This window comes from Dysgonomonas sp. PH5-45, assembly GCF_029893235.1.
In the GTDB taxonomy this organism is placed as follows: domain Bacteria; phylum Bacteroidota; class Bacteroidia; order Bacteroidales; family Dysgonomonadaceae; genus UBA1309.
Window position 1 is genome coordinate 1 of the sequence record NZ_JARXWE010000020.1, and the last position, 53,921, is coordinate 53,921.

General features: G+C 41.4%; 38 protein-coding genes, 1 tRNA gene and 4 pseudogenes. 14 read left to right on the forward strand and 29 right to left on the reverse strand.

What is annotated here, in order from left to right; all coding sequences use genetic code 11:
- Window positions 1–303: 303 nt before the first annotated feature.
- On the reverse strand, window positions 304–2,367 hold the full coding sequence (locus M2132_RS08125; RefSeq protein ID WP_280672860.1) for a TonB-dependent siderophore receptor: 2,064 nt from the start codon (window positions 2,365–2,367) through the stop codon (window positions 304–306).
- A 329-nt stretch (window positions 2,368–2,696) separates the two neighbouring features.
- Here M2132_RS08125 and M2132_RS08130 point away from each other — a divergent pair, with 329 nt between their 5' ends.
- Window positions 2,697–5,153 (forward strand): TonB-dependent receptor, encoded by a 2,457-nt coding sequence (locus M2132_RS08130; protein ID WP_280672861.1) that lies wholly within the window; start codon window positions 2,697–2,699, stop codon window positions 5,151–5,153.
- 576 nt (window positions 5,154–5,729) lie between these two features.
- The gene (locus tag M2132_RS08135) at window positions 5,730–6,059 is read left to right on the forward strand and encodes a hypothetical protein (RefSeq protein ID WP_280672862.1); all 330 of its coding nucleotides are present in this window, start codon (window positions 5,730–5,732) and stop codon (window positions 6,057–6,059) included.
- 140 nt (window positions 6,060–6,199) lie between these two features.
- Here the strand turns inward: M2132_RS08135 and M2132_RS08140 are convergent, their stop codons facing one another.
- Complete coding sequence (locus tag M2132_RS08140; protein WP_280672863.1) at window positions 6,200–6,607, reverse strand: hypothetical protein; 408 nt, start codon at window positions 6,605–6,607, stop codon at window positions 6,200–6,202.
- Between the two features lie 660 nt (window positions 6,608–7,267).
- On the opposite strand from M2132_RS08140, the gene M2132_RS08145 reads away from it, so the two are divergent.
- On the forward strand, window positions 7,268–8,581 hold the full coding sequence (locus M2132_RS08145) for a YihY/virulence factor BrkB family protein (RefSeq protein WP_280672864.1): 1,314 nt from the start codon (window positions 7,268–7,270) through the stop codon (window positions 8,579–8,581).
- A gap of 14 nt (window positions 8,582–8,595) precedes the next feature.
- On the opposite strand, the gene M2132_RS08150 is transcribed toward M2132_RS08145, so the two are convergent.
- Genes M2132_RS08150 through M2132_RS08180 form a run of 7 tightly spaced genes read right to left on the reverse strand, consistent with a single transcriptional unit; the run spans window position 8,596 to window position 15,559 of the window.
- Window positions 8,596–9,996: a DUF6056 family protein gene (locus tag M2132_RS08150; protein ID WP_280672865.1), complete on the reverse strand. Its 1,401-nt coding sequence runs from the start codon at window positions 9,994–9,996 to the stop codon at window positions 8,596–8,598.
- 6 nt (window positions 9,997–10,002) lie between these two features.
- Entirely contained in the window at window positions 10,003–10,965 is a 963-nt protein-coding gene (locus M2132_RS08155) for a glycosyltransferase family 2 protein (RefSeq protein ID WP_280672866.1), read from the reverse strand.
- Between the two features lie 14 nt (window positions 10,966–10,979).
- Window positions 10,980–12,014: a glycosyltransferase gene (locus M2132_RS08160; protein ID WP_280672867.1), complete on the reverse strand. Its 1,035-nt coding sequence runs from the start codon at window positions 12,012–12,014 to the stop codon at window positions 10,980–10,982.
- A gap of 31 nt (window positions 12,015–12,045) precedes the next feature.
- The gene (locus tag M2132_RS08165) at window positions 12,046–12,705 is read right to left on the reverse strand and encodes a cytidylyltransferase domain-containing protein (protein WP_280672868.1); all 660 of its coding nucleotides are present in this window, start codon (window positions 12,703–12,705) and stop codon (window positions 12,046–12,048) included.
- Between the two features lie 8 nt (window positions 12,706–12,713).
- Window positions 12,714–13,961 (reverse strand): hypothetical protein, encoded by a 1,248-nt coding sequence (locus tag M2132_RS08170; protein WP_280672869.1) that lies wholly within the window; start codon window positions 13,959–13,961, stop codon window positions 12,714–12,716.
- Between the two features lie 46 nt (window positions 13,962–14,007).
- Window positions 14,008–15,288 carry a metallophosphoesterase gene (locus tag M2132_RS08175; protein ID WP_280672870.1) on the reverse strand — a complete coding sequence of 427 codons (1,281 nt, stop codon included), beginning with the start codon at window positions 15,286–15,288 and terminating at the stop codon, window positions 14,008–14,010.
- Between the two features lie 16 nt (window positions 15,289–15,304).
- A complete protein-coding gene (locus M2132_RS08180; protein WP_280672871.1) occupies window positions 15,305–15,559 on the reverse strand; it encodes a hypothetical protein in 255 nt (84 codons plus the stop codon).
- Between the two features lie 117 nt (window positions 15,560–15,676).
- Between M2132_RS08180 and M2132_RS08185 the strand changes: the two genes are divergently transcribed.
- The 4 genes and pseudogenes from M2132_RS08185 (at window position 15,677) to guaA (ending at window position 20,620) form a co-directional block, all read left to right on the forward strand.
- Complete coding sequence (locus M2132_RS08185; RefSeq protein WP_280672872.1) at window positions 15,677–17,218, forward strand: glycoside hydrolase family 10 protein; 1,542 nt, start codon at window positions 15,677–15,679, stop codon at window positions 17,216–17,218.
- Window positions 17,219–17,241: 23 nt separating this feature from the next.
- Window positions 17,242–17,694, forward strand: a complete 453-nt coding sequence (locus tag M2132_RS08190) for a hypothetical protein (RefSeq protein WP_280672873.1) — start codon at window positions 17,242–17,244, stop codon at window positions 17,692–17,694.
- A 55-nt stretch (window positions 17,695–17,749) separates the two neighbouring features.
- Window positions 17,750–18,916: pseudogene (locus tag M2132_RS08195) on the forward strand (class I SAM-dependent RNA methyltransferase); the annotation flags it as partial.
- A gap of 183 nt (window positions 18,917–19,099) precedes the next feature.
- Window positions 19,100–20,620 (forward strand): glutamine-hydrolyzing GMP synthase, encoded by a 1,521-nt coding sequence (gene guaA / locus M2132_RS08200; protein WP_280672875.1) that lies wholly within the window; start codon window positions 19,100–19,102, stop codon window positions 20,618–20,620.
- A gap of 204 nt (window positions 20,621–20,824) precedes the next feature.
- On the opposite strand, the gene M2132_RS08205 is transcribed toward guaA, so the two are convergent.
- The 4 genes from M2132_RS08205 to M2132_RS08220 all read right to left on the reverse strand — a co-directional run bounded on the left by M2132_RS08205 (window position 20,825) and on the right by M2132_RS08220 (window position 26,348).
- Window positions 20,825–21,820, reverse strand: a complete 996-nt coding sequence (locus M2132_RS08205) for a fimbrillin family protein (RefSeq protein WP_280672876.1) — start codon at window positions 21,818–21,820, stop codon at window positions 20,825–20,827.
- Window positions 21,821–21,951: 131 nt separating this feature from the next.
- Window positions 21,952–23,994 (reverse strand): fimbrillin family protein, encoded by a 2,043-nt coding sequence (locus M2132_RS08210; RefSeq protein ID WP_280672877.1) that lies wholly within the window; start codon window positions 23,992–23,994, stop codon window positions 21,952–21,954.
- 51 nt (window positions 23,995–24,045) lie between these two features.
- Window positions 24,046–25,029 (reverse strand): DUF5119 domain-containing protein, encoded by a 984-nt coding sequence (locus M2132_RS08215; RefSeq protein ID WP_280672878.1) that lies wholly within the window; start codon window positions 25,027–25,029, stop codon window positions 24,046–24,048.
- On the reverse strand, window positions 25,026–26,348 hold the full coding sequence (locus M2132_RS08220) for a DUF3575 domain-containing protein (RefSeq protein ID WP_280672879.1): 1,323 nt from the start codon (window positions 26,346–26,348) through the stop codon (window positions 25,026–25,028). The genes M2132_RS08215 and M2132_RS08220 overlap by 4 nt, the downstream gene beginning before the upstream one ends.
- Before the next feature lie 411 nt (window positions 26,349–26,759).
- Here M2132_RS08220 and M2132_RS08225 point away from each other — a divergent pair, with 411 nt between their 5' ends.
- Both M2132_RS08225 and M2132_RS08230 read left to right on the forward strand, forming a co-directional pair.
- Window positions 26,760–27,128: a hypothetical protein gene (locus M2132_RS08225; protein ID WP_280672880.1), complete on the forward strand. Its 369-nt coding sequence runs from the start codon at window positions 26,760–26,762 to the stop codon at window positions 27,126–27,128.
- Window positions 27,125–27,703 (forward strand): RNA polymerase sigma factor, encoded by a 579-nt coding sequence (locus tag M2132_RS08230; protein WP_280672881.1) that lies wholly within the window; start codon window positions 27,125–27,127, stop codon window positions 27,701–27,703. Before M2132_RS08225 ends, M2132_RS08230 begins: the two co-directional genes overlap by 4 nt.
- Window positions 27,704–28,020: 317 nt before the next feature.
- Here the strand turns inward: M2132_RS08230 and M2132_RS08235 are convergent, their stop codons facing one another.
- The 5 genes from M2132_RS08235 to M2132_RS08255 all read right to left on the reverse strand — a co-directional run bounded on the left by M2132_RS08235 (window position 28,021) and on the right by M2132_RS08255 (window position 33,625).
- Window positions 28,021–28,353 (reverse strand): hypothetical protein, encoded by a 333-nt coding sequence (locus tag M2132_RS08235; protein WP_280672882.1) that lies wholly within the window; start codon window positions 28,351–28,353, stop codon window positions 28,021–28,023.
- A gap of 49 nt (window positions 28,354–28,402) precedes the next feature.
- Complete coding sequence (locus M2132_RS08240) at window positions 28,403–30,640, reverse strand: T9SS type A sorting domain-containing protein (protein WP_280672883.1); 2,238 nt, start codon at window positions 30,638–30,640, stop codon at window positions 28,403–28,405.
- Window positions 30,641–30,978: 338 nt separating this feature from the next.
- Window positions 30,979–31,689 (reverse strand): GDSL-type esterase/lipase family protein, encoded by a 711-nt coding sequence (locus M2132_RS08245; RefSeq protein ID WP_280672884.1) that lies wholly within the window; start codon window positions 31,687–31,689, stop codon window positions 30,979–30,981.
- Between the two features lie 115 nt (window positions 31,690–31,804).
- A complete protein-coding gene (locus tag M2132_RS08250; RefSeq protein WP_280672885.1) occupies window positions 31,805–32,362 on the reverse strand; it encodes a GyrI-like domain-containing protein in 558 nt (185 codons plus the stop codon).
- Window positions 32,363–33,625, reverse strand: a complete 1,263-nt coding sequence (locus M2132_RS08255) for an amidohydrolase (RefSeq protein WP_280672900.1) — start codon at window positions 33,623–33,625, stop codon at window positions 32,363–32,365.
- Window positions 33,626–34,007: 382 nt separating this feature from the next.
- Here M2132_RS08255 and M2132_RS08260 point away from each other — a divergent pair, with 382 nt between their 5' ends.
- Together M2132_RS08260 and M2132_RS08265 are read left to right on the forward strand one after the other, a co-directional pair.
- On the forward strand, window positions 34,008–34,385 hold the full coding sequence (locus M2132_RS08260) for a hypothetical protein (RefSeq protein ID WP_280672886.1): 378 nt from the start codon (window positions 34,008–34,010) through the stop codon (window positions 34,383–34,385).
- 135 nt (window positions 34,386–34,520) lie between these two features.
- A tRNA-Cys gene (locus M2132_RS08265) sits at window positions 34,521–34,591 on the forward strand.
- Between the two features lie 431 nt (window positions 34,592–35,022).
- On the opposite strand, the gene M2132_RS08270 is transcribed toward M2132_RS08265, so the two are convergent.
- The 11 genes and pseudogenes from M2132_RS08270 to M2132_RS08315 form a co-directional block, all read right to left on the reverse strand.
- The gene (locus M2132_RS08270) at window positions 35,023–35,502 is read right to left on the reverse strand and encodes a terminase gpP N-terminus-related DNA-binding protein (protein ID WP_280672887.1); all 480 of its coding nucleotides are present in this window, start codon (window positions 35,500–35,502) and stop codon (window positions 35,023–35,025) included.
- Window positions 35,503–35,551: 49 nt separating this feature from the next.
- A pseudogene (locus M2132_RS12120) lies at window positions 35,552–35,815 on the reverse strand (IS4 family transposase); the annotation flags it as partial.
- 9 nt (window positions 35,816–35,824) lie between these two features.
- Window positions 35,825–36,352, reverse strand: a pseudogene (locus tag M2132_RS08275) (IS4 family transposase); the annotation flags it as partial.
- Window positions 36,353–36,875: 523 nt separating this feature from the next.
- Window positions 36,876–37,304: a hypothetical protein gene (locus M2132_RS08280; protein ID WP_280672889.1), complete on the reverse strand. Its 429-nt coding sequence runs from the start codon at window positions 37,302–37,304 to the stop codon at window positions 36,876–36,878.
- A gap of 62 nt (window positions 37,305–37,366) precedes the next feature.
- Complete coding sequence (locus M2132_RS08285; RefSeq protein WP_280672890.1) at window positions 37,367–41,044, reverse strand: hypothetical protein; 3,678 nt, start codon at window positions 41,042–41,044, stop codon at window positions 37,367–37,369.
- Between the two features lie 147 nt (window positions 41,045–41,191).
- Entirely contained in the window at window positions 41,192–43,435 is a 2,244-nt protein-coding gene (locus tag M2132_RS08290) for a bifunctional (p)ppGpp synthetase/guanosine-3',5'-bis(diphosphate) 3'-pyrophosphohydrolase (RefSeq protein ID WP_280672891.1), read from the reverse strand.
- A 797-nt stretch (window positions 43,436–44,232) separates the two neighbouring features.
- A pseudogene (locus M2132_RS12060) lies at window positions 44,233–45,498 on the reverse strand (transglycosylase SLT domain-containing protein); the annotation flags it as partial.
- 45 nt (window positions 45,499–45,543) lie between these two features.
- Window positions 45,544–46,278 carry a DUF5683 domain-containing protein gene (locus tag M2132_RS08300; protein ID WP_280672893.1) on the reverse strand — a complete coding sequence of 245 codons (735 nt, stop codon included), beginning with the start codon at window positions 46,276–46,278 and terminating at the stop codon, window positions 45,544–45,546.
- Window positions 46,279–46,303: 25 nt separating this feature from the next.
- Window positions 46,304–47,212, reverse strand: a complete 909-nt coding sequence (locus M2132_RS08305; protein ID WP_280672894.1) for a ParB/RepB/Spo0J family partition protein — start codon at window positions 47,210–47,212, stop codon at window positions 46,304–46,306.
- 37 nt (window positions 47,213–47,249) lie between these two features.
- Window positions 47,250–48,014 (reverse strand): ParA family protein, encoded by a 765-nt coding sequence (locus tag M2132_RS08310; protein WP_280672895.1) that lies wholly within the window; start codon window positions 48,012–48,014, stop codon window positions 47,250–47,252.
- A 215-nt stretch (window positions 48,015–48,229) separates the two neighbouring features.
- Entirely contained in the window at window positions 48,230–49,597 is a 1,368-nt protein-coding gene (locus M2132_RS08315; RefSeq protein ID WP_280672896.1) for an OmpA family protein, read from the reverse strand.
- A gap of 212 nt (window positions 49,598–49,809) precedes the next feature.
- On the opposite strand from M2132_RS08315, the gene M2132_RS08320 reads away from it, so the two are divergent.
- From M2132_RS08320 to M2132_RS08330, 3 genes are read left to right on the forward strand one after another with little or no spacing between them, the layout of a single operon-like run.
- Window positions 49,810–51,189, forward strand: coding sequence for a DUF6056 family protein (locus M2132_RS08320; protein WP_280672897.1), 1,380 nt, complete (start codon window positions 49,810–49,812; stop codon window positions 51,187–51,189).
- Entirely contained in the window at window positions 51,161–52,687 is a 1,527-nt protein-coding gene (locus M2132_RS08325; protein WP_280672898.1) for a hypothetical protein, read from the forward strand. Before M2132_RS08320 ends, M2132_RS08325 begins: the two co-directional genes overlap by 29 nt.
- A gap of 9 nt (window positions 52,688–52,696) precedes the next feature.
- Window positions 52,697–53,575 (forward strand): beta-1,6-N-acetylglucosaminyltransferase, encoded by an 879-nt coding sequence (locus M2132_RS08330; protein ID WP_280672899.1) that lies wholly within the window; start codon window positions 52,697–52,699, stop codon window positions 53,573–53,575.
- The last annotated feature ends 346 nt before the right edge of the window (window positions 53,576–53,921 follow it).

The window sequence follows — 53,921 nt, forward strand, 5'->3', positions numbered from 1 at the left end:
AAGTAAGGTCCACTGCCGGACTACTCATACATACGATGGGCAAAATTGCCATCGCTTTTATTTATCTAATTTTTTAAATACTGATTCGCATTAATTTTATTTTCGGAAAGGAGAGATAGTGTTTTGCTTGCGTTTCGGGCGGCTTCCAACAGCCGTTTAATATCGTCGTCCATCGTTTTGTTGTTCTCATTTTGTGGCTTCGCAATGAAAGCCTGTTTTCGACAAAGATAATAATTTTATAAAAAAAGCAAATAGGCTGCACCCTATTAAAATGCAGCCTATCAGAGATATAATTATCAGCCCTTATCTGAACGTGTAGCTTACCCCGCCCATCAGCCAAAAACCGGCCTGCGGAATATTGCCCAAATCAAAATAGTGCGTATCATAAAGGTTATTTATATCCAGATTTACAACAAGATTACGGTATGCGTTCCACTTCAGTTGAAGATCGAGTACCGAGTACGATTTATACGGTTCGGGGGTAGAGGTTTTCGTTGCCGAATCGTATTTCGCATAACTGCCCATTCGTTTCTGGAAGCGGAAGTTCCAGCTTGCATATACTTTATCTTTATAGATGGGGTGTCCCAACTGTGCCGTAAATTTATCGCGCAGGTAATTAAGCACATAGTTAGAGTTCATTTCCCCCGAAACATTGTCGCCATTCTGATGCAGGCGGGTATAGCCCAGTTGCAGGGTTGTGGGGTAACGCAAGCATGCGAATATCTGGTTCAAGTGGAATTTGGCTCCTACTTCCAATCCCTTCTTGTCGATAGAAGCATGATTGACCGAATGCCATTTTTCGATAGGATTGGCAGGGTCGTCGGGGTTTTCTTCACGACGCAACACCCAATCTATCAGATTATCGCCTTCCATATAATAACCTGTAATGAAGGCTTGCATAAAATGGTTCGAATATTTGAAGCCTACCTCAAAAGCTTCCGAGCGTTCGGGCTTCAGATTAGGGCTGCCCGTATGCGTTTTGGTTGTATAATACATGTCGGTGAATGTAGGCATGCGTGTTGCTTTGCTCCACGAGCCGTAAACTTTCAGGTTATCAACAAGGCGATAACTTGTACTGATGGAAGGATAGAACTTATAGTCGCCCTTCAAGGCCGTGTTGTAGTTTGCCAAAACGCCCGCCGTCAGAGTGAATCTATCCAATACGACGTTATGCTCTAAGGCATAGCTTATATTGGTGCGGTCGTCTTCGCACTTATATTTTCCATCGGGTTCGTCCATCCTTTTTCCAAGCACACTACTCATTATTCCCTCGTTGCGGAATTCAGCACCCAAACTGGTTATCCCCAAAACTGAGGAGTACTGAAAATTGAGGTTAGTGCCGTAAACATCCGTTCGGTGATGATTCTGCCCTATGGTAGTGTTACGGACAAGGTCGAAGCGGTCGTGATGGCGATTCCAATAGACCGTCGGGATAAATTTTAGTTTATCGCCCGTTTCACCTCTCACGGAGGCAAAATACGACTTAGTTCTGTCGTACTGGTTAGGATATACAGCCGAATAAAAGGTATTTGCCCCATACCGTTTATCGTTGTATCCGAGTTGAATATCAATTTTTGATTTTTCTACATCCAAGCGTGTTTGCCACAAAGCGTTAAAGATATCGTAATCGCTATTGGCTATGTAGCCGCCCGAAGTGCTGTACCCTACCGAAAGCTGATTGGTAGAAATGCCGGCCCGGAGCGCGCCTCCCGCCTCGGCATTGAACAGTTCGTGGCCTCCTGCCTGAAACTTTGCATAGGCCTTGTGGTCGGGGTACTTTTTGGTAATAATGTTCACTCCGCCCGAAAACGCGCTGGCGCCATACACCAAGGACGATGGCCCGTGCAGGATTTCTATGCGCTCAATGTCGTTAAGGTTTATTGGAATGTCGAAGCTGTAGTGCCCTGTTTGTGGATTGGAGAGGTTTACTCCGTTGAGAAGAATTGCTGTCTGGTCGAACGATCCGCCACGGATCGAAATATCGGCTTGTACGCCGTGTCCGCCTCTTTGCTGTACGTCTATGCCTGCCGCATAAGAGAGAAGGTCTTGAATACTTTGGACGGGCGCTCGTTGAATCTCATCGCGAGTGATAACCGTCACCAACTTTGCCACCTGATTTGCTGCCAGTTCTACTCGCGATGCGGTAACGGTGACCTCATCGAGTTCCCTTTCTATCAGTTTTTCCTGCCTTGCCAACGTGTCGGAGGCTGTTTGCGCCGATGCCGTTGAATGCGCGAATGTAAGCACACAGCCCGCAACAACGCCAATGTTCACTACCCGGTTCATACTGTTGAACGCACTGTAACCCGCACGGCAAAACCGTTTGAAGCGATATGCCCGGGCTTCCTTAATAAGTTTTTGTTTCATTGATTTGTTTTGTTTAATTATTAAAAAAATTAAGTTGAAGCAAAAATAAATAAACAAACCATATCAGTTCCTTTATTTTTTATTTTTCACGCAACCCCGATTCCTTGCAGATATATTAAACAACAAATTATCAGTGTATTTTTTACAAAAACAATTTTAACCCCCAATAATGAAATTAGCTTTATTATGTGAAAAAAAGTTATATTTTTAATTTTATATACTTTATACTGTAATTATTTTGAAGATTTTGCGTCTAATAACGCAGAAGGTTTAACTTTCTTCCCGGAAATAATCAGAATGCACTTTTTTATAACCAAATGTATTACTAAATGAAAACATTAACAGCTCTACTTCTCTCCTTTTTCATTTTTTCTTCCCTGCAAGCACAAGGAAGCTATACGGTGAAAGGCCAATTTATTGATACGGACAAAGACCCCATCGTTTATGCAACTCTTTCGGTTGCGAAAGATTCGCTTGCGAAAAATGTGGTACGCCGCCTTGCCTCGGACGATAAAGGGCGGTTTTCGGCCAAAATAACCGAACCCGGGAAATACTACCTCACAGGTAGCGCTTTTAGCAAACAGGACTATAAAATGGAGTTCGAGATAAAAGAGGGCGACAAGGTTGTAGACCTCGGACAGCTGGTTATGCAAATAGCATCGCAAGAACTTGGCGAGGTAACCATAACCACCGCTAAACCCCTCGTAAAAGTAGAGATAGACAAACTGGTGTACGACATGGAGAGCGACCCCGAGGCACAGACCTCCAACGCGCTCGATGTGCTCCGCAAAGTGCCCCTCATTACGGTAGACGGAGAAGACAAAATACAGGTAAAAGGTTCGAGCAGTTACAAGATTCTGGTCAACGGAAAACCGTCGAACCTGTTTAACACCAGTCCCGAAAAAGTGCTTAAAGGCATGCCTGCCAACTCCATCAAGAATGTAGAAGTAATAACCGAACCCGGTGCCAAATACGACTCCGAAGGGGTTTCGGCACTGATAAACCTTATTACAGAGCAAAAATCATTGGATGGCTACACCGGTTCGGTGGGTGCAGGTATTGACTCGCAAGGAGCCTACAACGGAAGCCTCTATCTGGCCTTTACCAAAGGAAAACTCGGTTTCACAACCAACATGAGCTATTACCAATGGAAAAGCCCGAAATCGAGCTTCAGTAATATGACCGATTTCCTTCAGACCGGGCAAACACAACGATCTACCGGAAACAGCAAGTTCGACGGCGACGGAATGTATGGCACGGCTCTTTTGTCGTACGAGTTCGACTCGCTCAGATTATTAAGCTTTTCGGCACAGCGTTATGGTGGTGGTGGCGACAACAAATCGTTCGGATATACAGGACTCTTCAAGAACGAAAATGATTTGATTTATTCGTTCGACCGCAATACAAAAACCGAAAGCGAATACGGAGGCACATCCCTGAGCCTCGACTATCAGCGTTCGTTCGCAAAAAAAGGCGAATTGCTTACCCTCTCGTACAAATTGGGCTTGACCCCCGACGACTCCAAGAGCAATTCGCAAATACTGAACATATGGGGTACACCACCCGCCACCGAGCCATTCAAAACAAAGAACGATGCCGACGGAGCGGAACACACCGCCCAGATAGACTACGTGAATCCCCTCACCGAAAACCACTCTGTCGAAGCCGGAGTTAAATTCATTTACCGCGACAATAACAGTGACGGTTATTATTCGGTTTTCCGAAACGATGAATGGATAGACAGTACACAATTCCATGCCGATAACCAAATGTCGCATATCCAGAGTATTTATTCGGGCTACGGAAGTTATCAGTTTAAGAAAACGAAATATGCCATAAAGGTAGGCGCTCGTTTTGAAGGCACACATCAGGATTTACAGTTCGGACAAGAGCCGAAAGTAAAAACCGATTATTTTAATGTGGTTCCCTCGGCTTTGCTTTCTTACCAGATGGGTATGAAGTCTTTGAAGGCGGGCTACAACATGCAGGTCAGACGGCCGGGTATATGGTATCTGAACCCCTACCGCAACGAAACCGACCCACTCAACGTACATTATGGTAATCCGAATCTGGATACCGAAAAAACACACTCCTTGTCGCTTACTTACAGCAGCTTCACCCAAAAACTTATGAGCAACATAGGTTTATCGTACAGTTGGACAAACAACTCGATAGAAGATTACTCGCTGGCAGTTATAAAAGACGATGGAACAACTATAATGGAAAGCACTTACAAAAATATAGGAAAGAACAAAAGACTGAGCCTGTACACTTATCTGAACTGGAATCCCGTTCCGATAGTACGTATGTACACCAACCTGTCTATCAGTTACAACGACTACAAGAGCGCTAACGGCGACCTGAGCAACAACGGGTTTCAATCGAACGCATATCTTGGCGGTTCTTTAACTTTGCCAAAAGACTTCCGTTTCAGTGCCAACGCAGGGTTATATCAGTGGGGTATAGGGCTGCAATCGTCTAAAACGACAACAGGTTACTACACATCTTTTTCGCTGTCGAAAGAGCTGTTTGACAAAAAGTTAACCCTGTCGGCCTACGCCCGCGATCCGTTCTGGAACAGCCAGTCGAGTAAATATTCATCGAGCGATACGAACTTCCGTACCGAAGGCCGATACGACAGAAAAAGCCGTTCGTTCGGGTTCAGCATCAGTTATCGCTTTGGTGAAATGAAGAAAAGCGTGAAAACAATAGAACGGGGCATCTCGAACGACGATGTTACCGGAGGCGGAAGCAAAGGCGGTGGTCAAGGTGGTGGCGGCAACTAAAAGTCCTTCTATACGAAGCTAATAGCAAATGAAAATTCCTTTCAAACTCGCTCATGTACTAAAAGTAGAGTGAGTTTGAAAGGAATAATATTTAGAAGAGGGTATCAAAAATCGGTTGATGGTATCAAATTGATATACTCTACTGTCATGTTGAACAATAGTGAAACATCTTTTCCTGTAAAAGGAGATTCTTCCCTACGGTGCAGAAGGACAAAAAGAAATTAAAATTTACTTTTTACGCACTCCTTTCTATTTGTTTTACCTCAAAGGCTTATCATTCATTGTTGCGGAAGTTGCTTTAAATTATTTGCCCACAGAGCTTTGTTTGCAATACGAACATTTTTTTAATTCTTATATTATACGTGGATACACCAAAAATGTAAAGATTTGCACAAAGCGCATTATTCGGATATAAAGATTCCATCAGAGATAGAGCAACTGCGAGAAAACATAAGCATAGATGCCCGAAGGATAAATAATAATACGTTTATTCTTGACTCAAATGTATTTTTAAATCCGCCGAAAACGGTTCTTTACTTCTATCAATAAGGATTCATAAACAACGAAGATAAGGAAATGATTAAAGGCTGTTTCATTAAAATAGCTGATTCCTTTGAAGAAATGGTGAGCGTTATAAACCCGTGTTTCGGAGCCAAAAACTATTTTTATGTATCCGACCTCAATATCAACTCAAACAGTAGCTACCTGTCGTGGAACGGAAAAGCTTCGTCTTCTTTCAACTTACTTTTTTTCAACAGAATAATAATCCATAAGCCCGAAATATGCAACGCCCACAAGGAATGGCTCTTGTCCCTGAAAAAATATTCTACTCTGATAAGTGGCTCGAACGAAATGGCTCAAGCCCAGTACCTCAAAAAACAAAGGGAATACATAAATTGGTTGTAATATCATGATATATAAACTAAAGGCTCAACTATCTAAAACATAGTTAAGCCTCAGGTATTTTTTATCCAGCACCACCATACAAGATACACCGCAACCAAATGTACCGAATGTGATGTATCATCAATAGTGTGCCGGGGAGTTTAATGGCTTTCTACCTCTGCAAGCACTGGCCGAGGTTTACATGCCCTATGCTGATCTATGGAGAGAGCCTCCCAGCGTTCTCCATTCCAAACATACGGCCCGGGACAGAAGTACGAAACTGAAGCAAGATTATAAACTACAAGACCGATATAAACATTCTTATAGTCATCTCCTTTATCTATCGCCAAACCATCCATATCATCTTCTTTTTCGAGGCTTACGCGTGGCAATCCTAATCCTCGCAAAGAGTTTGCTCCTATAACATCTGTTTCTTTTAAATCTAACAAAGCTCCTTTATTTGGCTCCAAAGCAGAACCTATGGTCACTTGCGCATTAAGATTCACCATTGTGCCCAAGCATATGGCTATAATGAACATCCTTAGTTTTGTACATTTGTCTGTTTTCATAATTATAAAATATTTTGGTAATGATCATATCAATAAAACGATGGGGAATATTTAACTTCATTGTCCTGATATCCTGTATTTATCATATCCGGAATACACCAAGAACGAAATCGTATTAAAATAACCGTACTTTTGCCTTTTATTTTCTGCCTTTTTTAGAATCTGAAAAGAATAAAAATCACACTCATACAATTTAAGAATAATCTCCTTATGAAAGCCTCTCTTTCATAAGAGAAAGATATCCCCACTTACACTCACTATAATAAAGAAAAGAAATATTATTTGCCTCATTGTATCATCCGAGAACCAAATATTTGCCTTTTTCATCTTCAACTGCAAAGATAAATCAAATATTTGTATATACAAAAAAACTCGTCCAAACAGATCCTATAAAAAAATAAAAATTGAATGAAATTCAGTTTACAAAAAAGCACAATCATCTTTCTTGCAATCACTTACAACATTCACATCAGTAAACCAAACAGCCCTCCCCACCAAAAAGAACGAAGATAACCAACCCATCATCCATTTGTTAATAAAACACAAAAACCAATGTTTGGCTTTATATTTAGAACCATTCCGTTTATTTTGCCTTTATATAGTACCGTTTTGCGTATATTAGCTTTATAGAACGGTTCTTAGAAACTAAAAGGGACAAAAATGATTGAAAAAATAAAAAACCTGATAAGGAGTTTAATCCACTTCCTGACAGACGGTATCTGGAATGTGGATACAAACGGGATAGGTGCTCTCCGTGGAATGTTTTACAAAATAATCAAGGCTTTTATTTTGGCATACCGGAAGCTCGATTTCACCCAGATGAATACCCGTGCAGGCTCCCTCACATACAGCACACTGCTGTCTATTGTGCCCATGCTTGCCGTTTTGTTTGCCATAGCCCGAGGATTCGGATTCCAGAATATTGTAAGGAGCGAGTTGTTCAGCTATTTTTCGGGGCAGCAGGAAATCCTCGAAAAAGCGATGGGATTTATAGACAAATCGTTGGAATATGCCCAAGGAGGAATATTTGTTGGGGTGGGTGTGGTTTTATTGTTATATACGGTCATCAATTTGTTGTCGAGCATAGAAGATAACTTCAATTATGTTTGGGGCATAAAGGTGGGGCGGACATATTACCGCCAGTTTACCGATTATGTAGCCCTTCTGCTCATTGCACCCGTATTCATGGTTTGCAACGCGGGATTGATGATATTGATTAACGCCGCCTCCGAAAACCTTGTGATAGGCGTTGTGCTTAGCCCCTTTGTCAAGATACTGCCCTTTGCGCTGACCATTCTTTTGTTTACGTTCATGTATATGTACATTCCCAATAAAAAGATAAACTTCAGCGCGGCTCTGTTTGCGGGAATTATTGCGGGAACAGCCTTTCAGATTTTTCAAGGCATTTATATTGACGGACAGATATGGATATCGAAATACAACGCTATTTATGGTAGTTTTGCCGCCCTTCCGTTGTTGCTTTTGTGGTTGCAGCTATCGTGGCTTATCTGCCTTATAGGTGTGGAACTGTCGTTTGCATACCAGAACGTCCGCCGGTTCAGTTTCGAGAAAGAAACCGACCACATAAGCCGCCGGTATAAAGACTTTGTTGTTCTGTCTATAATGACTCTTATCGTAAAACGGTTTGCAAAAGGAGAAGCCCCCTATTCGGCCGACGAACTTTCGGAAACCTATAAGATTCCCACAAAACTCACATCCGATGTTTTATTCTTATTGATGGAAGTAGGCCTCATCATACAAACCCCCATCGACGAAGGCAGAAGTAATGCCTACGTGCCGGCCATAGATATAAACCGGATAACGGTAAACTTTCTGTTCCGCAAGCTTGACGAACATGGAACCGAAAACCTTAAAATAAACAACAAAGGTGAGTTCGATGAAGAATGGCAAGTCATTCTGGATATACAACAATTGGTAGAAACAAAGTACGACATTCCCCTCACAGAACTATAAGGGCGGGGGGAAGGCTACCACTCCATTCGGACGGAATTGACGCTGTAGTATTTCGAATATATTTGGTTGTGCCAATCGGCCGAGTCGGCTTGCAGCTCAAAGAAATGAAAATATTTGGTTTGAGGCCCATAGATAGGTTCGGATAGTATTATATCGCTAACGCCTCTTTGCTTTTCTTTCCGCACAAACTCTGCCCGTTTCTCTAAAGTAGTGTATGCTGATGCCAGTTCCTTACGGCCTTTGCTATAATCGCCCACCCAGAAAAACAATCCGAATGCAAGGGCGCAGATGCTCACCTGTTTTATAATCTGTTTCGAAAAATCAAGTTGCGCAAACAAAGTTGCGGCAGCCGTAACAATCAGCATATTCAACCCAAAAGAAGCCCGTGGCGGAAATATAGGCGATGCCGCCATTGCCAGCATAGCCAAAATTGCCCCGAAGAAAAAGATTAACGACACAGCCGTAGCTTCTTTCCGTTTTTCTTTGTCCGATATATATATTCTTGCCACAATCAGCAGCAAAACAAAAATAAACGCCAAGCCCAAGCTGTAATTATAGAATGCTGCCAAAGCTGCCAAAAACTGGTTTGCATAAGCCGCCAGCCGGGAAGCTTTATTGGTGTGTTCCATCATATCCATACGGGCAAAATTACCCGGAGCGGCAATCATAAAAGCACAACCAATCAGAACCCCAACCAATCCGCAAATAGCCCAAACAGGAATCTTCCGTCCCGATTGTTTGTAGTAAAACAGTAATAAAGCGATGATGGCAACCAAGGCTACCCCCATGTTTTCGTTAGTCCATCCGGCAACGATACCGAAAAGAAAGAGAAAGGAGCTTTTCAGTACAACGCCGCTATCTTCTTTGCCTTTATTCAGATAAAACTTATAGGGGAGCAAAAAGGCAAGAATTATGAGTGTTCCCCACAAATAGTTGGCACTACCCGTTATCCACAGGCAGGTTGACCCAAATGCCGGCTGAAGCAGAAAAACAATCAGGTTGATACCCAACAGCAACGACGGATTTGCCGATTTCCCCTTGTTTGCCAGCATGTAAATCACAAAAGTCAGGGCAACAAAAGCAAGGCTGTTCAGCAAATCGGCAGGGCCTTCACCTATCAGCAAAAGGCTTTGGGCAATGATGTGCACCACCGAGCGCCCTCCCCAAGTGAAGTAATGCTCGTATTGGGTTTGCAATATCTGCCCAAAATTGGAGATATGCTCATACAACGGAGCAGGAGTCATGCTGTACATCCAATCGTCGGCATAGAGTGGATGCAAACGGTTTAGTATGTAGATAAAAATAAAGGAACAGAGGGCGATAAACGCAAGATTGAACTTCTTGACCGAAGGCTTATCGGTAAAAGAGTCCAATCGCTTTGCCGCGTCTCTTATTTTAGTCTGGATAGTTGTCAATTTGGTTTAGTTCTTTCTGTTCCGGCGGTCTTTTTCTTTACCTTCCTCGGTTTCCTTTACAATATAAATGGGGCGGCGTTTGGTTTCGAGGTATGTTTTTGACAGGTATTGCCCCAGAATACCCATACACAGCAGTTGTATGCCTCCTATCAGGAAGATTACGCAGACGGTAGACGGCCAACCTTGCACGGGGTCGTCCCAGATTAAGGTTTTAGTAATAATTACGGCTATCATCACCAGCGAAATCAAGAAAAACAGTATGCCAAAAAGCGAAGCTATTGCCAACGGACGGGTAGAAAATGCCACAATGCCTTCGAGCGAATAAAAGAACAGTCCCCAGAAAGACCACTTGGTGGTTCCTGCCACACGCTCCACGTTCTCGTACGAAATCCATTTGGTATTAAAACCAACCCATCCAAATATCCCTTTCGAGAAACGGTTATATTCCCTCAACTCCAGAATAGAATCTACCATCTGCCGGGTCATAAGCCTGAAGTCGCGAGCCCCGTCAACCAGTTTTGTATCCGAAATATTGTTTATGAGCTGATAAAATTTTCGGGCAAAGAACGAACGTATCACCGGTTCGCCCGTGCGGGTGGTACGGCGGGTAGCTACACAGTCGTAGTCTTCGGTTTGCAAGGTGTTGTACATCTCTTCTATCAGCATGGGTGGGTCTTGCAGGTCGGCATCGATCATTGCCACATAATCGCCTGTCGAAGCCTCGAAGCCTGCAAATATGGCCGCTTCCTTGCCAAAGTTGCGCGAAAAAGAAATGAACCGTACACGGTTGTCTTTTGCACGGAGTTGTTTAAATACTTCCAAAGTCCGGTCTTTCGAGCCATCGTTCACGAAGACGAATTCAAACTCCTGCCCATTCATCCTATTGGCAACCTTGCACAACTCCTCGTAAAGGAAGGGTAAGGCTTCTTCTTCGTTATAGCATGGTATCACCAGCGAAATTCTATCCATAAATTGTGGAATTCTTATATTCTATTCTTAATCAGAAGAGCCGTCTGAAACAAAGATAAAAGCAAGGCGTGCCGTTTTTTTACGCACCACAACACGATTTTACCTTTCGTCCCCAGCGGTTCTGCCTCAAGTTTTGCGGCAGCGTTTCTGACATAATTGTTTGTAATAATTTGTTTTACCCTTCGGTAACGGAAAGCAAAGCTATTATTATTTTTCGAGAAAAACACATTGTCGACACTTATTATTGCACGGAGCACATAATCGGTTTTTATGCGCCGGTCGGCCTTTTCGGTGTCGTCAGGGTTAAGTTTTTTCCTGTATTCGTTTTTGAGTTTATCCAAAAAAAGCAATTCCTGCTCCCAGCGAATGGGGTCGTATTTGTTCGACAGCGAACCACTGTTTACAGTGTAATGATAGAGAACATCGTCCACAAAAAAAACCGACTGGGCATGCAGCAATGCCGTGATGCAAAACAGGCGGTCTTCGCACCGGCGCAACTCTCGGCTGAAAAAGATACCATTTTCGGTTATCACCTCCCGGCGGAAAGCATACGTCCAAGGAACCCCCATCAGAAAAGGGCCTCCGTACTTTTCGGCGCCAATCATTGGCAAAACAATATTTTTTGTGATATCATCTCCCCTGTAATTGCCTTTCAGATTGGTTTGGTTTAGAATCTGGTCGTTACGGAAGGCATTGAAGCGGATTACATCGGCATGACTCTGGTCAATAACCGCCACTAAAACCTCGTACATATTCTTTTCCAACCAATCGTCGGGATCAACAAAACTCAAGTATAGACCTGTTGCCAGCTCTATACCTGAGTTCCGGGCTTCGGATACTCCGGCGTTCTTTTTATGAACGGCCTTTATCCGGCTGTCGCTTTTTGCGTACTCGTCACAAATCTGACCCGAAGAATCGACCGAACCGTCATTCACAAGTATGACTTCAAAATCGGCGAAAGTTTGCCCTATAATAGAATCCAAACAACGGGGAAGCAGTTCTTCCATGTTGTAGATGGGCAATATTATAGAAAAAACAGGGCTGCTCATTGGTACGATACTCCGCGCGAACTATTTATTTTTAAAGATTGTATTTTTTCTTGTATAAGAATTCGGATATCTCGAAATCGAATTCAGTATCAATATCGACCGACTCTGTCTCTGTCAGTTCAAACATATAAGGTTTACGGCCTACAACGTTTTTGTACTTTATCATATCCTCGCGGGTGATGATAGAGATGGCAAAGTTAAGAGCATATATATTAGGAAGATCCTGACTACGAGGCTGATGTATAAGGTCGTAGTTGATAGGCTTATTGTCGAGAAACATAAACTCTTTGATAAGGTGCGCAGAGTTTAGCGAGTCGAACTGACCGTTAAGTTCCTTATATTTGTTGATTGCGTTCGAGTAGCTTGCTGTTTCGACCAAAGGGTTGGTTACGTTAGTATATACCACAATATCGCCATTGAAGTTTTCGGCCATGTTCTGGTAAACATCACTCATCGACACGCTGCTCGAAGCATATACGGGGTCTCTCTTCACGGTTTCGGCACCAAGGCGGGCTGCGATTTCAAGCATACTGTCGTCGTTCGAGTTCACGATTATACCGTCAAACTCTTTCACTTGCATCAGTTGCTTAATTTTTAGCTCCAATAAATTTGACCCTGCAAAAGGGCGCAGATTCTTGTTAATCACTCTTTCCGAGCCCGAGCGAACGGCTATTAAAGCTTTAAATTTCATAATTTCTTCTATTTTAAATTAGGATTAAATATATATCTTATCACGTCTTTTGTTTGTTGCAACAGTTCTTGTTGATCCATGTTTTTGAGATACGATATTTTCTCTTCAAACTGTTGCAGGTTCTCGAACTTATCGTCGATACCATAAAAATCTTCGTTTTCTTCCTCCGTCCAGCGCAGGCAGGGTTTACCCAATGCCATCGACTCGTAATAGGCGGTGGTGTTCACTGCGATAGAAAAATCGACAAGGCCGGAATCCAAAACGTTTTGCACGGAATGTTCCTTCCCCAGAAATATCATATTGTCGGCAACCTTCGCAAACTGGGCATGGTCTTTATCATCGAGGAAGGGATGTTTCTTTACATAAAACACAATCTGGTTGTTATGCTTTTTGTTATACTCCTGCAAGGCAGCCAATAGCTTGTTGTTGGTTTCTACATACAGTCCCCTGCCCAGAAGCACCAAACAGTGTTTGAATGTTTGCTCCACACGGTCTATACGGCAATCCATGTACTTTAGGTTGCCCATCACAATAAAGCGGTCGTTGGTAAATCCCCGGCTCGAGAGGAAGTCGATGGTCGACTGCCCCCAGCATAGCATTTTGCTGGCCACGCAGTTTTCGGAGTTGATAATATCGAAGGGAACGAAACGCTTAAACTCGCAAAAAATACCGTGTTGCATGGTTATGGTTTCGATGTTCCGTTTATTGAAGTAGAGCGTCAACAAGGTTTCGTCTCTGTACGACGAGTTAAAACAGATATACCGGCTAACCTTGTTTTGGGTCTTAACCTTCTCGATGGCTCTTATCTGGTTCAACAACAATATTGTCAAGGCTGCATAGTAGAGCTTAAAATTAAGATTGCCCCCTATGGAACGCCCAAAAACCAAAAACAAAGCCTTGAAAAAGTGCTTAATATACGACGGGCTGAAAGGCGATATCTTTTTCAGTGGCAAGGCCGACAGGTTCACTACCGCCGATTCCGGATAGCGGCTTTGCGCCGTGTTGGCCAAATCGCGATAGTCGGGGCGGTTTATCAGATAGGTGATGAGCGTTGGCTTGTCTGTTTGCAGCGCCTGGCTCAAGTCGATAAAGTTACAGCTCACAAAAAAACCTTTAAAAACATCCCTTATAGCAGGTTTGGCATCGAAGTCTATACCCAAATGACCCGCAACGAGATATTTTAAATTGTAACCTTTGTAAGTGTAGTCGAATTTTTCTTTTATAGCTTTGTATCCGTTTAACCAAGATTGATCCATAGTCGCTCCATGATGTTATGACACAAATATAGTATATTTATTTATATTATTCAGTTATCTGGAATTCTATTGTAGTTTTATTATCGGCGGGAGGGTAATCAAGTTCAAGGTCCGAAAAGTCGGGTTCCGACTCAGGATCGAGCATCTGTGCCAGTGCGGCAATGTTTTTTTTAAATTCTTCGGAAATTATTTCATCGCCCGCAACGTGCATCACAAAAACTTCGGCAACGATGTCTGCCATTTTATCAACAACGGTGGCGGGGATACTTGCCATGCGCGATTTTATTTTTTGCACAGCCAGTTTTTTAGACAAGTTTTGCATCTTTGCCTTGTCTGTTTCTGCTAAAAGCGGATTAGCCGGCGTTGATGTTATGTTGCGGGTTTCAACATTCATACCTGTTTCTGTCAGGGTAACCATCCGGTAGGGAAACGGATAGGCCGACAGCGAACCTGTTTCGATATCGTAGATATCATTGTCTTTGCCCGAAGTAAAGCGGGTTATATCATTGGCATGAAAATGTCCTGTAAAAACAACTGCCATCCCTCCATCGGCAAACAGAGAGGCAAGGCCTTGCCAGTCTTCAACAATATATTCCGGAAAAAATGTTGCCTGATAAGCGATATGTTCAACCATCCCGTGATGCATCATACCTACCATTCGCACACCTTTTTCTTTGGCTTCCGCCATGCGGTCGGCAATCCACCGTTCGGTGTCTTGGTTTATTTTTCCGCCCGAGATACTACGAGTGGTATATTCTCCATACCGACAGGCATCTATTGCTACCAGCCATGTGTTTGCATCGAGTTCTGCCACATAGCTCAGCGATGCGGTGTCTCTTTTGAGGGGCGAGCCATAACCGTAATGGGCATATATTTCAGAAAATTCCGTAGGGCTTATATTGGGAGTGCTGTAAATCTCGCTTCCGCGATAGCCTTTAGCGTTGGGCATATTAATATCGTGATTGCCGGGAACAACAAAAACACGTATACCTTTATCCCTGAGAGGTTGTAGTTTTTTTACAAAATCCTGATGGCTTAGCCGTTCCCCGTCCTTTGTCATGTCGCCCGCTATGAGCAAAACATCAATATCGCTTTGCAGGTAATCGGCAAGCACTTTATCCAGAATGGCTGGGACTTCTTGTATATTTTTTCCGCTATTGTTGCAGTATGTTTGTATGGCGCTACCCTTGTCCATTAACTGTTCCGACAGGTAATGCACATCTGCTATAACTCCTATTTTCAGGTTTTTGGCAGATGAAGCTTCCACAAAAAACACTACCAACAAGAAAAACAAAGAAAGGGTTATCCTTATGTTTGGGGCGCGCATCCTGTTTGCCTCCTCCCTACTCTGCGATGCGTGTATTTATATAGCTATCTATGTAGCTATCTACCCGTTCGTTCAGTTTCCTGTTTATCAGAAATGTACAAACAGCAAGTATCGCCCCGAAAAGGAAGATATATGTTCCCCGTCTTCTGGACTCATTATCCTTGCGATATATACCCACAGCGAGCATAACCAAACCTATGAGGCCTATAATAATAAACAGATATTTGACTGTGGCGAATATTGTGTATAAAACAGATGTACTATCTTCCATGCGAAATATTTTTTTCGCTAAAATAGTAAAAATCTTTTTGTTCCGAAGCATATTTTGTCACGACATCCATCTATTATTTATATTTTTGTGCTTCATTGCGGACAAAATATATCTTTAATGAAGAATAATTTACAAATATTTCTTTTGTTGACTGTCGCTTCCTTGCTTATTTTTTCTTCTTGCGGCCCCAAAAAGACAACAATACATTACGCCGATCTGAAAAACCCGAAAAGGGAATTCCGTGGCGCTTGGCTGCATACCATAGGGCAAGGGCAATACCGAAACATGACTTCGGCCCAGATGCAGCAGTATTTTGTTGATGTGCTCGATAAATTTCAGGAAGTGGGCATTAATGCTGTGATTTTTCAGGTACGCCCACAAGCCGATGCGTTTTACAAATCGGATTTAGAGCCTTGGAGCCGTTATCTGACAGGGGTGCAAGGCAAAGCTCCCGACAGCGGTTTCGACCCCTTGACTTTTCTGGTGAACGAATGCCACAAACGCAATATGGAACTGCATGCGTGGATGAATCCGTATCGTGTGACCAGTGCCGAAGGGCAGGCATTGGCTCCAAGTCATATTTATAATAGGTATCCCGAACGTTTTGTGAAGTATGGAACACAAACTTACTTCGACCCCGGAATTCCCGAAAACCGTGAGTTTATCTGCCAAGTGGTGAAAGACATAATAGCCCGTTATGACGTGGATGCCATACATATGGACGATTATTTTTATCCTTATCCCATTGCAGGCAAAAGCTTCCCCGACGATGCCAGCTTTGCCCGTTATGCTCCGGAGCAGGGTTTTGCCAACAATCAGCGGTCCGATTGGCGGCGCAACAACGTGAACGTACTTATCCAAGAAATAAAACAAACCATCATGCGCAACAAGCCTTGGGTGAGGTTTGGCATCAGCCCTTTTGGTATTTACCGGAACAAAAAAAGTGATGCCACAGGCAGCGACACAAATGGATTGCAAAACTATGACGATCTGTATGCCGACATAAAACTATGGGTAGAAAAAGACTGGATCGATTATAACATACCTCAGGTTTACTGGGAGATAGGTCATAAGGCGGCCGACTACAATACACTGGTAGAATGGTGGGCAAAGAATAATTTCTACAAACACCTTTATATAGGGCAGGATGTGAAGCGGACGATGGATGCGCAAACTCCGTCGGGCAACACACAGTTGGCCGATAAATTCATAAAAGCCCGCAGCTATCCGCAGGTAGATGGAAATTGTTTCTGGAGCGGATATGTGCTTCTTGATAATTACAAGGGTGTTTATGGCGAATTGGTGAATAACTACCACCGCTATCCGGCATTGATACCTGCTTACCTACATTTACACGACAAAGCCCCGAAAGATATCAAGAAGATAAGGGAAGAATATACCGAAACCAACCACATGTTGGTTTGGGACAGAAACGGTAATCCTGCCGACCCCGTAAAAGCCCAATACTATGTAGTGTACCGCTTTGCCAAAGGCGAAGCAAAAAACACAGGCAATGCTCGTAATATTGTAGCCATCACACGCGATACGAGAGTTGTATTGCCATACGAGGGCGGGAAAAACAAATATGAGTATGTCGTTACTTCGGTCGATCGTTTTCATAACGAATCGAAAGGAAAATCGAAAAAAGTAACATTATAACTTGCCGACACTAAGAAAAGAGGATGACACCAAACAAAGAAAACACCCTGAATGTAACTATCGGGAAAGCCGAGTTCGACCTGATTGAGAGAGGTGTACAGAAAAACCTGTTCAGGGAAATAACAGACCGGAACTTTAAAAAACATCTCCTCTACGATTATACCGAAAACCTGCTTTATGTGGCAGCAGGAGCATGGCACAACACGGAGAAAGAGCCCGATGACATCTTGCTTTACAATGAGGGTACTTATCCGTTTCTGCCCACAGAGTACAAGTTCGTAACATTGGCAACAGGCTCTAAGATAAACCGTAAAACCATGACAGTGGAGGTTAAGGACGTTTCTTTCTTTGCCGCTACCGATTCCACAGAAAAGGTTATCCGCCTGAAATGGTCGGAACGCATAGGCTTCGTTCCCGACAATGAAGGAGAGTTGGCCTCGTGGTTTGTGGTGTATCATCTGGGGAATAGAATTTAATGAGATTAACCGGAACGAAAACCGATTCCGAATTTTAAAATATAGCATAGCTGCAATGGAAAAAACATTTACGATGATTGCCAAAACAATGGCAGGCTTAGAAGACGTACTGGCCGAAGAATTAATAGCTTTAGGGGCAGACGATCTGCAAATAGGCACTCGGATGGTATCGTTTTCGGGCGATAAAACCCTCCTCTACAAAGCCAATATCCATTGCCGCACGGCATTGCGTATACTGAAACCCATACACACCTTCAAAGCCCGTACGGCGGACGAGATTTATGCCGAGATAAAGAAGTTCAACTGGTTCGACTATCTGCACGAAGAAAAAACCTTTGCTGTCGATTCGGTTGTTTTTTCCGACATCTTCACACATTCAAAATTCGTGGCATATAGGGTAAAGGACGGCATTGTAGATTTTTTCACCCAGAAAACAGGCAAACGCCCTTCGGTAAGCGTAGCAAACCCCGAGGTGCTGATAAATATACATGTGGCTCACGATAAATGCACGCTCTCGCTCGACAGTTCGGGCGAATCGTTGCACAAACGGGGTTATCGTGCCGCCCAGACCGAAGCTCCGCTTAATGAAGTTTTGGCAGCCGGAATGATTCTGAAAACAGGATGGCGGGGCGAATGCGATTTCGTTGACCCCATGTGCGGTTCGGGTACGTTGCTTATAGAAGCTGCTATGATTGCCATGAACGTTCCCCCCGGTATTTACAGGCAGAGTTTCGCTTTTGAGAAATGGGCCGATTTTGACCAGGAGTTGTTCGACCATCTTTATAACGACGACAGCGGCGAACGCGAATTTGAACATAAAATATACGGCTCCGATATCTCGGCAAGAGCCATCAAGATAGCCGAGGAGAACATCAAGAACGCAGGACTGTCGCGTCATATCAATTTGCAGGTAAAATCCCTGCAACAGTACACCGAAGCTCCCGCCGAAAAAGGTTTGATTGTAACAAATCCGCCTTATGGCGAACGCATCAAGCCCGACGATTTGTTTGGCCTGTACGAAATGATAGGCGAACGCCTGAAACATGTATTTATGGGCTACACAGCATGGGTGTTGAGCTACAAAACCGAATGTTTCCATAAAATAGGTCTGAAGCCAACCTCCAAAATTAAACTGAAGAACGGCTCGCTCGATTGCGAATACCGCCGCTACGATATATTTGCCGGCAAAAAGTACGACCGTGCCAAAAAGCAAAACACAGACCAATAAAGCAAAATGCAAAAGTAAGAATTGTCATTTGCCATTTCTGTCTTTCAGGCTAAGGTTTTTTATTCCGAAAATATCTTGAAAAAAGAGAAGTTAACCTAAAAACAGGGCGGGTATTACCCAATCTTTCTTATCTTTGCAGGCAATTTTAATAATCAATTTACTTAATAGTTTTTGGCTATGCACGAGAAGATAATCATTCTTGATTTTGGTTCTCAAACCACACAACTTATTGGCAGACGCATACGCGAGTTAAATACCTACTGCGAAATTTTGCCTTACAATAAATTTCCGTTTGATGACCCAACCATTAAAGGAGTAATACTTTCGGGTAGTCCTTTTTCGGTGAACGATCCGAATTCTTTTAAACCCGATCTGAGCCAGATAAGGGGCAAATATCCTGTTTTGGGCATTTGTTATGGAGCACAATATATAGCATACACCTCGGGTGGTAAGGTTGAAAAAGGCGATTCGCGCGAATACGGCCGGGCGCACCTGACATCTATCAAACCTCAAGATTCACTGTTTGATGGTATTCCTGAAGGTTCGCAGGTATGGATGTCGCACGGAGATACCATAACCTCTCTCCCCGACAATTTTGAACCTATCGCAAGTACCGAAGACGTAAAATACGCGGCTTACAGGGTTACTACAGAAAAAACTTGGGCTGTGCAATATCACCCCGAAGTTTTCCATTCGGTAGACGGAACAAGATTGTTGAGCAACTTCCTTAATATTTGCGGATACAAGCGCGATTGGTCGCCGTCTTCGTTTATAGACACAACAGTAGCTGAGTTGAAGGAGAAACTGGGGAACGATAAAGTTATACTTGCCCTTTCGGGTGGAGTCGATTCGTCGGTTACAGCTGTATTGTTAAACAAGGCTATCGGGAAAAACCTCACATGTGTTTTTGTTGATAATGGCTTGTTGCGTAAAAACGAATTCCAGAGCGTTCTGAAAGATTACGAACATCTTGGGCTGAATGTTTTGGGCATAGACGCTAAAGAAAAATTCTATACTGCTTTGGCAGGCGTTAGCGATCCTGAGCAAAAGCGAAAAATTATAGGCCGTCTTTTCATTGAGGTTTTCGATGAAGAAGCTCATAAGTTGAAAGATATAAAATGGTTAGGACAAGGCACTATCTATCCGGATATTATAGAATCGCTGTCAATTACGGGAACAACCATCAAATCGCACCACAACGTAGGCGGACTGCCTAAGGAGATGAACCTGAAACTGGTTGAACCCCTGCGCCTGTTGTTTAAGGACGAGGTTCGCCGTGTTGGCTTGGAATTGGGAATGAAGGAGCATCTTATAAAACGTCATCCGTTTCCCGGTCCCGGCTTGGCAATACGTGTTCTTGGTGATATCACTCCTGAAAAAATTGAAGTACTTCAGAATGCCGATGATATTTATATTCGTGGCTTACGCGAACATGGCTTGTACAATCAGGTTTGGCAAGCAGGAGCAGTTTTGCTACCCGTTCGTTCGGTTGGCGTGATGGGCGATGAAAGAACATACGAAAGTACCGTAGCTTTGCGTGCTGTTACTTCGTCCGATGGTATGACTGCCGACTGGGCACATCTGCCATATGAGTTTTTGGCAAAAATATCGAACGAAATTATCAATAAAGTACAGGGAGTTAATCGTGTAGTGTACGATATCTCATCAAAACCCCCTGCAACCATAGAGTGGGAGTAATCTCTCCACTGGTTTTTATTGTGTTATATAAGCATTGACGAAACCCAATAATAAAAACTTCAAAAAGTGTATCCTATACAGAGATGGGGTACACTTTTTTTTGTATGCCGTTGCCCCTCTATATTAATGGTAATATACCAAACAAAAAAAGTAGCTTACTGAGCTACTTTCTTTATTCTATTAATATTGTGGGAGCATAATTCTTTATTCTTCGTTCAGCTCGCTAACAATGCGCCATTTGATTTCTGCCGAAGCAGTGCCAACGCTTCGCTTTTGGGATGGCGAAGGAGATGATGGCGCGCTTAAATCAAGATAGAAGGTATAACGTTTACCCATTTGGAATACAAAATCCGGGAGCGTATAACTATCTTCACCTGTAGTAACCGATGTCCCCTCTATCATATCGTAGTTTACAGTGATATTAAAATCAGCGACATCCGGTTCTTGTGGTTGCGGAAGCACCATCAGGCTACCTATTTCCCTATAAGTGCTGCCATCTGTCTCTATGGGATATTTCTGATAGACGGTATAGTCTCTCGTCCCTGACTGTCCATACCACGACCAAATTGATGTTGCTTCATTATCTATTCCTGTAAGGATACCTTGGTTACATAAGCCAACCAACGTTATCTTTTTTATACGGTATTCAACACCGGGGTTGTTGCTGCATGCCTGAAAATTAACAACCGAAAGCGCATGTTTAAAGTCGAGCTGAATAGGGTTAGCTGTTTTATCAAGGCTGGTGGCCACCATAAAATCTTCCTGCTCTTGATGGTTGGTGCTTACAGTATATTCGATAGAAACTTGATTTATGTCGTTTTCTATGTGAAGCACATCCAAGCCCGACGATATTGCCGGAGTGTAGGCAAAAAAGCTTACCGAACCATATCCCGGCCAGTATTTTATGGGCGAATACACCCAGCTATTGCCTTGTTTTTCCACAAGTTGGTTGTCCATAAACGAATAGTAAACCCCATCTCCTTTATTCCAGAGGGCCGATACACGAAAATATTGCATATCATCGATGGTGGTTTTTGCGGCACGCAGGCTTGAAGTGGAGCAATCAAAAGCAATGGCATTTGTTCCTGTTCCATTGCCCGTAGCGGTATCCTCGTCCGAACACCCGGCAAAAAACAAGACCGACAGGAAAAACAAAACCGCTGCCCATCTACCAATCTTTAGTTTGTTGTTTCTCTCCATTTCAAATTTCTTTTTCGTAGCTTTTTATTTTGTAACCGGAAGGGGACATTCAACCCCTTCCGGCTTGGATTATTAATTACAGGTAAAACCTGTAGTGTAACTTAGTCATTGAAATATTAGGAAAATTAAGGTTATGGTATAGCCGTAACTTTATTTTCTTGACCAGAAAGTAACTGACCTATAACCGTACCATCCGCTGTTACGATTTTACTGATCTCTCCCGCACCAGATCCGCTAGCAACATTTAATATACCATAACCTGTACCATTTAGATAATCCCGTGTGCATCCTGTCCATAGCACCAACTCAGATATAAAACTGAATCTAGGATTAACGGCTTTGATATTTTTGCTGTCTTGTATATCCAATTTCTTTAATAAGATACCTCCATAATTACTATTTTCAAATTCAATTTTCTGCAAAGCTTTATTTCCTAAGGCACTTACATTTGATATCTCAATTTTATCACCTTTTTTAGAATAAGAAGAAGCCTTAGCAGTATTCGCGGCAAAGATCAAGTTAGTAAGTTTCGCATTATTCTCTATATTCAGAGTTTCAATTTTACAATCGCGTATAGTCAATGTCTCAATATTATTATTTGATAAATTGAGTTCCGGAATAGTGATACTTGCATCATTTGGCATAGGTACTTCGGTCAATCCGCAATTCGACATATTTAATGTACCTGTTATGGTAACTGCCGCCAAATTTATTTTGTTAGTTCCTCCAAACTCTGTAATCCTTGTATTCGATACATCCAAATTTTTAATAGTAGCTGCGCTACCAAACTTCAGAGTTGTTAAAGCCGTATTGGAAAGATTTACTGTACCAAGATTTATTGTACTATAGAATTCTACTGTGTTAAGTTTCGCATTTTTAGATGCATCAAGGTCACTACCACCGGTAGCATCCTCAACAGTAAGTTTTGTTATGTTCTCAAAATACTCAAGGCCAGTGAAATCGGTTGTTTTTACCGAACTATTCTTAACCGTTAAAGAGGTTTTTGATAATAGATCAGCTTTAGTAACCGCACCTGTCAACCACCCCGCAGCAGCTAAAAGATCAGCACTAATTACCGAACGATAATCATTCAGTTCCGGCAGATAGCCAGGAGCATTTTCGGTCCAATTGCTTACTCTAACGCTGAAGTTAATTTCTTTACCCACTTCGTCACCAAATTCGAGGTAGAAGTTATATTGGCGTCCCATTTCGAAAGTTATAGGCTCGCTTACATCCGAAGGATCGTTCACAGCAAAGTATTTCTCCGCGCTTTTTGTTGCTGTACCCGCATAGTATATACCGCCAGCAAATGCTTTGTAAGATACTTTTACAGCAAACTTACCTGTACCAGGCACAGTTTTTCCATCTCCGTCATATTTTGTAGTTGCTTGTGGCAATACCATTACAGCGTTGGTTTGTCCCAATACCGAAGCATAATCGTTAAGCAAATACGCAGGCGATTCGCCTCTGTCTACAGCATAGGTTTTAAAACTTGATTGGTCAGTCCATGGTTGACAAGGATAAGTCAAACTATTTTCCTCTGGAATACCAGATAGATTAAGAGTCCCTGTTTCATTCAGGTTAACCAACTCTACTTTGTCGATAGTGTATGTAACATTTTCTTGAGTAGTCCGTGCAAAGAACATCACACGCGAAAGAGCGTGGTGAAAGTTTAACACAACAGGATCTGTTCCATTCGTTCCTCCATTTTGTTGCATAGATCTTGCCACAAGGAAGTCTTCCTGCGCATCTTTGTTGCTGATTTGCGGAACAGTATAGGTAATAGATTTGGCTGAGGTATAGTCTGTTATACCAACTGTTACATTTTTAGACGAAGAAGGGCTGTAGGCATAGAAGTCAATCTTTTCTCCTTTTGGCCAATAACGTTTTGGATTGTAGTTCCATTTACCGTCTTCACCGCGTGTAATGCCCTCTCCATTGAAGAGGTATTCTCCATTGTAGTCACCACCGGTTCTTATTCCGGTAAGGGTAAAACTCAGGATACTTGTCTCGTCAGTGATTGCCGTACGCAAATTAGACGATGGTTTATCCATCAGTGTGCGAAACTCTATCGCACCGTCGCCTGCACCTGCAGAACCGCCTAAATCCTCATCGTTAGAGCAAGAGGCAAAGACTAAAGCTATTGCCGAAGCAAATAAAAATAATTTTTTCATTTCGATAATTTAGTTTATTAATAATTAGTGTATAATATTTATGTTTGGGGTTTATAAATAGACATCAACATTGTCCCAGTCGCCAACCCCGACTTCAAATCCACCACCAGAGTCGGGATTCTCTCCTCCCGGTTCCGGGATTTCCGGAATTTTAGTATTGTCTATAAGTATATCATATCCGTCTTTTTGCAGTTTTGCCTCCCTATCGGCCATCGATTCGCTTATTTGCCCCGATACGTCCCAATAGGCGGTATAATATAAATTTGCTTTAGAGAGTATTTCTATCGTAAATCTGTTCTGATAGGGATACACAGGGCCGAAAGTGTAGAACGAGCCTTCTATATAACCCTTTCCGTTTTCGTCGACCCCTACGGTGGCTTTCTCGAACAAAACGGTAGATCGTTCGGTGGTTAGCTTGTCGGTCTGGAAAAAATATGTGGCAGCCATCCCCGAAGCAGCCCCGCGAGCCTCGCTTATGTTTTTTGCCCCCGATATATTATTAACCCGGTAGGTAAACTGGCGAAGCTTATTTTTTGGGTAAAAGTTAAGAATCAGAGTATCTCCACACTCATCGCAAAATACAACGTCGAAAGTTTCTTGCCACGAATGCGCAAAGAAATCGCCGCCGGGGTCTTCTATGGTCTTTTCTCCTTCCACGGGTGTAGCCAGTTCTTTGTAGGTCTGGCGCGAAGCTTCGGCACAATATGCCTGAAACGTACCGAGCGCGGTTTCGTTCCTGAAATGTACATTTGTTTTGTAATAATCGTAACAGAACGGAATATAAGACGCTCCACCAACAAGTTCAATTATACTTTCGCCGCTAATGGGGATGCTATTCACTCCGTAATCGCCCACACCGCCAGTCACAGAAAAAATATTCATCCGCATAGCACGGGTATCCGATTGTTTTTCCCAATTCACAACCACCTTGATGGCTACATCCCCTTCCGCGCACAAGCCCGCGTCACACAGACTCTTGTTTTCGCAAGAAATCGTGACTAAAGCTAATATGAACAGGAACAGAATATTTTTCATCGTTGGTTCTCCTTTCCTTTATTTTTACCGAAAACGTTGCCTATGAGCCACACCAGCGAAATATTGGCTTTGGTGAGCCCTATATAATTTCTTTGGTGGGTACTTTTCCATGGGAAGATACATTCATCGCATGCGCCAACAGTGTATTTGTAGTATTTTCCGCCAAAGTATCCAGCTCCGATTCCGAATTCGAGGTTAAATCTTTTGGCTATGGATATGGCATATCCGAATGTCAATCCACCCGAATAGCTCCAGTTGCTTAGCTGCCCCTCGTCGCTGTTTTTGTTTGTAAACAGGCGGATATCGTAAGTGCCTCCGTATCCGTAAGCTCCTACAAACCATCCGTTCAGTGGCTTGCCTGTTCTGTTTCCGAACCAGCGGCGCATCTCCACTCCGGCTATCTGTATGCGGTGGTAATAGTAGTTGCTGGCATTGGTGTTCCACCACGACCAGTTTCCTTCTATCCCTACCGACCAGTTGTAATTGCGCCCGAAAGGGATTTCAACGGCCAGATTGGGTAATAACGCGGCATCGTAAAGCAGGTTACTTTTGACAGCCATAACGAATGGGCGTCTCTGTTTTTCGGGACAAACCGTGTCTACCCGAACCACTACCCTGTCTACGAAAACGGTATCGAAACGGAATATTTCCACTGTATCGGTTTTGGCAAAGCGTTCGTCTTTCTTGGTATATATCGTACCGGTGGCACTTCCCCGCAAATGTGGCAATATATTTTTCAACAAATATCCGTAAGGCTTACCCCTGCCTATTTTCATTATCCTCAGCTTTTTGCTTTCATCACTCAGGTTACTGTTGAGTATGTAGAGCAACTGACTGCGGGCGGGCACATCCTTGTCTTTTTCAATCATTTCTTTAAGCCCGTCCCAATCTTCGGCATGGGGAAGCATTATAACCTGATTATCTTTTATTCGGGGATTTATTTGCATTATGTAGTTTCTGAGCGAAAGTGCCCTTTCTTTGGCTAAGCGTTGGTTATTGTCGAAACCACCTTCGGGCGATGCCGTACTGGTTATGACTATGAAATCGTCTTTTTCCAACGTTTTTTTGGCAAATATTTTCTTTATAAGACTCAAAGTCTTGGCATTACCCATATAACCGCTGTCTATTTCCGTTCGGTTTACACGATAATAGATACGCACGGTTTCGGAAGAAGGTACGCCAAAAGTCTGTTTTGTGCCAGTATTTGCTGTATTCAGGGAAACTTCAACAAACGCGCTACTCGGAGCAACTGTCGAGGCTTCTAAGGAACCTGCAACATAAATAATTCCACACCAAAACAGAAACGTTCTCCGGAACAACCGTAGAATTTCATTTTTTGAGAAATTCGCTTTTTTATCTATAATAATACTGTAAATAAATTTGTGTATCAATTGCCAATTATGTAAGTATGACACAAAAGTATTCAAAATAAAGCAAACGACAAAAAAAACTTTCAAAAAATATGTATTCAGCCTAATATAATCGAGTTTATAACCTACTTGAGCATCTATAATATCAAACTGTAACATACTGAAAAACAGAAATAAATATACATTTTGAAGCAAGGCGGAAAAATCGCAAAAAAATTATGCCACAAATCTCAATATTGACAAAAAAAATGCAGAGATTTAAAATATAAGAGGAAGTTATTCGTCCTTAAAAGATATAGAGAGGGTTTTCTTTCTTCCGATTGATTTTTTTAGTAACTATGACAATAAAATAAATAGAAAATGAAAAAAGAGATGAAAAAATGGCATAAATTGGGCTTCGCTCTGTCTTTTGTTGCAATATTTGCCGCGGCTGCGGCTGTGGTGATGTTATTGTGGAACGCGCTTATCCCTTCAATTGTTGGATGGACGGAGATAAATTACTGGCAATCGGCAGGGTTAATGCTATTGTGCCGCTTGTTGTTTAGCGGGTTTCGTCCTCATGGGCATCGCCACAAGCACTCGCATAAGCACCAAAAGCATATGCATCTGCACGAAATGATGCGCGATATGTCGCGCGAGGAACGCCGCAATTTTATCCGCGAACGTATGGGTAAAGACTTTAATGGTAGAGAAAATGCCGCCGCAGAGCAAGACCATGAAAAAGGATGAAAACAGAAAACCTTGAAAAGAATCTGAAGCATAACAAAGAGGTAACCGAAATATACCAAAAATACAATTCTCCGCTAAGAGGGTTTATTGCTAAGCGGGTTCCTTCGAAGGAAGATTGTGAGGATATTTTGCAAAATGTTTTCTATCAGCTCAGTAAAACGGATTTCGAGACAAATCCTATCGAGCAGATTTCGGGATGGCTCTACTCTGTGGCGCGAAACCAGATTATAGACCGTAGCCGTAAACATAAAGAGCAGGAATTGCCTTACGTTATCAACGATAACGACGAGGCGGTTTTCCTGAAAGAAATTACCGAAACGATACTCGATTCGGATTCGCCCGAAACCGAATTTCTCAAATCGTTGGTTTGGAAAGAGCTGGAGGTAGCACTCGGCGAACTTCCTCCCGAACAGCGGAGTGTGTTTGAGTTGACCGAATTGGAAGGTTTTTCCTTCAAAGAAATCTCCGAAGCAACGGATATTGGCGTAAATACCTTAATTTCGCGGAAGCGTTATGCTGTATTGCATTTACGCAAGAAACTGTATGAACTGTACGAAGACTTATTGTCCGATTAAGGTTCTTCCTATTTTATCACGAATAAAGAAAATGAAGGGAAATAAAACCGATTCGCCACGTTTCACTCCTTACCAGATATTCGCCCGTAACAAATGAATAAAGCTAAAGGGACAGCCTTTCCGGCCAGTTTCTTTTCTATTTCTATATGCAAGGTCGCAAGACAAAGTCCTGCCATTTTTTACGTCCCCTCTAAACATCATTTCTGGATGAGACGAAAGCATTCAAACAAAACGACCAATTTATACACAAAACAATAAAGCTGCTGCAATTACCGCAACAGCTTTAATCTTAATATCTAAATAAAATTCCTTCTTATTTATTTTCCTTTTCTCATGCGGAATACCGCATACCCTACCGAAAGCAGAATGAAAGAAATTACAGGAATTTCTCCTATTGGTGCTTCGCCTTCACCAACACCCATATCAGCATCGCCCTCTTGACCTTCAGTACCGCTGCCGGGACCACCACCTCCAGGGCCAAACCTATAATTAAGATTCTCATTATAATAGGCATCAGACGTTGGCTGATCGGTAGCAATATTCTGGTTATAATAATCATCCGCGGTTGAACCGTATGTATCCTTTGCCGAAATCTGACCTAAAGGAAGAAAAAGCAACGCAATCAAATACAATAATATAGTTTGTTTCATAATATATTCTTAGTGTCTTTTTATGTGTGTTCTGTTCGTTATAAATAAATTATTGTACTAAAAGCTTCACAGTTTTGGCATTAGCACCTGTTGTCTTAATCAGATATACTCCCGGTACCAAATACTGATTAACGTAAACAATGTTGTCGTTTATCTTAGCTTGTCCAATCTTCGATCCCTGAAGGTTATACAGATATAATTCATTTCCAAAATCAGCTTGTGCAAAACCTTTAACTGTTACCCTTGATTCATTGTAATAAGCATACAGCGCTTGTGTTACATCTTCTTCCATACCCATCTGTTTTGTGAAGTGCACTACAAAACGGTCTTCACGATCGGTTGGTGTAGAGTGTGTTTCGTATGGGGTTTCGGGTGTCAACTCCACCATAACGTCCATCAATCTATCTTCGAGCCAAATACCTTCAGCTTCTTGTTTAGATTCTAACCTGTAGCAAGAAATTACAATATCTTGCTCCACTGCCGAAGGTGTATCATAAAGCATTACCGATTTTTTGGTTTCTAATGGTAAAAATTCCCCAGTTAAGGCAACTCCTTCAGAGTTACGTGTATATATCTGGCTTGCGGTGCTTTGTAGAATATCAGTTTTGGTAGAACTTTTCATCATTCCGCTTTTTTCATTAACCTCAGCACTTGATATCATGCGCTCCACATCAGAGTAATTTCTATCAGCTATTTCCTTAGCTGTACGGAGTACCAAACTTACACGGTCTATAGTTCCTGTTTCTTTATCTCTTATTTCTATAATAAAGTCATCTTTACGTTGTTTTTTCTTTTCAGAGCGCCAGAATGCTACATCTTTGCGTTCTTTTGCTTTTGCGGGTATTGTCATTGTAGGAGTAGCATCCTCTACCCAGATACAAAACATTTGAAGAGGAGCTATAATATCATCAACTACTGTACCTCCCGTTCCTGCACCATAAAAATAGTTATATGTATACAACATAGGAGTATCTATTTTGGCTTCCTTTGGCTTAGCATTTGAGTTTGGAGCTAAAACCCAATATTGGGCATAAACATGTGGAGCATCATTCTCTTTTTCACTAATCTTTACACCCCAATCCGAATTCACAATTGCACTTGATATTGTTAAATCCGTCAAGTCGATAGGCGTAGTGTATGGGTTAGACAAGAAGTTATATCCAGGTCTTAATTCTATACCTCCAACATCTCCGGTATTTAAATTTTCATCATTATAGCCTGCCCCAGAAGCACCAAACATATTATTATATTTACGTACACCATCCGTAGAGAAACGATTACGGTTGAAGTAATGACCTTTGTGTGCCCTGGCATTAAATCTGTCTGTAAGTATCCCTCCAGTATCGTCATTGGGGAGACGATAATAAGTAGTATCAGTACCACGCAAGTCAATGCCCAAAACATAACCTCCACCAGCAGACAATTGGTCATTTGGGTTAGTTATATGGGTCTTACCCATGTACCCTTCCGGGGTTGGCATAAACAATGTATTATACATAAAATAGTCTGCTCCTAATTTCTCATAAGGAGATCCTAAACCCACTATACTTTTACCCGAATCATCCCCTGTTACAGAATTTATTAGAGGATCAGGATCCCCTTCACTGGTTACAGCTAATCGCACTTCAACCGCACCACGGTCTGCAGGCGTTCCAGAAGTTCTATTATAAGTTGCAGATTTCACATTCAAGTGAGCTAAAACAGTTTCGTCATTATTAGCTTTCTTTTTTGAGTTTAGTATAAGCCAACCTTTTTCTAAGTGCAAATCATCAACATCCATAGCGATATTAGAACTAACTACCACATGTTTGTTGTTATTAACTTCAACATCAGGAAAAGCAATATAATTTGTCTCTTTTGAAGGATATGCGCCTGCTGCACGAGTTGTTGTAATGCGTTGTTCGGCATTTCCGGCAAAAACGAATTTACCTGTAATATCATTAGGGTTAGCAGGTAGTGTAAATAAGGTCTTATGCAAAGACGCTTCGGTCGTATTCACATTGTTAATAAAATCGCCTGTTAGTATAGTCTTACTATATCCAACCATTTTAATATTACAGGAAGTTTTGTCGGCATTTTGTCCGGCAACGAAACTACCTTGTATGTACATAGTCCCTTTGCCTGTTGGAGAGTTCACATCCGCAACAGCCATCTTCCCTTCGTTATAGAAAACAATGGGAGGGGTATCTGCAGGATTACTTCTATCATGTCCATCTGATAACTCTTGTGCGAAAGAAAAACCGCAAAAAAGGAATGAGCTTACTAAAAAGAGTAATGTTTTCTTCATTGTGTATATTTTTTGTGTTATATTCAGTAGCAAACGCAACACACCACTATCTTGCTCATTTAGAGCAAATAAAGTATGTTGCAGTAATAATTAATCGTCTTTTCAACTTTATTTTATACATTTTATCACTAAAACTTTAGGCTCTGTGACCTACTCTCAAATCGAGGCAAAGATAAATATTTTTTTTTATCCGCTATATTTATTTTCTTTTTTATGCGTCTTTTTAACCTTTGCTATTTTATATTTATATTTATAGCCTCAAGTACTCTTCACAGATACAAAATAACAGAAAGGATTACTGAAAAATAATGGAACGACATCGCCTCTTTGCTTTTGGATTATTTAACTTTTAAAACAGAATCTATTTCTATTTTAACCAATTCACTCATCGTGAGATAACCTTCGGACGTGATATGAATCCCATCGGTAGTGTATTCCGACAGAAGCCCTCCCTTTTCGTCCCTCAAGGCCGAATGGTAGTCTACATAAGCAATGCCGTTGCTTTGCGCAAAAGCTTGCACACGTTTGTTTAAAGAGATTATTTTTTCTGCAACATCTGTCATTTCCGGCTTTCCGGGAATCCGGGAGCAAGGTAATACCGAAACCATTATGGGCAGCACTCCTTTTTCGCGAGCCTGAGTGGCTATCTTTGTCAGATTCGAAAACGTGCTATCTTCGCTATAAGGCTCTCTGCCAGCCCTGATATCGTTAATGCCGCCTGCTATAACAACCACCTTAGCTTTTATATCAACCACATCACAATCTAAACGTCCTGCGATTTGCGATGTCAACTGCTCGCTTATACCTCTGTTCACAAAGTTATTTTTGTCAAAAAAGCCGGGCATCGCCTTATACCAGTCCTGAACAATGGAGTTACCGATAAAAACAACTCTGTTTGCAGGCACAGGTTGTGCCATTATTTTTTTATTATCGGCAGCATAATATGCCGTTTGATTTATATCTTCTTTTTGCGCTTTTTTGCACGCGCTAAATCCAAAGATGCTTGAACCAAGAACCGAAAGAAAGAAAAAGATACTTACTTTTCTCATATGCAGACATTTCATTACAACTTCAACTTTTCAAAGATATAAAATTTCATTAATATATTAAGAATGATTTTACCTAAAAAAAACTTAACGCCGGTCACATCCTCCTTGCCATCCGTTATTGCATCTTCACTCTGTAATATATTGTTTTAGCCTTTTGGTCATAGATTTCTATTATTGGCAATTTCTTCAGATTATGCCGCTTACAATATTTCCATATTTTGGATTGCACCCTTATTATACCTACTACTTGCGACAGCCTTCCTTTATATGGAAACTCGGCCGTCAGATATTTCCCTTCCGCAAGGGATGCTATTTTGTATTTTCCGGCAAGTTGTTTCAACACCTCTTCTTTTATATCCTTGGGGAGTATCCGCCCTACCCTCGACTTTAACTCGTGTTCCGGAACCCGCTGAGGGTCTTCGTAAAAAACAGCTATACCCTTCGTTGTCTCTACTAAATGATTGTGCGATAACTCCTGAAACAACCTATCGTTTACAATCCCATACTGTGTATAATCGCCCACAAGGTCTTCGTAAATAAAAATTTCCTTACCGACCCACGATTCTTTTATACGCACAGAACTGAATCCCCCAAAATACACCCACAAAATAAGTAAGGTAGAGAAAATCAAGACCAACAATAAAACGATTACCGATAAAATATTCTTCATCATTTACCTCGTCCTCCCCATCAATCTGTAAGCCGCCCGGGCTGCCTGTTGCAAGATATCATCCTCGCCCTGTACTTTGCGGTTTTGCATCACAACTTTTCCATCGCATATCACGGTATCCACACAGCTGCCATTTGCTGCATATACAAGATTCGACTCGAAATTGAAGTTTGGAGTAAAAGCTGGTGCTTTCAGGTCTATCAGACATAAATCGGCAAGACAACCTTCTTCTATACGCCCTGCATTTATACGCAGGATATCTGCTCCGTTCCGGGTTGCAGACTGCAGCATATCATTTACAGGTAAAGCCTCCGGATCCCTGCGCCACACCTTACCCAATAGGGAAGCAAGCTTCATGGTTTCTATCATATCCAAATTATTGGACGACGAGCATCCGTCAGTACCTAAGCCGATTGTCACACCGGCCTCTTTCATTTCCTTATACCGGAAGCGATATCCCGAGGCAAGCTTCATATTCGAAGCAGGATTATGAACCACTTTCACATCATATCGAGCCAACAGTTCGATTTCTTCATCATCAACATACAGCCCATGGGCTATAACTAACCGTGGAGAAAGAACGCCCAATTTATGTAGATACCGGACGGGGGTCAATCCGAATTGCTTTTTCGAATAGGCGATTTCGGTTTCGGTTTCAGCCAAATGTAAATGAATCAACAAATCATTATCGCAGGCATAATGATGCACCCATTGCAGTAATTGCCCCGACACCGTATAAATAGCATGCGGCCCCAATGCAAAACTAATCCTGTTGCTATAGTTCTTTCTACTAGAAAATCGTTGGGGAAGTTCGTCCTTAACCTTCGATGTCAGTTCGGGTTTAAACCTGTCGAATATAGTATCCGAAATAACGGCACGGATACCCATATCTCCCACAGCTTGAGCCGCAACATCGGGCATATAATACATATCAAAAAAACATGTCGTCCCGCTTTTTATCATCTCCAGGCAAGCCAACTTCGTTCCCCAATAAATATCTTCGTCAGTCAGCTTGGCTTCATTCGGCCATATTTTCTGCTCAAGCCAAGGCATTAAAGGCATATCGTCTGCGAATCCGCGAAAAAGCGTCATCGCCGCATGTGTATGAGCGTTTATAAGTCCTGGGATAACAGCCATGCCCTGCGCATCAATTTCGACATCGGCTTTCAGTGAGATATCTTCGTCTATCTTCTTTATTACATTCTTTTCAACATATATATCCTTATAACAACCTGATACTAATGCTCTTTTTATCAATAGGGTCATATTCTTTTCTTTCATCAAACATTCCATTATGCAGAGCAAATGTAGTGCTAATTATTTGGCGACAGAAATGATTTCAATAGTTTTTACCACATTCGCATTCAGGATAATGAATCTTTTCGGCAGTTTGCAAAAGTGATGAAAACATAAAACCATTTTGCAATATCAGATAGTTTTAACTCTATCTTTTTTTAAATGTTATGTTGGCAGTTATAATAAAATAGTTATCTTTGCCTACAATAAATATAGCATAAAAGAATGACTCATAAACTTATAAAACAGCTGTTCGTGCAGAAACATGGGGTTGTTAGTTTAGCTTGTTCAAGAAATGTTATCTAAATAATTAGAATTATTGATTTTACTAACAACATAATCTTATTTAATTATGAAAAAAATTCTTCTTTTAGCATTTGCAGCTCTTTTGTTTGCTTCTTGCGCAGATGATAATGATGATGATAATGGAATTTATTATGCAACTTCTATTTCTATCAGATCTTCTGTTGGCGATAAAGTTGTAGACATCAAACCGAATAGAATCGGATATTACAATATAATAGTTGAGCCAAGCAATTCTGAATACATCCTTGAAGTAATAAATCCTGAAGGCAAAAATGTGCTAACAGTTGATACTGAAAAAAAGTCTTTCATAGCTAACACCAAGGATGAGGATGGTAATTTTTTAACCGGAAAAACATTTATTGTTGCGAAAACTATAGGGGCACTTGGATATGTAACTGATACGCTTTTTGTAAACGTAGAATAAATAATATCAAGGAAAATACAATATAACGGGTAGACCATTTAATATGGATTTATCCGTTTATTTTTTCACAAAAAACTCCTTTAGTGTTTGCTTGGTAAGAAAAACAAGCTATATTTGTACTCGCAAAACAAAAAAGGTTCCTTGGCCGAGTGGCTAGGCGCCGGTCTGCAAAACCGTTTACGGCGGTTCGAATCCGCCAGGAACCTCAAATGTGTGTTTAAAGCCCTTGTAAGACAATAACTTACAGGGGCTTATTTTTTAAAGTGCCCAAAATGGTGCCCATGAATGTAAAATACTAATTATTATGTAATTAGGCTTTTAAAGTAGTTATTCAACACCCCAGAATAGGTTCAACTATTCGGTTATTATGCCTTTCGAATAAATTAGAACCTATGCTTATTGCTGAGCACTATCTCCTCAAATTGTGGTCACTAGAGCCCAAAATGGAGCCCATAGTAAGTGAACTTAGCCCCTTTCTCCCTCCCCCTCTGAATAGGCAGAGAGAGCATATTCCCCAATACCCTAAAATGCACAAAATGGGCACCCGAAAGGTCACCCAATTCTGATTAGTAGAGAAATTTGATTCTAAACAAGGGCTTTAGACTAAAAGTTCAAGTCCTTGTTGGTTGCAAATCATTTATCTATCCTTAATTGTAATAATGTAATCTTCAGTTTTAGTCAATTCTCCATCTAATACTTGAAAATGAGTTTTAGATTCTCTTTCTATTATTGAAAGCCCTTTTCGGAATGGTTGCAACTTATACTTACTTTTTTCAGGATTATAATCCCTTCGAGCCATGTAAATACCTTCAATATTTTCAGAATCTACAGGTCTATGATTTCTTATTAATTTTAAATTCTCTCCTCCATACTTTTCTATCCATCGTTCAACCGTCAGTCGGTCTGAATTTAATATTTTTGCGATTTTAGAATAGTCTAATCCTTCAAGATATAGAATTATTGCATAACGGCGTTTATCAATTTTTGCTATTGTAATATCAACATAGAAATTCTTCTTACACTCTTGACATCGGTAACGTTGTTTTCCTTTAATGACACCATTTTTTACACAAGAAATGCTCTTCTGACAATAAACACAAATTACACTTTTCTTCATACATTTTTATTTTCTACAACACTAGTGTCCCATTAAAATTGGGACGTTATTAAAAATCAAATAAACTTGGCTCATTAGAGTCGCATCGTTCTTTGTCATATTGAAAATTAGTTTTGTTAAAGAGGTCTTTCAAGTGCGTTTTATCCGTTAGAGAGATACTTAGGATTTGTAGCACTTCGTATGTAGTTCGGTCAAGTTTCATATCATGTTGGATGATTGCAACTAAGCAGTAAGCACAAATGGCAGCATAGATTTGTATTCTTACGGCATTTTCTGTAGTACCCCAGAACTTTTTAATTTTGAGGTGCTGCTTATCCATGGCTTTAGAATCGTGAACGGAAGCTGTTGTAATATGGAAGAATGTCGGAATCTGAGTTTCCACATCATACAATGTGTGAACCTTAATACCGCCTTTTTTCTTCCGAAACTTCGCCCACCAGAAAACATTCAGGCATAAGTCAATGGTTGTGGAATCAAAAGCATATACATTCCCTCCCAACTTGAAGATATCTGTCTTACGTTTCTGCTGTGCTTCATTGACAAGGAAGTAAGCAAATTCTTCAAAGATACGGTAGTCTCTATCTTGATTAGCTCGGGCCAAAGATGACTTTGATATGTTCTTGCCCATCCCTAAATGATAACACTTAGAACGATGAGCACCCAAAGCAATAATCAAATCTCGTAAACTTTCTCTGTTGGATAATTGGCCGAACATAAGTGCGAGCAATTGATTCCAGCACGTGAAGTGTTTTACATACTTGTCGCCACCATACTTGGCAACAATTCGATTAAACTTACTTCGGTTGAGAAATGCAACCAATTGAGCGAAGACGAATTTATCTTGAAACATAGCAATCAGATTAAACTGATACGAAATTATAAATTCAAGTCCGTTCGCTTGTAAAATCCACGTAACTAACTAAATTTCAAATATTTCAAAGAGCGCTTTGCAATTTTAATGGGACAGCAATGAGATAATGTATTAAATTAGGAAAATTCATACCTCTCCGATAATTAGTAAATAAATACAATAGGATAGTAAGAATGTGTCAAAATTAAATTGGCACATCTTCATTCTGCTGACAGCTTGGTTTTTATGTCTTTAGTTGATACAAGCTATACTTGGAATAGAAATAATAATAGAGTTTATATTTAGAGCCTGTTTAAATTTTGTTCAACAATAATTTAAACAGGCTCTAATAATTTTGAGTAATTTTAATCATCTTTACCTAATAAAGACTTGCCGGACTTTAACTGCTCTAATGCCTTGTTCTTAATCTCTTCAAAATTAAATTCTTCCCCGAGCGATGAGTATTGATTTATTGAAGATAAGATGCTGACACAGTTTGGCGGACACGCCCTCAGAGGGGACACTACCACTGAAACGAACCTTCCTTGTTATCAGAGTTTGGTGCGTTGTTGCGTGGTTCTACATACACTAAACTGTCTACAATATACTTTGTGTATCCTCGCCACGGCAGGGCGCCGTAATATTCCTTATAATGAAGTTTTACTTCTTCTCCGGCAAGGGTCATCAACCGTTTGGCGAGAGCCTCGTTTTCTATCGAAAAACTAAATTCGTTCGACTGAATCTTCCCTACCTCAACGCTTTTCAGCCCCGATTGGATAAGCTTACCCTCGTAAGTTTTAAATATATACCCTTGGTGCTGCACGTTGTTCAATCGTCCGGCTTTGATGCTGCCATCGCCGTAAGGTACATAAAACCAGAAATAGAAAAACCCTGCTCCAAGTAGCAACACCACAGCAAGGATGGTGATAAATATTTTCTTAACCTTTGCCATAATCTTTATACAGTTTTATGCTATTATAACCGATAAAGATGCTAACTTGTTTAAAGGCGGCATCACTTTCTTTTTTGCCGTTCGCGTTCGCGCCGCTCCTGTTCCTTTTGCCGGAGCCGTTCTTTGCGCTCTTCTTCTTTTTGTTTCAGACGTTCCTTGCGTTCACGCTCTTTCTGCTTAAGTTCGGCTTCGCGAGCTTTTTGGCGTTCTTTACGTTCGCGTTCTTTTTCTTTAAGGCGCTCCTTACGTTCTTTTTCCTTGTCTTTACGTTCCTGTACTTTTTGCTTCTGAGCGTCTTCTTTGGCTTTTTTAGCTGCTTTCGCTACATTTTTAATAGAGTCTTGGCGGAATTTTTCGGCATCCTCTTTTTCGCGAGCTTGCTGTTCTATCAGGTCTTGAGCAGCTTTTTCAATTTTCTGTATCGAGTCCTGACGGTGTTTCTCGGCCTGTTTAATAGCCTTCTCTGCTGCTTTGCGAGCTGCTTTTTCTTCTTTTAGTTGTTGTTTTTCTTCCTTCGTCAGTTTAGGCTTATCGTTGTCTTTGCTGAAAAGGTTTTTCAATCCGTCAACAGGGTTCTTGACAATTTGCTGGATGGTATTTACCGTGTTGTCAATTGTTTCTATTTGGTCGTCATCAAACAGGTCGGCTGCCGAAACCTCTGTTTTCAGCTCGGTTGTGCCATCATCTTTTTTCTCTATATCTACTCCTTCGGCGGGTTTCGGTTCAACTGTTGTTGTTGTATCTGTTGCAACCCCGTCGGGTTTCGTTTCCGGTTGTGTTACCTTTTCTTCGGCAAGGATATCTTCTTTTTCTTCAACCTTTTTTGGTTCTTCCAGAACATCTTTCAGATATTTTTCTTTTTCGGCCAAGATACGCTCCATTTCTTCCTGTTGCGCACGCTCAGTCTCTTCTTCTATTTGCATGTTCCAGTAAGAAATCACCTTACCCATGCTTGTGTTGTAATTCTTGGCAAAGAACTCGAAGTAAGAGTTTAATGTCTTACCCTTCATCAAGGAAGCATAATTATCGACCGATATGGGTACAAGTACTATTGTTGAATCGAGCTTTGACACCAAAGAATTTTTCTCGAAGGCCATATCTACATACTCTTTGATATCGCTCAACGAATTGAACTCTTTTACTTGTAGCATTTCGAGCGAATGAACGTTGGTAAAGGCAAGGTCGAATGTTTTGGAAACGAATTTCGAGAAGTTGTATGCCGCAACATCGTATATCAGCTTGTTTTTATCCACTTTCAGGGGATCGTATATAAACAGCAGCAGGTATCTGGCCTGATCGTCGACCGTGAACTGCACACTGTCGAGGTCTAAATTATCTAAATCGTCGCCAAAGGCGATATCCCATATCATACCCTTTGTCATGGAACCATCGGCTGCCAAAGTCCGTCCGTTTGCCAGATTTTTGAGCATGCCCGTAGCAACCTCCGATACATCTTCTTGCGGGTATTTCTCAACCAATTCTTTCAATCCACTCCTGAACTCATTTACATTGTTTGTCTGCGCATATGTCAACGCATTGAGGAACATGAATTTAGGCATGAGTTTAGAGAGAGGATATTTCTCCTTTACGTAGGTATAATTTTCGCGAACGGTATTTACCCGACTGTTCAGATAAGAATCATAAGTGGCATCGTATAGCGAATCCTGCAAGGAAAGCATATTTGCCATATTCCACTCGTAATTAGGGTCTGACAGGGTTTTGGCATAAGATTTTTCAGGAAATTGAGCCAACAACCTGCTACGATAAAGCTCCATGTTGGTTCTATCGCCCAGTTGCATATAGATAAGGAACAGTTGGTAATAAATCTCCTCCGTATTAGGTGTTTCGGGGAAGCGGCGCAAATCGGTATCGAATGTTTCGATTGCCAGATATGGATCGCTAAGACCTTCCCTATAGATTATCCCCATATTAAAAAGGGCATTGTCGATAATATCGTCCGACTCTTTCAAGGCTTCCGGCGTTAGCGGTAGCTGAGAGATGTAATATTCGGCAGAATATCTTTGAGCTTTTTCGTCTACTTCCGGTTTTTCTTCGTCTCCTGTTTTTTCGGTTGGGTTATCACCTTCTTTTTGTTCGCCATCGTCGGCCAAAAGGTCTTGCTGTTCGTCGCCGAATATAGGCTCTGTCTTATCCTTTCGCCGCCAGTTATCCTCGAGCTTGCGAGTTCCCCATTGCCGCTGGAAGGTTACTTTCCCCTGTGATACGGCTTGCGGATTGTAAAAGTAGAAGGACGATTGATTGCTGTTGCCGAACGTTGGCGTTTGCTGTTGATTGGGTGTTTGCTGATTGCGGTCGAACATAGATTCGGGTGTATCAGCATTGTCCCTACCCTCCTCACGAGCCAAGCGGCGAGCTTCTTCCTCCTGCTCTTTATCTTCTTTTTTCAGCCGTTCTATATAACGGTTTATAGTGTCAAGCCGTTCGGCTTCGGGCAACTTAGCCAGATATTGAATACTGTCCTGATCGTGCTGTGCCTGTGCATGCACAACAAGCCCGTCCAAAACCTCCGAACGTTGTGCCGCGCGGGGATATAGTTCATGCCTTTTGGTGAGGAGATTGACTACGTCCGAATAGCAAGGCTGCGCCTTCAGGAAATCGTGGCGGTCGAAATAAATATCGCCCAACTTTAACTGGCTGATTGCCTTATCAAATCCGTTTCGGGTGCTTTTTTCGGCTGCCAATTTATAATTTTCTATGGCTTTAACCGTATCGCCCTCATTCAGCCAAATGTTACCGATAGCATAATATACTTGGTCGAGATACTCTTTGTTTTTAGACGATTTGGCCATCCCGTTGAGTTTAGACAGCACCTTGTCGCGGTTCTTTGCATCGTAAAACTCAGATTGATGCATTGTGGCATTAAACGAGTACAGATAAGGCGTACTCATTCCATGCACCTTGTCGAAGGCTTTGTAGGCTTTTTGCCCTTCGTCGTTTTTGGCATACAGTTGCCCCAACAGGTAACGCAGGCGTATTTTTTGCTGCTTGTTCGACTCGTGCTTTATTGCCTGTTCTACATAGGGTATGGCTGCCTCGTATTCTTTGTTACGTACCAGATAATTGGCATAGATGGATGAAAATTCCTTTCTCAGATTTTTGGGGACGCCTCCGGCTGCCTGTATTTTCTGGAGTATATTTTCAGCTTCGTAAAACCATCCCATCTGTGTGTAGCTCAAAGCCGTCCATAAACGAGCTTCGGCTAATATCTCTTCATTCTGATTGTAGAGATGCGTAATGTAGGTAAAGGTTGTAACGGCCTGCATGTAGTCTTCGTTCTGATACTCGGCTTTTCCCATCAGTAACCATGCGTTTTTCAGAAAAGGATTAAACTCCCTCTGTTTGAGCCACTGCTGGTATTTTTGGTTTTTACGTTTATCGGGGTCGCGCTGAGGCTTTGCCTTTATGGAGTGCAGCTTTATTGCTTTGGTACATTTGTCGATGGTTATATCGAAAGGGCCTCCCACTTTCTTGTTTTCGTCCAGTTCGGGATTATAAGGGTAAACCGAAAGTATATCCGAAAGATTATCCTGACTACCGTTCAGTTTGTTTTTCAAGGCATCCTCATAGGCCTGCTCGGCATTGAAATAGATGTTGTAGCGTGTATTGATAGAATGGTAGGCACGGGTTACAGACGTGTTCTTTTTGGTAGAACACGAAACGAAAAACAAAGCTAATATTATAGTAACCGCCCAAGCGGTATATTGTTTACGGATATGCAACACGTATCAGTGTATAAAATAGTGATATATTATAAACACAAAAATAGCCTTTTTATTGTCCTGTCATCTCGCTCACATTAATTTTATGGTGCGCAAAGACTATCTTTTCACTGCGGGAGGCTTTATACGCCACCTCCCCGGCATAGGTTAGGTGAGGCGATTTACGGATTCCACCCCTTTTATTTTATGTATCTGGGTGCAAAGTTTTTGCAAGCTTTTAACATTATGCACATAGAGTTTTATCCGTCCTTCAAAGATACCGTCGTTCGATTCGATATTGAATATCTTTATGTTGAACGAATCGGATATTATACTTTTGGTTATATCGTTTATCATACCTATGCGGTCTATACCCCTGACTATAATTGTAGCCAAAAACGAAAATTGCGAACTCTCGCTCCATGTCACATTTACGATTTTATCTCCTTGACTGGCTTTCAGTTTTATGCCCACAGGACAGTTTATGGCGTGAACTTCTACCTCGTTCTTTTCGTTTACAAAGCCAAATACCTTATCGCCCGGTATGGGGTTGCAACAGTCTAAAACTTTAAAGTTTTTCTTAAATCCGTTCTCTTCGAGCACGTAAGTTGCTTTTTTGTCGATAGGGGCATTTGTTATTTCGGCAACGATGTTCGATTTGTCGTCCGATTTCTTAACCACATTCATTGCCTGTTTCACGTACTTTATCAGGAAGTTACGGTTTCCGCGGCTGTCGCTCACCAGTTTGTTCAACTTGTTGGGCAGTTCAAGGTTTTTGGAGCCGATGGCATAAAACAAATCTTCTTTTTTGTTCAGCTTATAATAGTCAAGCACACGGTCTATAACCGGTTGCGATACTTCTACATTGGCTTCTTTCAGCAAAAAGCGGAAGCGTTCTTCGCCCAGCTTCACCACTTCTTTGCGTATTTTTCGCAGGGCTTGTTCTACCTTGGTTCTGGCCTTTGCCGTGGTTACAATGTTTACCCATTCGGGTTGTGGCTGTTGTGTTTTGGAGGTAAGTATTTCTACCTGATCTCCGCTATTCAGTTTTTGGCTTAACGGAACAAGGTTGTGGTTTATCTTTGCCCCTATACAACGATTGCCGATATCGGAATGGAGATCGTACGCAAAATCGAGAGCGGTTGCTCCTTGTGCCAGAGTACGCAACTGCCCCTTGGGGGTAAAGACAAATATTTCTTGCGAAAACAGATTCAGTTTTATCGTATCAAGAAAATCAATGGCATTGGGGTTAGGATCGGTCAAAACCTCTTGCACGGTTTTTATCCATTTATCAAATTCGTTATCTTCCTCAATCTTACCTTCTTTATACTTCCAATGGGCGGCAAAACCTTTTTCGGCAATATCGTCCATCCGCCGGCTTCGTATCTGTACTTCCATCCATTCGCCATCGGGGCCCATCACCGTGAGATGCAAGGCCTGATAACCGTTTGCTTTAGGACGGCTCACCCAATCGCGAATCCGGTCGGGTTTCAACCTATAAATCTCGGTTATCACCGTATAGATATCCCAACAGCGTTTCCGTTCGTCTTCGCCGGGCATTGTATCAAATATGATTCTTACGGCAAAGATATCGTATATCTCCTCGAACGAAACCGATTTTTTCTGCATCTTGTTCCATATGGAGTAGACCGATTTTTCGCGCGACTTTATTTCGAATCGAATTCCTAAGGTTTTGAGTCGTTCGTTTATAGGTTCTGCAAAATGCAGGAATTCATCGCTGCGCTTTTTCTTTGTTTCCTCAAGTTTCCGAACAATATTGTTGTAGGCTTCGGGGTTTTCGTATTTGAAGCTGAGGTCTTCGAGTTCCGTCTTTATGGCAAACAAGCCCAAGCGGTGGGCAAGCGGTGCATAAATATAGATGGTTTCGCCGGCAATCTTATACTGTTTGGCTGGCGACATTGCCCCCAAAGTGCGCATATTGTGCAAGCGGTCTGCTATCTTGATGAGTATAACCCGAATATCTTCGGACATGGTGAGCAGGAGTTTTCTGAAATTTTCGGCTTGTGCCGATACATTTTCGCCAAACATACCGCTCGATATTTTTGTTAGCCCGTCAACAATATTGGCAATTTTTTCTCCAAAAAGCATTTTCAGGTCTTCGACCGTATAGTCGGTATCTTCCACAACATCGTGCAGCAAAGCTGCCGAAATAGATGTAGACCCAAGGCCTATATCATTACAAACAATCTTAGCAACGGCTATGGGATGCAGTATATATGGTTCGCCCGATTTGCGTTTAACTCCCTTGTGCGCTTCGTTAGCCACATTAAAAGCCTTGGTGATAAGCTCCACTTTGCGCCGGTGCTTTGAATTGACATAATCGTTTATCAATTCATTAAACGCATCCTCGACCATCTGCTCGCCATTGATAATTTCTTCTTTTTTGCTCATAAAGTTTTTTTAGGCATTTTTTGGAACTAAGAAAACAAAAATAAAAAAATAACTCCGAATGCTTATTTATTCAGAGTTATTTTTTTGGATTTAATATTTTCTTCCTTCGCTTATTTTTGTGGAATCTTCAGTTTTTGCCCCAGCGAAAGTTTTGTGCTTTTCAGATTGTTGGCTCTCTTAATATCGGCCACCGTTACTCTCCGGTATTTGCTTGCAATACCCGACAGGGTATCGTTTTTCTTTACTGTATAAATTACGGTTTTTTTCTTTTTTGGTTTTTCGGGCTTGGTTGTTGTTTTAGCCTTTGGTGTGCTTTCTTGCTGAGGCTTCACTTCCACAGATTGCGCTTCCTGTGTATCGGCAGCAAACGATGTTTCCTGTTGGTTAGATGCGCTTGGTTTTTCTTCTGGGATATGTATTATAAGCCTTACACCCACCTTAACGGCACTCGATGATATTTTATTCCATTTCTGGATATCCTCCTTCTCTACATCGTAACGGTTGGCTATCGAGGTCAGAGTTTCGCCTATGCGCACTTTATGATATACGGTGCGGGTATTCTCTGTATAAGCTCGGTTACCGCGATTTTCTGTTTTTAGCTCAGTAATATCCGACTCATGGCCTAATTCATTACTGTGGTTTTGTTTGTTTTTCAGATAGTTGCCAATCAGACTTTCGGTATCGGTATTCGCCAATGCGCTACTGCTGTCTGTTGCTGGCGATGATGATGTAGTTGTCGATTCCGTATTTTGTGCCAATTGGTCTGTTGGTTTTGCCGATGGTTTGGTATAAATGGGCTTATTGATAGTGAGGCGTCGGCCTACGGAAAGTTTATTAGACCGGAGCCTGTTCCAACTCTTTATTTGAGAGGATGATACTCCATGTTTTCTTGCAATAGAACCTAATGTTTCTCCTTTGCGTACTTTATGCACAAGTTTTCGGGTACTCAATTTTCCGTTGCTGGCAGAATTGGAATAGCCCTCTACTTCCACTGTTTTACGGTGAGCCAACAATTCTTCCGTCCGGTGTTTGTAGATGGTATCGGACAGGCTGATGAAATCGGTAATTTTAGAAGATGGTAAGCATATGTAATAGGGCTTATAATCGCCCGGAACCATGTCTTTTTTATATTGCGGATTTAAAGTACGGATATCTTCGATAGGAATATTCAGTATGTCGGCAATCTGCTGAAAATGAACTGTTTTATTCACCGTTATGGTATCCAGGGTAGAAGGGAACTCATATTCCATAGGGCATATGTTATGCTCCTTGTAATAGTTCATGATGTATGTTGCTGCTATGAAGGCAGGCACATATCCCCTTGTTTCGCGTGGCAGATAAGGATAGATAGACCAATAATCTGTCCGTCCGTTGCTACGGCGGATAGCTTTATTTACATTGCGAGGGCCACAGTTGTAGGCGGCAATAACCAAGTTCCAGTCGCCATATATTCCATAAAGGTCTTTAAGGTAACGGGCTGCGGCATCGGTTGCTTTCAGAGGGTCGCGCCGTTCGTCAACAAGGCTGTTTATTTCGAGGTCGTACATTTTTCCTGTACCCAATATAAACTGCCAAAGGCCTGTTGCCCCCATAGGCGAAACAGCCGTGGGTTTCAGTGCTGATTCAATAACGGGTAGGTATTTAAGCTCTAAAGGAAGATCATATTTGTCGAGGGCATGTTCAAATATTGGGAAATAATAATCGCCCCGGGCAAGCATATAAGCTACCTGATTGCGACGACGCCCCGAGTACATATCGATATAAGTACGTACAATCGGATTGTATGCCAGTTCCATGATAGAAGGAAAAGAATACAGGCGGTTGATGTAAACAGAATCGGGGTAAACAGCATCTTGCGACGAAGTTTCCTTGCAAAGGGTTGATGGTTTTGTGTTTCTTGACCATTCTTCGAGCAAAGCGTCAAAATTACGTTCTATCTCTGCCGGAATCACTATATCCGGGTCGGTAATCGTATCTTTCAATGATATTTCCCGCTGTTGAGCCAAGAGGCTGAAACATGCAAAAAATATGTATAAAGAGGTAATTGCAATTTTTCTCATCATAAATTTTCTTCTAAAAACAAGGAACAGTCCGATTGTAACACACAATCAGAAATTTATACTGCACTGAAAGCCTACGGCTCCGTAGCGCGACTCTACTGTTTTCAAAACAGCAGGTTCTATTCTGAACGACAAATCTTCCGAGATATTAAAGTCGAACAACTGGGCATCTACATAAGCATCAATCATGCATACGGCATAAAGGGCTACTGTGCCTATTATGCTCAAATCGCGATATCTGCGGAAATAATCTCTTTTTCTCTTAAAAGCTCCTTGATAACTCACAATCTGCGCGTCTGTAAGATCGTCCAGACTGGTGTTGGAACTAAGAAATACCAACCACTTGGAACTGTTTTCGGGGCTTCGGGGATCATCACTCATAATAGCCTTGTAAGCATCCGTATAATCGTTATAATAGCGTCCATTCCACGATATGGCATAAGCCAAACCTATAAACCCGCCATAAACGATGGGCAATTTCCAATACCGCCTGTTGTATATTTGCCCCAATCCCGGACAGATAGCCGAATACAAGACTGCTTTCTTTGGGTCGGGCCTAAATATCTTTACTTCGGTTCTGGTGAACGCTATGGAATCTGCAGGCAAAGTTGCCCGATAAAATTCGGCCGAATCTATGACCATTGGCACAGCCTGAATCACAGAATTTGTATCTGGGGCGATAACCTCAGCCGACTTCACAATGTTTAAACTGTCCTGAGCATTCAACGGAAGGCAGCCCATCAGTAAAATAATAAACAGCGTGATTGCAGAGGTTAACTTCATTTGATATATTCCGTAATTTCCGTTTTTATTTTTTCAATTGGTCAAAAACCGATATTATTCGTTCAAGTTCTTCTTCCGATTTGAAAGGAATGCTTATTTTCCCTTTTCCTTGCTCATTGCAGGTGAATTGTATTTTGGTATCGAAAAACTTAGATAAATGTTTCTTCAACAGTTCAAATTCTTCGGGGGTAGCTTTGTGCATACCTCCGCTTTTAGCCGTTTGTACAGCAGCTTTTTCTTTTTTTATTTCCTGCAAGTTTTCGCCACCGTTCAGGGCTTTCACATATTCCTCAACTTTGCGGACAGACAATCCCTCCTCTATTATCAACTCATAAATCTCGATTTGGGTTGCCGGATCGTCGAGTGTGACAAGTGTACGGGCATGAGCCATATCAATTTTTTTGTCACGGATGCCCATTTGTATCTCGGCCGGTAGTTTCAGCAAGCGCAGGTAATTGGCTATTGTTGTCCTCTTCTTTCCTATTCGCTCGCTTAATTGCTCTTGTGTTAGGTTTAGTGTATCCAGTAAGTTTTGATAGGCCAGTGCTATTTCTATCGAATTCAGGTCTTCACGTTGGATGTTTTCTATCAAGGCTATCTCCAGAACATCGTCGTCGGCAGCAGTCTTGATATATGCCGGAATCTGCTCCAGACCGGCCATTTGCGATGCTCTGTACCGGCGTTCGCCGGCTATAATCTGGTAGTTATCCTCATCAATCTGGCGTAGGGTGATGGGTTGCACTACTCCAACTTGCCTGATGGATGCAGCCAATTCGGCAAGCGCTTCGGCATCAAAATCGTGCCGGGGCTGATCGGGGTTGGGATGTATCTTCGATATTGCTATTTCACTGATAGAAGATGAACCCTGTACTTGTACGTCATCCATCGTGATAAGTGCATCCAGACCTCTGCCTAAAGCTGATTTTTTTGCCATATTATTTATTGAAATTTTATTTGGTTAATGTGCAAAGTTATGAATTTTTCTCGATAAGCTCTTTTGCCAACTGCATATGGTTGATACTCCCGCGCGAGGCAGCATCATATAGAATAACGGGTTGAGCAAAACTCTGCGACTCGCTCAACTTAACGTTACGCTGTATGACGGTAGCGAATACCAATTCCTGGAAATGTTTCTTCACTTCCTCGTATATCTGGTTGGCCAATCGCAAGCGAGCGTCGTACATAGTGAGCAAGAAGCCTTCAATCTCTAAGTCGGGGTTAAGCTTCGACTTTATAATCTTTATCGTATTCAGCAGTTTACTGATACCCTCAAGGGCAAAGTATTCGCACTGAACAGGAATAATGACCGAATCGGCCGCTGTGAGGGCATTAACCGTTATCAATCCCAACGAAGGAGAACAGTCTATCAATATATAGTCATATTCGTCTTTTAAGGGACGCAGAACAGCAGCTAAACGTTTTTCGCGATTCTCTATATTCAGCATCTCCAATTCGGCCCCAACCAAATTGATGTGCGAAGGTATAATATCCAACCTTTCTACTTCTGTTTTCTGGATAGAGTCTTGAGCCGTAGCTTCGCCGATAAGACATTCGTAGATAGTTTTCTTTATGTGGCGTATATCAATACCCAATCCTGACGAGGCATTTGCCTGAGGGTCGGCATCTACAACCAGCACTTTTTTTTCGAGAGTAGCTAACGAAGCAGCCAAATTGATTGTTGTAGTTGTTTTACCAACTCCTCCCTTTTGGTTTGCCAAAGCTATGATTTTACCCATGTATAATTTTCAGTTTTTAATTTGCAGCACAAAATAAAGAATAAAATCAGTTTCTTATTTTATCTATCTTGTTATAAATAGTTTATATGTTGAAAACTGTCCTTTTCTGTTAATAAAGTGTATAAAATACATAAACCCAACAGTTTGCATATGCAAAGAAAGGGGGTTGCCGACATAAGACAACCCCCTTTGCGTTTTTATTGTATTTTTTATGTTTATTTATCTAAAACAAATATCACAACGCGGTTCCATTCGTTAACTTCATATGGCTGCACTTTGTCTCCCGACCAGTCAACTGATACTCTTGAAGGACTTACGCCATAAGTACTGATTAGTGATTTGGCTACATTTTTAGAACGACGTTCCGACAGCTTCATGTTGTAAGCAGGGTAAGCGGTTTTCTTATCGGCATATCCTGTAACAATAACTTTTACATCCGGATGTGCTTGCAAATAATTTGCAGCTTTTTCTATTTTAACCCATTCTGACTTATCAATAACTGATTTATCGATACGGAAGAATACTGGGTCTGGAAGGAACTTAGTAGTTTGAGGTTTTTCTTCCTCTTGTGGCTGTGGTTGTGGCACCGGAGGACATTCAGGACATTCAGGACATTCCTTGTTTCTCAAATCGTTTATCGTACGGTTTAGGTCGTCTATCAAACCATAATCCACAGGTTCGCACACATTCCATGTGCTCTTTCCAATTTTATAAGTAACACCCCCTACAACCTGAGCAACAAGATCTGTTACAACATTGTCACCGGCATGGCCGTCAAAATCGTCTGGATACATCGACAATGTACCTTCAGCAAAGATATTCCATTTGTCGTTCATGCGGAACTTGAATTGAAGACCGGCATTTGCTCCAAAGCCATCGTAAGCAATCTGTCCTTTATGAGGGAATACATGGAAGTAAGTAAGACCGGCAAAAGGAGTGATCTCAAAAGACCTTTTTGGGTCGTAATTTCCTATAAGAGTAAGGAAATCGAACATAAAATCGAGGTTAGTAGCCAAGTAATGTACATGTTGCATATACAATTTGCCATCACCACTATTCTTACTCCAATAATATTCTCCTTTTCCATTTTGAGCAATACCACCACCATCTAAGTACCATCCCATATAGTTCCATTGAGGATCCCATGTCAACATATTAGTCCCCTGCTCTTTGGGGTAATTAGGGTAGTTTTCAGGCTTCGCATACCCTTCGCCCAAGTAGTTTTTAGAACCTTTGTTCCACTTACGGTATGTACCGGCTTGTCCATCGTTATAGCCGTGAAGCGACCCTCCGGTTAAATTAAGTCTTAACCCCCAAATAGGAGAAAAGTACTTACCGATTGTAAACGACGGTGCATAGGTAACAGCTTTCAACTGATCTCCTTTATCGTCATCTTCGCCCATTAGTAACTGCGCACCACTACCGAAAGATATAAACCAAGTGTCTTTGAATCGATTTTTTTCCCAGGTAGTTTTGTAAGTGTTGTATTTCTTCTGTGTTGTTTCTTGCTCAGTAACTTGTTGAGCGTTTAGTGTAAAGCTGCATCCTATAAGAAATGCGGCCGTTAGTAATCGTTTTTTCATATTTAAAACATTATGATTATGAATGACATAATATCTCTTGGACTGCAAAAATAATACAAATTTCGATACCAAAACACTTTTTCGCAAAAATATTTTTCGGGATACAGTTAAACTATAATTTATTAAGACAGGTTCAGTCTGGTTTTAATGTATTATATTTGCAGAGGTTTTTATTGTCAAGAGCAACAATACAAAGTATGTGTACAATGAATATGTTTTCCAATAAATCTTTCTGTTGGATTAAAAATAAATTAGAGCAATCATCGGTTTCGGTCGATAACTGTTATTTGACAATTGCCCGGAATAGCAAGGTGAAGAAATTGCTGAGTGCCTTGTTTTTACTCTTTGTCTTTTTCGTTATTTTTTTTCTTAACAGGTACTCTATATTTCAGGGCGACGACTATGCTTATTCCTTTGTGTTTTCGACAAGCGAAAGGATATCCGGCCTCAGCGATATTGTTCACTCCCAGCTAATTCATTATAAGCTATGGGGTGGACGGACTGTTGTACACTCCATTCTCCAACTACTGCTAATGGGCAGCCCGCTAACCATTGACATTATAAACTCCTTGGCCTTTGTGCTTCTTGTTGTAGTAATGTACTATCATGCAAAAGGGCGTAGCGAACATTCGTTTAGCTTGCTTGGGGGAATGTTTTTTTTGGTATGGATACTTCAACCTGTTTTTGCTGATACTGTGTTGTGGGTTACAGGCAGTGTAAACTATCTGTGGGGAACGGTTATTATTCTCCTATTCCTTTTACCATACCGTTTATACCAAGGAAAAGAAAGAAAAGGAGCAGCCTTTATATTCCAAACCGCCATATTCTTTTTATTGGGTATCGTGGCAGGATGGACAAACGAGAATACCGCAGTGGCAATGATTGCCATGATTTTGCTTTTCCTTTTATCCTATAAAGTAAATAATATCAAGATTCCTGCCTGGGCCATTGCCGGACTTGCAGGGGGCATAATAGGCTTCGTTATGATGATTGTTGCACCGGGAAACTTTGCCCGCGCGGAGGGAGCATCGCCTTCGGCTCTCAAGATTGTGTACAATCTGCTGACTTCAACACAGTTTTTTGTTTATTACTTGGGGGCTCTCAACCTTATTATGATTATTTTCTTGGTAATATACCATAGAATAAGCCTATCGGGCAAACGACAATTATTCCTTTATGTGGCTATATACATGGTTGGTGTGTTAGGGGCTATATACTCTATGACCTTTTCTCCGGCTTTTCCTCCGCGTGCTTGGTTTGGAGCCATTTGTCTGAACATTATTGCCGCAGGTATAGCATACAAACACCTCTTGTCGGACAAAAAACTCGTACGCCAAATAAAAACCGCCATCACTGTCTATATTTTCCTTATGTTCGGATTCAGCTTTTATGATGCTGCCAAAGACGTAACCACATTAGCCAACGAACGAGGGGATAGAGAGGCTTTCATAGCAACTCAAAAAGAAAAAGGAGAGAAAAAGGTCGTACTTAAAAAAGCTTATCCGAAAACAAAATTCGGGCTTATAGACGCTACTTATGGTGTTAAATTCATGTCAGAATATTATGGTATTGAAATCGAATTTGCAGACTGAAAACCAACTCAGTTACGGTCAAAAGATAGGAATGATGATAGGGTTTGTCATCACCGCCGTTTTTTTCTTGCTTATTTTTTCTTATTCAACCAGCCCTTTATATAGCTACTTAGGTTACGATAGCGCTATTTTTATGCTTATAGGCCGAGCCATTGGAGAGGGTAAACTGCTTTATGTAGATATTTTCGATCATAAGGGCCCTGTCCTTTTCTTTTTACAGGCATTGGGGATGAAGCTGGGTGGATATATGGGAATCTTTATTCTGCAAATAATTAATCTGACTATTATACAATGGTACACTTATAAACTGGCAGTTCTGATAAAAATACCTTTGAAGTACTTACCCCTGCCTATTTTTGTCAGTTTTGTGTTTTGGGGAATAACTGCCGAGGGTGGTAATCTGACCGAAGAATACAGTATTACTCCAATTTTAATCAGCCTTTATCTTGCCCTTAAATATTCTTTTTCCGGATCGAAGCAACACCCGCCTGTATACGCATTAGTGTATGGCATTTGTTTTTCAGCAATGGCTTTCACACGCCTATCGAACAACACTGGCCTATGTGGCATTATTCTGGCTGTGGGGCTTTGTCTGATTGCAGACAAGCAATGGAAAAATCTTTTACTCAATATTGGGGCATTCTTGTTAGGAATCCTTTGCATTACGTTGCCTGTTTGCCTATATTTTGCTTTGAACGGTACTTTCGACGAAATGATATACGCAACCTTTACCTTCAACTTCAAATATGTATCTGTTCATAGTCATAATTATGGATATGGACTGTCGGTCAAAGATTTAGTTTTTCTGAGTTATATTATTTTCCCTTGCTTTACAGCTATTTTCGCGGCTTTCTTATTATGGAGAAAAAATAAGAATGGAAAAGCGCTTATTTGTATTATTTGTGTAGCTATTACTACCGCAATAGGCATTAAGCTTGGCTTGAAGAGCGAACATTATTCGATGATGAATATTCCTGTTCTCATTGTGGGGCTTATCCTTTCTGTTCGTGTATTGAAAGAAACCGGTTTCAGTAAAACTATTAAATGGATACTTGCCATATGTATAATTTGCCCAAGTTTGGTATATACAAAAAAGACTTTAGCCATAAAAAAAATGTACGACTGGTCGGAAAACGTATATGAAAACTTTTTCTTTACAGATAAAGCTACTGTCTATAAAATAATTCCGGAGAAAGACCGTGATAGTGTTTTTGGCTACAATCTGCAATCTTCGTGGTACTTAGAAACCGATATACTGCCTCCTTTCAGATTCTATACCAATCAGGAAGCGTGGGCAAGGGCAGATGAGCAGGTGTTTAACGAAATGAACCATTATCTGCGAACCACTCCTCCAAAGTGGATAGCTATACCCCGTCCCGAAACCCAATACCCAATAACGGGAGTAGACTCTAACCCCGTATTAAAAGAGGTTCTGCAAAATGAGTATGAAGAAAAGGGGAAAGATTTTGTACATAGCTATTATAGGCGTAAACACTAAAAGAAAAAGATGCAGCACGCTATATTGATAACGGCATATAAAAACAGGAAACAGTTGGAAGGTCTGATAGATACTTTCAGCCCGAATTTCAGGTGTTATATCCATATAGACAAAAAAAGTTCTCTTTCGGATAATGATTTGGAAATATTGAGCAAAAAACCGAATGTTGACTTCGTTTGCCGTCATTATAAAATTAACTGGGGAGGCGTAAACCACCTGTTGGCCATAATAATGCTATTGCAGGAAGCGATAAAAAATCCGGCTAACCAGTATTTTCATCTCATTACAGGGCAGGACTTCCCTATAAAACCGGTGATGGATATAGACCGTTTTTTTGAAGAAAACAATGGACGGGAATTTATGGAAGTATTCAAAATGCCATACGAGAAATGGTGGTATGGCGGATACGACCGTATTGACCAATATGTGTTTGCCGACGCTTTTAACCGGAAATCGACTTTCGGCAAGGCAGTGATTCGCACATCGGTACTGATTCAGCGAAAATTAGGATTCAAACGTAAATATTACGAAGGATTCCCCGAATTATATGGAGGCTCCACATACTGGTCTGTAAGTCGCGATTGTGCCCACTATATAACACAATATATAGATAATAATCCTCGCTATCTGAAACGCTTTAAATATACCTTCTGCACCGAAGAGATATTTTTTCAGACCATTGTCATGAACTCTCCTTTTGGTAAGAATGTAACCAACAATCCCCTCCGGTACATTGTATGGGAAGTACGTAATGGGAATTTCCCGGCAAACCTTGATGAACAAGACGAAGAAGCCATCCGGCAATCGGACGCCATATTTGCCCGTAAATTCGAAAGCCCCGTATCGGATGGTCTATTATCAAATATAAAAAAAAGGATAAAACAGTAAATATTAGACAATAAAAAGCCTCTAATGTTTAAATAATTTTAAATGCGTCAAAATTACCCTTTTAATATTTGTGGTAAATGAAATAGCTCTTTAAATTTGTACTGTGTTTTTCATAGTATTAGATTTAAGGTTATAATAAAAGAGATTGGGTTGTCGGGAGGACAACCTTTTCTTGTTTTTAGCCTTACCCCCACATCTTCATTATCCAAAGCTTTTCTTGTGTAGAATATATCAAAATGGGAGGCATATAATCAGGGCAACCGCATCAAAATTTCATCATAATTTGTAGAAATGTTATCTTCGTCTCATGAATACATTAATCTCTCCCTATTTTGCTGAAGTTACA

Coding starts and splice junctions, on each gene's coding strand:
- M2132_RS08190 (WP_280672873.1), top strand. CDS start 17,242: ATGACACCAAACAAAGAAAACACCCTGAATGTAACTATCGGGAAAGCC.
- M2132_RS08300 (WP_280672893.1), bottom strand. CDS start 46,278: ATGAAGTTAACCTCTGCAATCACGCTGTTTATTATTTTACTGATGGGC.
- M2132_RS08320 (WP_280672897.1), top strand. CDS start 49,810: ATGTTTTCCAATAAATCTTTCTGTTGGATTAAAAATAAATTAGAGCAA.
- M2132_RS08155 (WP_280672866.1), bottom strand. CDS start 10,965: ATGGATAGAATTTCGCTGGTGATACCATGCTATAACGAAGAAGAAGCC.
- M2132_RS08130 (WP_280672861.1), top strand. CDS start 2,697: ATGAAAACATTAACAGCTCTACTTCTCTCCTTTTTCATTTTTTCTTCC.
- M2132_RS08330 (WP_280672899.1), top strand. CDS start 52,697: ATGCAGCACGCTATATTGATAACGGCATATAAAAACAGGAAACAGTTG.
- M2132_RS08140 (WP_280672863.1), bottom strand. CDS start 6,607: ATGAAAACAGACAAATGTACAAAACTAAGGATGTTCATTATAGCCATA.
- M2132_RS08175 (WP_280672870.1), bottom strand. CDS start 15,288: ATGCGCGCCCCAAACATAAGGATAACCCTTTCTTTGTTTTTCTTGTTG.
- M2132_RS08170 (WP_280672869.1), bottom strand. CDS start 13,961: ATGGATCAATCTTGGTTAAACGGATACAAAGCTATAAAAGAAAAATTC.
- M2132_RS08230 (WP_280672881.1), top strand. CDS start 27,125: ATGAAAACAGAAAACCTTGAAAAGAATCTGAAGCATAACAAAGAGGTA.
- M2132_RS08310 (WP_280672895.1), bottom strand. CDS start 48,014: ATGGGTAAAATCATAGCTTTGGCAAACCAAAAGGGAGGAGTTGGTAAA.
- M2132_RS08205 (WP_280672876.1), bottom strand. CDS start 21,820: ATGGAGAGAAACAACAAACTAAAGATTGGTAGATGGGCAGCGGTTTTG.
- M2132_RS08245 (WP_280672884.1), bottom strand. CDS start 31,689: ATGAGAAAAGTAAGTATCTTTTTCTTTCTTTCGGTTCTTGGTTCAAGC.
- M2132_RS08145 (WP_280672864.1), top strand. CDS start 7,268: ATGATTGAAAAAATAAAAAACCTGATAAGGAGTTTAATCCACTTCCTG.
- M2132_RS08240 (WP_280672883.1), bottom strand. CDS start 30,640: ATGAAGAAAACATTACTCTTTTTAGTAAGCTCATTCCTTTTTTGCGGT.
- M2132_RS08255 (WP_280672900.1), bottom strand. CDS start 33,625: ATGACCCTATTGATAAAAAGAGCATTAGTATCAGGTTGTTATAAGGAT.
- M2132_RS08315 (WP_280672896.1), bottom strand. CDS start 49,597: ATGAAAAAACGATTACTAACGGCCGCATTTCTTATAGGATGCAGCTTT.
- M2132_RS08235 (WP_280672882.1), bottom strand. CDS start 28,353: ATGAAACAAACTATATTATTGTATTTGATTGCGTTGCTTTTTCTTCCT.
- M2132_RS08280 (WP_280672889.1), bottom strand. CDS start 37,304: ATGGCAAAGGTTAAGAAAATATTTATCACCATCCTTGCTGTGGTGTTG.
- M2132_RS08250 (WP_280672885.1), bottom strand. CDS start 32,362: ATGATGAAGAATATTTTATCGGTAATCGTTTTATTGTTGGTCTTGATT.
- M2132_RS08165 (WP_280672868.1), bottom strand. CDS start 12,705: ATGAAATTTAAAGCTTTAATAGCCGTTCGCTCGGGCTCGGAAAGAGTG.
- M2132_RS08260 (WP_280672886.1), top strand. CDS start 34,008: ATGAAAAAAATTCTTCTTTTAGCATTTGCAGCTCTTTTGTTTGCTTCT.
- guaA (WP_280672875.1), top strand. CDS start 19,100: ATGCACGAGAAGATAATCATTCTTGATTTTGGTTCTCAAACCACACAA.
- M2132_RS08185 (WP_280672872.1), top strand. CDS start 15,677: ATGAAGAATAATTTACAAATATTTCTTTTGTTGACTGTCGCTTCCTTG.
- M2132_RS08270 (WP_280672887.1), bottom strand. CDS start 35,502: ATGAAGAAAAGTGTAATTTGTGTTTATTGTCAGAAGAGCATTTCTTGT.
- M2132_RS08135 (WP_280672862.1), top strand. CDS start 5,730: ATGATTAAAGGCTGTTTCATTAAAATAGCTGATTCCTTTGAAGAAATG.
- M2132_RS08180 (WP_280672871.1), bottom strand. CDS start 15,559: ATGGAAGATAGTACATCTGTTTTATACACAATATTCGCCACAGTCAAA.
- M2132_RS08160 (WP_280672867.1), bottom strand. CDS start 12,014: ATGAGCAGCCCTGTTTTTTCTATAATATTGCCCATCTACAACATGGAA.
- M2132_RS08225 (WP_280672880.1), top strand. CDS start 26,760: ATGAAAAAAGAGATGAAAAAATGGCATAAATTGGGCTTCGCTCTGTCT.
- M2132_RS08325 (WP_280672898.1), top strand. CDS start 51,161: ATGGTATTGAAATCGAATTTGCAGACTGAAAACCAACTCAGTTACGGT.
- M2132_RS08305 (WP_280672894.1), bottom strand. CDS start 47,212: ATGGCAAAAAAATCAGCTTTAGGCAGAGGTCTGGATGCACTTATCACG.
- M2132_RS08290 (WP_280672891.1), bottom strand. CDS start 43,435: ATGAGCAAAAAAGAAGAAATTATCAATGGCGAGCAGATGGTCGAGGAT.
- M2132_RS08210 (WP_280672877.1), bottom strand. CDS start 23,994: ATGAAAAAATTATTTTTATTTGCTTCGGCAATAGCTTTAGTCTTTGCC.
- M2132_RS08215 (WP_280672878.1), bottom strand. CDS start 25,029: ATGAAAAATATTCTGTTCCTGTTCATATTAGCTTTAGTCACGATTTCT.
- M2132_RS08125 (WP_280672860.1), bottom strand. CDS start 2,367: ATGAAACAAAAACTTATTAAGGAAGCCCGGGCATATCGCTTCAAACGG.